We start from the raw sequence: 57671 nt of genomic DNA on the forward strand, positions 1-57671 counted from the left end.
GTATTCGACGACCGAACCGGCGCGAGCCGATCGGCATCGGTCAGCGGCGCGGCATCGAAACCACTGGTATCGAGAGTGTCCAACGCCAGCACCGGCACACCTGCGATCTCCACCGGCGTGCCGCTGTCGGCCACACCGCTATCGGAGCCCCCGGTCACCGCCTGTACGTCGGCCGTGGTGGACAGCAGGCACACCGGTTCCGCGGTATCGAGAATGTAACCGATCCGCTCCGCCGGATGCGACGGATCCAACGGCACATACGCACCACCGGCCGCCACCACCGCATACATACCCACAACCAGGTCCACCGACCGGGAAACCAGCAACCCGACCAACGACTCCGGACCCACACCCTGCGCGACCAAATGCCGCGCCAAACGGTTCACCCGAGCCGAGAACTCGCCGTAGGACAGACTTGTCCCCTCGAACGACACCGCCACCCGATCCGGGTGCGCCGCTGCCATCTGCTCGAACCCGTTCAGCAGCAGCTGCTCGGGCAGCACATGCTCGGTCGAGTTCCAGTCGGCCAGCACCTCCATGCGTTCGACCGGCGCCAGGATCTCCAGATCGCCCACCGGGACACCCGGGGTCGTCACCACCGCGTCCAGCAACCGCATGAACCGATCGGCGAACGATGCGGCGGTCTCGGGGTCGAAGAGGTCGCGGGAGAACGACAGTTCACCCTGCATCGGGGAGTTCGTATCCTCGCCCATGCCACGGAAATTGAGCGAAAGGTCGAACTTCTCCAGCCCGATCTCGAAATCGACCGGGGCGACCCGCAGTTCCGGCAGTTCGAAGGTGCGGTCCGGCAGGTTCTCGAACGACAGCGCCACCTGGAAGAACGGGTGCCGGGCCTGGGAGCGGGTGGGGTTGAGGACCTCCACCAACCGTTCGAACGGCACATCGGCATGCGCGAACGCCTGCAGGTCCGCATTACGGACCGTGGCGAGCAGTTCGGCGAAACTCATCCCGCCCTGGACCTGAGTCCGCAGGACCAGCGTGTTGACGAACATGCCGACCAGGTTCTCCAGCGCGGCCTCACCACGGCCGGCGACGGGAGTACCGACGGCGATATCGGATTCGCCGGTCAGCCGGGCCAGCAACGCGGCCAGCACACTGTGCACCACCATGAACGGTGAAGCGTTGTGCCGGCGGCCGAGATCGGCGATCCGGCGCCGCATCTCCGGCTCGATCACGAAGGAATGGGTGCCGCCCGCATACGACGACACCGCGGGCCTCGGACGGTCGGCGGGCAGGGCCAGTTCGTCCGGCAGTCCGGCCAGTTCCTGTTTCCAGTACCGGATCTGATCGGAGATCAGCGATTGCGGATCGTCCTCCGAGCCCAGCACTTCCCGCTGCCAGAGCGCGTAATCCGCGTACTGCACCGGAAGATTCACCCAGGCCGGCGATTCCCAGCTGATACGGGCCGCGTAGGCGACCATCACATCCCGCGCCAGCGGGCCCATCGACCAGCCGTCGGCGGAGATATGGTGCACCACCATACCGAGCACGTATTCGGAATCGCTGATTTCGAAAAGCCGCGCATGCAAAGGCACTTCACCGGTGACGTCGAACGCCATCGTCGCCAGATCGATCAGGTGATCGATCAATTTGTCCTCGCGGATCCGGAACGGGGTCAGGTCCGGAACCACCTGCGCCGCATCCAGAATCACCTGAACCGGTGTCTGCCCGGTTTCGGGGAACACGGTGCGCAGGGATTCGTGCCGGTCGATCACATCGATGATCGCGACCTGCAGTGCCGCCACATCGAGTTCACCGGACATCCGGATGGCGACCGGGATATTGTTGACCGCCGATTCGGTGTCGTAGCGGTTGAGGAACCACATCCGCTGCTGGGCCAGCGACAGCGGGATATCGCCGTCGCGACTGCGGGCGACCAGCGCCTGCCGCGCACCTTCACCGACATGGGATTCGATCCGCGCCGCGAGCGCCATCACGGTGGACGCTTCGAACAGGGTGCGCACCGGTACCCGGGTGTCCAGGGCGGCGCCGAGCCGCGCCGCGACCTGGGTCGCGATCAGTGAATTACCGCCGAGTTCGAAGAAATCGTCGTCGAGACCGACCCGGTCGACGCCGAGGACCTCGGCGAAAACGTCCGCGACGATCTCCTCGATGGGCGTGACGGGCGTGCGGAACGCCTGGGTCTGGAACTGCGGCACCGGAAGCGCCTTGCGATCCAGCTTCCCGGCCGGGGTCAGCGGGATCTCGTCCAGCACCATGATCGAGGACGGCACCATGTACGCGGGCAGCCGATCCTGGATATGCGCCGTCACCGCGGGCACATCGATCGACTCACCCGGCGCGGCAACGACATACGACACCAGTGTCATCGCGCCGGAGACATTCTCGTGGCCGATGGTGACGGCGAAATCGACGGCAGGGTGTGAGGTCAGCGCGGCATCGATCTCGCCGAGTTCGATACGGAACCCGCGGACCTTCACCTGGAAGTCGTTGCGGCCCACGTATTCGACGGTCAGCGCGCCGGAGCCGTCGCGCCGCCAGCGTACGACGTCACCGGTCCGGTACAGGCGCTCCCCGTCGCTGCCGAACGGGTCCGCGACGAACCGGCCGGCGGTCAGCGCGGACCGGGCGTGATAGCCGCGGGCCAGCTGGACACCCCCGAGATACAGTTCGCCGATAACCCCCTCCGGCACCGGGTCCAGCCCGCCGTCCAGCACCAGCGCCCGCATGCCCCGTACCGGGCCACCGATGGTGACCGGTTCGCCGGGCTGCAGCGGGCCGCTGATATTGGTGGCGATGGTGGCCTCGGTCGGACCGTAGGCGTTGAACAGCCGGCGCCCCGTGGTGGCCGCCCAGCGGCCCGCGAGATCCGCCGGAATCGCTTCACCACCGGTGATGACGACGCGCACATCGTCCATCGCATCGAGATCCAGGGAGGCCAGCACCGACGGGGTGAGGAAGGCGTGCGTCACCCCGGTCGTCTCGATGAGATCGGCCAGTTCCGCGCCGCCGAACATCATCTGCGGCACGATGACCATGGTTCCGGCCGCACCGACGGCCAGGAGCAGTTCCAGCACCGAGGCGTCGAACGACGGGGAGGCGAAGGCCAGCGCGCGGGTGGACGTATCCAGCCCGAACCGCTGCACCTGCTCGGCCGCGAAGTTACGCAGGCCGAGGTGGGTGACCGCGACCCCCTTCGGCAGACCGGTCGAACCGGAGGTGTAGATCATGTACGCCGTATTCGCGGTGCGCAGCGGCGCCCGCCGATCGGCATCGGTGATCGCATCGGCCGAACTCGCCATGACCTCCGCGGCGAGTTCGGGATCGTCGAGACTGATCCAGCCGCCGGACAGTTCCGGCAGTTCCGGCAGCTCGTAATCCTCGGTGAGCCCGAAGGCGGCGCCCGAATCGGTGACCATGTGGATGATGCGGTCGGCCGGGTAGGCCGGGTCCACCGGGACCAGCACCGCACCGGATTTGACGATCGCCCACAGCGCCAGCTGATACCGCCACGAGCGGCCCAGCGCCAACGCGACCGAGACCTCCGGCCCGGCCCCGCGCTCGATGAGCACCCGTGCCAGCTGGTTCGAGGCGGAATCCAGCTCGGCGTAGGTATAGGACTCGTCATCGGCGACGACCGCGATACCGTCGGGATTGGTGACCGCCGCGGCCGCCAGCAGACCGGCCAGGGTATCCGGCTGTTCGGCCGGTCCACCGGCGCAGGCGGTGAGTTCGGCACGCTCGGCGGGATGCAGTAGTTCGATGGCGCCGACCCGGGTGTGCGGATCGTCGACGATCACGTCGAGCAAGCGCTGCCAGCGGGTGACGAACGAGCGGACCGTGGACTCGTCGAACAGGTCGGTGGCGTAGGAGAGGACCAGGTCCATACCTGCCGGTTCACCACGGCTGCCGCGTTTTTCGGTGATGGTCCAGACGAGGTCGAATTTGGCGATCGCGAGTTCGATTTCCGCGGCGCTGATCGACAGCCCGGGGATCTCCAGATCGGCGTGCGAGATCTCCTGGAACGACAGCATCACCTGCACCAGCGGCTGCCGGGCCTGCGAGCGGGCCGGGTTCAGCACCTCGACCAGCCGCTCGAACGGGACATCGGCATGCGCGAAGGCGGCGAGATCGGCTTCGCGGGTGCTGTCGAGGAATTCGGTGAACGGACGGGTGCCGTCCACGTCCGAACGCAACACCAGGGTGTTGACGAACATACCGATCAGATCGTCGAGCGCCTGCTCGCCGCGGCCGGCCACCGGCGTACCGACGGCGATATCACCGGTTCCGGAGAGCCGCGACAGCAGTACCGCCAGCGCGGCGTGCAGCACCATGAACAACGTCGAGCCGTTGCCGCGGGCCAGATCCGAGAGGCGTTCGTGCAGTTCGGCATCGATGGCGAAATGGTGCTGCGCACCACGGAAACCCTGCACCGCCGGGCGCGGCCGATCGATCGGCAGATCCAGCTGATCGGGCAGCCCCGCCAGCGTTTCCCGCCAGAAGGCGATCTGCCGGGCCGCCATGGATTCCGGATCGTCCTCGCGCCCCAGCAGTTCCCGCTGCCAGACGCTGTAATCCCGGTACTGCACCGGCAGCGGCGCCCAGGACGGCTCCACGCCGGTCGCGCGCGCCACATAGGCCGCGGCGACATCGCGGGACAGCGGGCCGAAGGAGAACCCGTCGGCCGAAATATGGTGCACCACAATGGCGACCGCATGCTCCGGGGTGCCGTTGGACCGGGCGCCGGCCACCTCGTAGACCCGTACCCGGATGGGCAGTTCCCGGGTCACGTCGAAACCGGTGGCAGCGAATTCGGCCAGCGCGTCGGGCAGCCGGTCGGCATCGATCCGCTCCACCCGGAGCCCCAGGTCGATATCGTCCATCGGCAGGACCAGCTGATAACCGCCGTCCCCGGATTCCGGGAAAATGGTCCGCAGCGACTGCTGGCGTTCGATCACATCGTCGAGAGCGGCGGTGAGCGCCGCGACATCGGCATGACCGCGCAGCCGGATCACGAACGGCAGGTTGTAGGTGGGCGCGGCGGGGTCGAACTGGTTGATGAACCACATCCGCTGCTGCGCCGGCGACAGCGGCACCCGATCGGGCAGCGACCGGGCCACCAGCGGAGGCCGGGACTCACGGGATTCGCCCGCGGTGGCGATCTCGATACGGCCCGCCAGAGCGGCCACGGTGGGGGTTTCGAACAGCGCCCGCACCCCGATGCGGACCCCGAACGCGGCGCTGATCCGCGCGACGACCTGGGTCGCGACCAGCGAGTTACCGCCGAGATCGAAGAAGCTGTCGTCGACACCGACCACCTGCTGGCCCAGGATATCGGCGAAGATCCCGGCCACGACATGTTCGGCCTGCGTGCGCGGGGCGCGGAAACCGGCCACATCGGCGCTGAACACCGGTTCGGGTAGCGCCTTGCGATCCAATTTTCCGCTGGTGTTGAGCGGAAGCGCGTCCAGCACCAGGATCGCGGCCGGGACCATATAGGACGGCAGCTTCTCGCCGAGGAACCGGCCGAGTTCGACCGGTTCGACGGTATGCCCGGGTGCGGGTACGACATAGGCGGCCAACTGCTGGCCGGTGGCGGTATCGACCACCAGCACCACGGCCTGACTCACCGCCGGATGGGCGAGCAGATCGGTTTCGATCTCGCCCAGTTCGATGCGCTGACCGCGGAACTTCACCTGGAAGTCGGTCCGGCCGAGGTATTCGAGCACCCCGTCGGCACGCCAGCGCACCAGGTCGCCGGTGCGGTACATCCGGTCTCCCGGTGCACCCAGCGGGTCGGCGACGAAACGGTCGGCACTCAGATCCGGGCGGCCCAGATAGCCGCGGGCCAGCTGCCGGCCCGACAGATACAGCTCACCCGGTGCGCCGACGGCCGCCGGCCGCAGGCGGGCGTCGAGCACCTGGACCCCGACATTCCACTCCGGCACACCGATCGGCACCGAGACGGTATCGGCGGTGGTGGCCTCCCAGTAGGTCACCGACACCGCGGCCTCGGTGGGTCCGTACAGGTTGTGCAGGCCGGCACCGGAGATCGCCTTCATCGCCGCGACCGTTTCCGGTGGCAGCGCCTCGCCGATCACGAACACCGCGCGCAGCCAAGCGATCTGCTCGGGGTCGGCGTAGGAGGCGAACACCGTCAGCATGGACGGGACGAAATCGGTGATGGTCACCCCGTGCCGGGCAATGGTTTCGGCGACGTAGGCCGGATCGCGGTGGCCGTCCGGAGTTGCGACGATCAGGGTGGCGCCCGACATCAGCGGCAGGAAATAACCCCACAGCGAGACGTCGAAGGTGGTGGCGGTCTTCTGCAGGTAGACGTCGTCCGCGGTGAAACCGTAGGTGTCCAGCATCCACAGCTGCTGGTTGACGATGGCGTGATGGCTCACCGCCACACCCTTGGGGCGGCCGGTGGAACCCGATGTGTAGATGACGTATGCGGTGTTGTCCGGGCGCAGCGGGGAGAGCCTGTCGGCATCGGTGATCGGCTCGTCGGAGAACCCGGCGGTATCCAGGGTGTCGACGGTCCGGGACCGCACCGATTCGGGCAGGTCCGGCTGATCCGCGGTAACCGTCAGCACGCAGACCGGCGCCGCGCTCTCCAGGATGTAGGCCGTGCGCTCGGCCGGATGGTCAGGGTCGATCGGGACATAGGCGCCGCCGGCACGCAGGACTGCGTGCATCGCCACGACCAGTTCGACCGATCGGCGCATCCCGAGGGCGACCAGCGATTCCGGGCCCACACCGTCGGCGATCAGATACCGGGCCAGCCGGTTGACCCGCGCGCCGAATTCGGCGTAGGTCAGACCTGTCCCCTCGAAGTCGACCGCGAGGTTGTCCGGGGTACGCGTGATCTGGGCATCCAGCAGCGCGGGCAGCGTGGTGTCCGGTACCTCGTGCGCCGCATCGTTCCAGGTCTCCACGGTCGCGGTGCGTTCGGCGGCGGTGGTGATCGCGAGCTGCCACACCGGTTCGTCGGCCTCGGCGGCCAGGAATCCTTCGAAAAATTCGAGGAACCGGGTGTGATGCCGGCCGGCCTCTTCCTCGGTGTAGAGGTTGGGGTTGGTTTCGAAGTCGATATGGCTGCGGGTGCCGCCGATCGACTGATAGAAGTTGACGCCCAGATCCTCGATACTGCCGGTGGACAGCACATGCAGGCTGCCGACGCTGTCACCGAGGCGCAATTCGTCCTGGAACAGCATGATGTTGACCCACGGCCCGAAGAATTCCGTGGTCACCACGCCACCGCCGGCGGAATCGCGGCGGATGTCCTCGTGCCGGTAGCGCTGATGCCGCAACGCCCCGGATACCTCGAGCTGTACCTGGCGGCGCAGATCGGCGATCGTGGTCTCGGCGCCGACGTGCAGCCGCAGCGGGACGATATTCGACGAGACGCCGCCGGAGCGGCGCATGAGCGCGGTGGTGCGCGCGGTGACCGGCAGGCTGAGAATGACGTCCTCGGCGCTGTTCCATTGCGCGAGGTAGGCCGCGAACGCGGCGATCAGCTCCTGGGCGGGCGAGGATTCGTAGCGGCGCACCGCGTCGTCGAGCGCGGCGTTCTGGTCGTCGGTGAGCGGCCCCTGGACCACACCGTTGCGGGCGGCCGGGGCAGCCGAACGCCCGGCCAGGCTGGTGCCCTCCTCGAGCCCCGCGACCCGTTCGGCCCAGTACTCCTTGTCCGTGCGGAAGCGGTTGCTCTCGCGGTAGGTGAGCTCCTGGTCGTACAGGGTGCGCAGCTGCGCGGCCTTGGACGGCGCGGGTTCCACACCCGCCCGGTAGGCCGTGTACAGCTCGGCGATCCGGTTCATCATGTTCATGGCGCCGTAGCCGTCGATCACGATGTGGTGTGCGCGCACATACCAGTACCAGTGATCTTCGCCCAGATGCAGGGCTGCGGCACGGATCAGGCGGTCGGTGGTCAGATCCAGCGGGCGGCCGTACTCGTCGCGCATCCAATCCCGGGCGGCGGCGACCGGATCGCCTGCGGTACGCAGGTCCACATAGCGGACCTCGTCCTCGAGGCTGTGATCGACGAACTGCAGCGGTTCCCCGTCGCGTTCGACGATGCGCAGCAGGCCCGAACCCAGTTCGTGGGAGGCGTCCAAACTGGCCCGGGTCAGGGTGTCGACATCGAGCTCACCGCGCAATTCGACGTACTGGGCGATATTGACCGGCACCTGTGGGTCGACATGCTGCGCGTACCAGATACCCAGCTGTGCAGGCGACAGGGGGAACAGATCCCCGTCGGCGGTTGCCGAACCACTGTTCGTACCGTTCCCGCCGTTGTCCAGCCGGTCCAACCGTAACCTCGCTTCCGGAACGCACGCGTGCGCTTCCCGTCACCACCTGGTCGCGACGCGCACCGCCCGTAGCGCGATGTCCGCTGTTCCAGGTCCACTTCTTGTTCGATCAGGCAGAAATGTCCATCGGAAGTATCCGTTTATCGGGCCGAGGACGTTACATCGGACGCCGGGTACCACCGGGCACCTCCGGTGCCGTGGGACACCGTGTACCCGCACCCGCGCGCCGACTCCTGACCACCGATCCAATCTACCGTCGTACCGGCGCCACACCAACCGCGTTACGCAGGTGCAGGCCGGGGCCCGCGCGGTGGCTGCCGGGGTGTCCGGGCAGGTCCCGCAGTGGGCTCTCGTCCCGGTCTCGTCCGGGCCTATCCGGTGAGGTGGGCACGGTCACGTGCCGGGTCGTAAAGGTGGGATTGCACACAGGCCGCACCCGGGGCCAGCGCCCGGCCGACCAAGATCACCGCCGCCTGTCGCAGCCCGGCCGTCTCGACCTGATCGGCGATATCGGCCAGGGTGCCGCGCAGGACCATCTGCTCCGGCTGGCTGGCCCGGTACACCACCGCGACCGGACAGCCGGCCCCGTAGTACTCGGCCAGCTCCACCGCCAGCTCCCGGGTACGGGTGACAGCCAGATGCAGGGCCAGCGTGGCACCGGTCCGGGCGAAACCGGACAGCGCCTCGGAATCCGGCATCGCCGTCGAACGGGCCTGCATCCGGGTCAGCACCACCGACTGCACGACCTCGGGAACCGTCAACTCCGTACCCAGCAACGCGGCCGCGGCCGCATACGCGGGCACTCCCGGGGTGATATCCCACGGCACACCCGCGGCGTCGAGCCGGCGCGTCTGCTCGGTGAGGGCGGAATAAAGAGAGGTATCGCCGGAGCACAGCCGGGCCACATCCCGCCCGGCCGCGGTCGCCCGCACCAGATGTCCGGTGATCTCGTCGAGGTCCAGCCGCTGGGTATCGATCAGCTCGGTCCCCGGGGCACAGTGCGCGATCACCTCGGGGTCCAGGTAGGTCCCCGGGTACAGGCATACCGGGCACCGCCGCAGCAGCTCCACCGCACGCACGGTCAGCAGATCGGCGGCGCCGGGCCCCGCCCCGATGAAGTGCACGGTCATGGGACGAGCATAGGTCCGGCGCCCTCTTCCCCCGAGCCCCCGCCCACGCACGCCCGACATCCGGGCCCCCGGCCAGGACTCTTTCGACGCCGCGTCCGGTCCGGCGCCGGATCCGGCCGCCACGTCCCGAGAGATCCCCGAAAAGGCGAACGGCCCTATCCGGCAGACGACACGGACGGAGTACGTATGGTGGCGGCCGGGGCACCGCCGAAACGGTTCACCGCATCCGCGCGGCGCACGTCCGGGATCTCCGGCGCACCGCCGCGATCAGGGGCTGCGCCATGATCACCGGCGACGGCCTCGGGCGGACGACGCCCGGCTCAGCCGACGGCGTCGAAGAAGGCGATGACCTTTGCCGGCTGTACCCGCACCAGGAGTTCACCGGGTACACCGTTGCGGCGGCCGAACTCGTCGGCGCGGGCCGTACCCATATAACGGCCACCGATCGCGGTCGCCGTCCGCAGCAGTTCGGCCGGGTCCTCGGACAAGGTGACCGTGCCCTGGATCTGCACCGCCGCATAGGGCGGCTCCTCGAGATCCACCACCAGCGCGACCCGCGGGTCGCGCTGCAACGCCTTTCCCTTCGCGGTGTTCTTTCCGGTGTTGAACACGATTTCGTCCCCGTCGAGCAGGAACCAGACCGGGGTCACCACCGGACGCCCGTCACCGGCGGTGAACGCCACTTTGGCGGTACGGGTTCCGTAGCTGAGGAATTCGCGCACCTTGGGATCGGAAAGCGAGGCCATACGGATCAGCCTAGGGCGCCGCGAGCGCTGCCCGGACATATCTCGCGGCGCGGCGAGCCGCCATGACCATGTCACACCCGGGTGGCCCGCGTCGTCGACCGGATACCCGCCGGGATACGCCGGCCGCAGAGAGTTGGTGCGAGATGGACGTCGCTTACTACACAGTCGGAATACTGACCGCTCTATGGGTCGGGTTCTCGGGCTACTCACTTTTCTCGAAACAGCAATTCGTCGTCGAACCACTCGAGCAATACGGTGTGCCGCGGTCGTGGTGGAACTGGCTGGCCGCGGCCAAAACTGCCGGGGCACTCGGGCTGATCGCCGGTTTCGCGCTGCCCGCGCTCGGCATCGCTGCCGCCGCCGGCCTGATCCTCTACTTCCTCGGGGCCACCGCAACGGCCTTACGCGCACGCTCGTACAAGACCTCGGTCTTCCCGCTGCTGTACTTGCTTCCGGTCGCCGCGACCCTGGCCCTCCAACTCGCCCGGTAACCGGTGCGGATGACGGACCCGGATCGGCCAAGCTCCGAACCGGCGCAGGTTCTCGCCCGGCTGTACCGGTACAGCCGGGCCCGGCCCCGAATACGGCGGAAGCCGAACCGCTGCGTATCGACACCATCCGCGCCGGTGCCGGCGCCGGGAGGGTCTGAGCGCGACAATCTCCGTACTTGTTCGCAGTGGACAAGCGGGCCGGGATCCCGCAGGCAGACCGGTGGTCGCCGCGGACAACCGTTCCCGCTGACCGGACTCCGTACGAACAAACCGCGCCGAATTGCCGATGCGGCGTCTGCATCCGGGTGATACTCCGAATGGCCCTCCGGGTCGGGGCCGCAGCGCGTGAGGAGTGGGCGATGAGCGTGGTGGACGGTGCGAAACAGGCCGACGGGAACTCACCACCGGAGCGAGGCGGGTTGCGGCGGGTGGTCGCCGCATCCATGGCCGGAACCGTGGTGGAGTGGTACGAGTTCTTCCTCTATGGCACCGCGGCGACGCTGGTGTTCAGCAAGATCTTCTTCCCGGAATCCGACAGCGAACTCGATGCGATCCTGAAAGCGTTCCTCACTTATGCGGTCGGGTTTGCGGCCCGCCCGCTCGGGGGCATCGTCTTCGGGCATTTCGGCGATAAATACGGCCGCAAGCGGCTCCTGCAGTTCAGCCTGATCCTCGTGGGTGCAGCCACCTTCTTGATGGGCTGCCTGCCCACCTACGGCCAGATCGGCTACCTGGCGCCCGCCCTCCTGGTCATCCTGCGCTTCCTGCAGGGTTTCGCGGTCGGCGGGGAATGGGGCGGCGCCGTCCTGCTGGTGGCCGAGCACAGCCCGGACAAGAGTCGCGGGTTCTGGGCCAGCTGGCCGCAATCCGGTGTCCCCGGCGGCAATCTGCTGGCCACCGTCGTTCTGCTGGTACTCACCACCGTCCTGTCCGAGGACGATTTCCTGTCCTGGGGTTGGCGTATCGCGTTCTGGTTGTCCGCGGTGGTGGTTCTGATCGGCTATTACATCCGCACCAAGGTGACCGATGCACCGATCTTCACCGCGGCGCAGAAGCAAGCCGAACAGGTAAAGACCTCGTCCTTCAGCGCGATCGAGGTTCTGAAGCGGTATCCCCGCGGCGTGCTCACCGCGATGGGCCTGCGCTTCGGCGAAAACATCATGTACTACCTGGTCGTCACCTTCACCATCACCTACCTGAAGGTCCAGCACGATATGGCGACCGACGACATCCTGTGGTGGCTGCTCGCTGCCCACGCCGTGCATTTCGCGGTGATCCCGCTGATCGGCGCACTCACCGACCGGATCGGCCGGCGTCCGGTCTACCTGGCGGGCACGATCGGCGCCGGCCTGTGGGGCTTCATCGCCTTCCCGATGATGGACACCGGCAACGGCTGGATCATCACCGCGGCAATCGTCCTCGGCCTCATCGCCCACGGCTTCATGTACGCCCCCCAACCGGCGATCATGGCGGAAATGTTCCCGACCCGGATGCGCTATTCCGGCGTATCCCTCGGCTACCAGGTCACCTCGATCGTCGCGGGCTCACTGGCCCCGGTGATCGCGGTCAAACTCCTGGACACTTTCGACTCCCCTGTCCCGATCGCCATCTACCTGGCAGCGGCTGCTGCCGTGACCGCGGTCGCGGTGCTGGTGGCGCGCGAAACCAAGGGTTTCGACCTGACCGATATCGACCGAGCCGATGCGGCCCGCGACACCACGACAACCGTCCGGCTCTGACAACCGGCATCACGAGGAACTACTACCGCCGTCGGACACAGGCGCCGACACCTGGTCGGCCGGCCGGTCGTTCGTTCAGCTCTGGATCGAGCCCGCGATATTGGTGTTGTGCACCGAGCAGACCCACCAGGTCCGGTCGCGCCGAAGCAGGACCCAGGTGCCTCGGTTGGCGAGTGAGAACTCTGCGGTGTGCAGGGTTTGCTCGACGTTGACGATTGCGTGGTCAGGTGTCAACAGACGGAGGGCCAGCAGCTCGAAACGAGCTCGCGCATCAGGGCTGTCACCGAGACGAGCGCGATGGTAAGCGTGCAGTTCATCCCACCCCCGGAAGATCGCCCCCGCCGGCGTGATGAAGACGACGTCTTCGGTGAACACCCGATCGAACGCCGCTGCGTCCTTGGCCTCCAATGCCGATTCCAGCTGCCGGAAAAGGGTGTCGATCTCGGCTGTCGTCGCCGCGTCGGCACCGGATATTCCGGCTGCTGGACGGCCACCGACCGAGGCGTGCTCGAGAGAACTCACTTCCCGCACGCTACGCGCTCTGAATGGGTAGTACCCTTCTATGTAGATAACTTCTACGTAGAAGACCTCTACATTGGAGGCCGGGTGGCTGGTTTCGTCGGACGACAACGTGAACTGGATATGCTCGACAGTCGGCTGCGCCGCGTCACCGAGTCTGCGTCCGGGATCGCAGTCGCGATCCGCGGGCGAAGGCAGGTGGGCAAGTCGAGGCTGGTCCAGGAGTTCTGCGACCAGTCCGCGGTGCCGTATCTCTACTTCACCGCAACCAAAGGCGCCGCACCTGCGGAATCCCTCGCGGGGTTGTTGCGCGAACTGCGCGAATCCTCGCTGATCACCGATCCCGAACTGCTGCCCGAGCAGATCGGTTCGTGGGCGGACGGATTCCGGGCCATAGCCGCAGCCCTACCGGACGGGCCGTCGGTCGTGGTGATCGACGAGGTGCCCTGGCTGACCGAGCAGGACCAGAGTTTCGACGGGGTCCTGCAAACCGCCTGGGATAGGATGTTGTCGCGACATCCGGTGCTTTTACTGCTCTTGGGCAGTGACTTGCACATGATGGAACGCCTCACCGCCTACGATCGGCCTTTCTACGGCAGAGCGGACAACTTCGTTCTCGGGCCCCTCAACCCGGTGGAGATCGCGGACGCCACCGGACTCGGTGCGGCGGACGCGCTCGATGCGCACCTGATCACCGGCGGGCTGCCGGGAATTCTGCGGAGTTGGCCGCGCGGCCGTAGCCCGCTGGAGTTCCTCGAGGGGGAATGTGCAGATCCGGCGGCGCCGCTGTTCAGCGTGCCGGAGTCGGCACTGCTGGCCGAGTTCCCGGCGCCGGACCAAACACGCCGCGTACTGGAGTCGGTCGGCGGCGGCGACCGAACTCACGCCAATATCGCGGCAGCGGCCGGTGGCAGCGGCGGCCCGATTGCCTCCGGCAGCCTGTCGCCGATTTTACGGCGACTCACCGTCGACAAACGAGTGCTCGCTATCGACGAGCCATTGTCGATCCGGCCCGGCAAACCGGCCTTGTACCGGGTCTCCGACAGCAATCTCCGGCTGTACCTTGCGGTATTGCGCGCCGCGCAGGACCTTTCGCGCCGGGGGCGGTCCGCAGCCGCGTTCCGGCTGATCGAACGGCGCTGGACCACCTGGCGGGGACGAGCTGTCGAACCGCTCATCCGCGAATCATTGGAACTTGCCGCTCTCAGCGGCCGCTTACCGTGGCAGTCCGTGGAAACCGTCGGCGGCTGGTGGAATCGGCGTTTCGATCCCGAGGTAGACCTGGTAGGCGCCGATCGCGGACCGGTCGCGAATCGGATCGAATTCGTCGGCTCGGTGAAATGGCTCGGTACGCCCTTTGATCGGCGCGATCTCGTGACATTGCGAAAGTCCGCCGCCGAGGTACCCGGCTACGAGCCGGGCGAATCCGGTTTGGTCGTAGTCAGCCGGTCCGGGATCGCCGCGGATGTCCGCGACGCGGGCGCGGACCTGATTTGGGGCCCGGACGAGGTTCTTTCGGTCTGGAGGTAGCGCCGACCGCACGGCGATGTACCGGCGAGCAAGGCTGCCCCCCACTTGTCGGTTGCCGGTGCCATGATCACGCGCGCTGATCAGCAGACCAGCGGAGACCGGATATGTCGACCCAGGAGGATCGCGGTGTTCACGATCAATGTCCGCCCCGGGGAATGGTTGGGGCCGGATCGCATATTGGCAGTAGTCGAACTGCCCGTCGCGGGCCGACGATTCGCGATGGCATCGGCTGTCGGAACCGCAAACGATCTGGACTGGGCACTCCAATTTACAGATGGCTACCGGTTCGAAAGGATCAGAGAATTAACTGTCAAGGGTGAGGGTGTCATCCATACCCGTGTAGGGCGGTTGCCCGATAGCAGTGTCTGCATCCAGTATTCCGGGTGGGCTTTGGAAGTTGCGGTCCTGAGGGTAGGCAAGCTGTTCGGACCAGGCGGGGACGATCTCAGCTTCCGGTCGAGCATGCAGGAATGGATCGACAACGGCTGCATGGGAGGGCTTTACGACTTGGACCGAGTCTATATGGAGCTGAGACCATGCCTCGAAGAATAGGAAAGCTCCAAGCCTCGACCTCTGGTTCGGCCGCACAATCAACATCAGCGAACCCAGCAGGTCACGGCCACTTTCGACGACCTCTCCCGCGTGGATACCGAGTAGGTGGCACCGTTCCATGTAGATAGCTTCTACATAGATTCGTTCTACATTGGAGGCTGGGTAAGCAATCGGAGTCAGGCGAACAGTTCGTCGAGGGTGGACGCCGACAGAATCCGAGTGGTCCAGGCGCGGACCCGGTCGAGGTCGGCGGACCGGACGCGATCGACGGTCGCGGCGGGTAGCCGACCGAACTTGGCGTCCATCTGCTCGAGCAATGCTTCGGCGCGCCCGCGCGCTTTGCCCCGTGCTTCGATCATCTCTGCTGTGGTCACTATCGCCTCCTTCGCTCGTGGACCGAGCTGTTCGAAGACCGCCGCGAGGTCGGCCTCGGGGGTTTCGCCGACCGTGACGAGGTAGGTCAGCACGGTCAGGTAGTTGCCGAGGGGGTCCGGACCGGATTCCAGGGCACGCAGATCTTCGAGCCAGTCCAGCATATCGCGTCCCAGCGCCGGGTTCTTGGGAGCGATGCGCTGCAGGACCAGCAGCACCCTGGCCGCGGGGGTCAGGTCCCGGGCCCGCAGGGCGGCCGGGTCGAGCACGGCCACGTCGTCGAGCAGGAAACGGAACCGGGGCAGGTAGGGGCCCATGGCCTGGCGGGTGTCGTCGTCAAGGTCGAACAGATCGGCCAGTTCGGTGGGCGCCGACCAGGCCCGGCCCTTGGCAGTGTTGTGCACGACCAGCGGGATGATCGCGGGCAGCGTGGTGACCTTGGCGGCACCGGAGGACTTGCGCTCGCGGTGGTTGTCGGTCAGGTACTGGCGCCAGATGGCCACCACGTATTCGAGCATGCGGAAGGCCATGAACCGGTCGCTGCTGGATTGGTGTTCGATCAGGATGTAGATGTAGGCGGGGTGGCCGTCGAGGCGGGTGCGGTAGAGCAGATCGCTGTACCGGTTGGCCAGGTCCGGATGGACGAAGCTGCTCGGGTGGGGCCGCAGGTCGGTCAGGTCGAGGCGGGCAATTAGCGCTGGGGACAGCGCGGCGCGTATTTCGGAGGCAGCGTTATCGCGGCAGGACATGACTTTCCGGAAGTACGCGTCGTGCGGGTTGGACCGCTGCTCCGTCATGGCGGAGACGATATGCGCGGCGTCCGACAAATAGACGATCAGGCAAATCGATTGCGAGGCAGTCCTTCCGACCGAGCACGCCGACTGCGTCCGGGATGATCGAATCAGCATCCGAGCTGCAGAACTTGCCGCAGCTTTCGGTGTTCGGGCGCCACGTATCGTGGCGGGGAACGTGCCGACGTGGAGCATCTCGGGACTGCGAATACCAGCCTGGACGTGGAAGCCGGCAATCAAAGTCGGCGCCGGATTCAGCCGCCTTCCTGCGGCCGAGCAGGACGGCGCACTCGCGATCGCAGTCCTGCTCGGGAGCCTCATTCGGACCGCGCCGAATCGCCGCTCAGCCGGGCCCGGACAGCGCAGGCATCGGGCCCGCACCCCTGACCGGGCACGCCGGTAGGGGTGCCGACAGCGGAACGGCCGCCGGGTGGGCCCCACCGACTCAGTCCGGTAGGGGCCCGGTAAGCGCGGTAAGCGCCATCAACCGCAGCACCGAGCGGGTGCGGCCGCGGGCGGGGCCGGCGCTGTGCGGGGTGGAGTTGAGCAGGCCGAAGACGGCGTGGGCCTGGATGCGGGCGGTGTCCTCGTCGAGTTCCGGGGTCAGGTCACAGAGCACCCGTACCCAGATCTCCACGTAGCGGCGCTGGGTGCGGCGGATCTCGCGGCGGGCCGGAAGGGGGACGTTGTCGAGGTCGCGGTCCTGGATGCGAATGAGTTCGGGGTCGCCGAGGGCGAAGTCGAGGTGGAAATCGACCAGGCCGGCCAGGGCGTCTGACGGATCGGCGGCGTCGGCGGCTACCGCGGTGCCGCCGTCGAGGAGGCGGCGGCTGATGCCGACCAGGAGTTCCACGAGGAGGGCTTCCTTGTTGGGGAAGTGCCGGTAGACCGCGGGGCCGCTGATCCCGACCGCCGCGCCGAGATCGTCGAGGCGCATACCGAGGTAGCCGCGTTCGGCGATCAGCCGGGCGCCGGCGGCCAGCAGTTGGTCGCGGCGCTGCTGTTTGCGCAGCTCCCGGTTGGTCGGGGTGGCAGAATCGGCGCTGGTCACCCGTACTCCTTCGGCATTCTCTGGACAACTCGGTTAGTCAAGATTAACCTGAATTCCAGTTATCAGCGATTAACTCAGATGGGCAGGATCATGTGATGACCCGCACCGCGAGCCCCGCGACCGCCGCCCGGCCGGCAACCGATAACCGGGCCGCCAATCAGGCCCTGGTAGACGAGTTGCGCCGCCGCCTCGCCGAGACCGCCCGCGGTGGCTCGGAGAAGGCCCGGCAGCGTCATATCGACCGCGGCAAACTCCTGCCGCGTGATCGCGTGGATCAACTGCTCGACCAGGGCAGTCCGTTCCTGGAACTCTCGCCACTGGCCGCAGTCGGCATGTACGGGGACCAATCGCCGGGTGCGGGCATCATCACCGGTATCGGGCGGGTGGCGGGCCGCGAATGCGTGATCGTGGCCAACGACGCCACGGTCAAGGGTGGCACCTACTACCCGGTGACAGTGAAGAAGCATCTGCGCGCCCAGGAGGTGGCGCTGCACAACAACCTGCCGTGCGTGTACCTGGTCGATTCGGGTGGCGCCTACCTGCCCGAACAGGACGAGGTGTTCCCCGACCGCGAGCATTTCGGCCGGATCTTCTACAACCAGGCCACCATGAGCGCGCAGGGTATCGCACAGATCGCCGCGGTGATGGGGTCGTGCACCGCGGGCGGGGCCTATGTGCCGGCGATGAGCGACGAGGCGGTGATCGTGCGGGATCAGGGCACGATCTTCCTCGGCGGCCCACCGCTGGTGAAGGCCGCGACGGGCGAGGTGGTGACGGCCGAGGAGCTCGGTGGCGGCGCTCTGCATTCCCGCACCTCCGGGGTCACCGACCATCTGGCCGACGACGACCGGGATGCGCTGCGGACGGTGCGCCGGATCGTCGGCACGCTCGGACCCCGCCCAGAACCCGCGTGGGAGGTGCGCGACGCCCGCGAGCCCGCGGTGCCCGCCGACGACCTCTACGACGTGGTTCCGGTGGACCTGCGCACCCCGTATGACGTGCGGGAGGTCATCCACCGCCTCGTCGACGCCGATCCCAGCGGCGAAACCGGATTCCATGAATTCAAAGCCGAGTACGGCACCACCCTGGTCACCGGTTTCGGGCATATCCACGGACATCCGGTGGGTATCGTGGCCAACAACGGCGTGCTGTTCGGCGAATCCGCCATGAAGGGCGCGCATTTCATCGAACTCTGCGATAAACGCAAGATCCCGCTGCTGTTCCTGCAGAACATCACCGGATTCATGGTCGGACGTGATTACGAGGCCTCCGGTATCGCCAAACACGGGGCAAAAATGGTCACCGCGGTGGCGTGTGCGCGGGTGCCGAAACTGACCGTGGTGATCGGCGGCTCGTACGGCGCCGGGAACTATTCGATGTGCGGGCGGGCCTATTCACCGCGGTTCCTGTGGATGTGGCCGAATGCCCGGATCTCGGTGATGGGTGGCGAGCAGGCGGCATCGGTGCTGGCCACCGTGCGCGGCGACCAACTCGACGGAAACGGTCGACCCTGGAGCGACGCCGACCAGGAGGCGTTCAAAGAACCGATCCGGCGCCAATACGAGGCCCAGGGCAATCCTTACTATTCGACCGCCCGGCTCTGGGATGACGGGGTCATCGACCCGGCCGATACCCGGACCGTGCTCGGACTGGCTCTCTCGGTGTGCGCGCAGGCGCCGCTGGAACCGGTCTCCTACGGCGTATTCAGGATGTGATGACCGTGCTGAACACCAACCATCCCCTGCCGTTCGACACCGTACTGGTCGCCAATCGCGGTGAGATCGCCGTCCGCGTCATCCGCACCTTGCGCACCATGGGCTTGCGGTCGGTGGCCGTGTACAGCGATGCCGACGCGCACGCCGCGCATGTGCAGGCCGCGGATATCGCGGTCCGGCTGGGACCGGCCGCGGCCCGCGACAGCTATCTGCATATCGACCGCATCGTGGATGCCGCCCGCCGCACCGGCGCCCGGGCCGTGCATCCGGGATACGGATTCCTTTCCGAGAACGCCGCTTTCGCGGCCGCGCTGGATGCCGCCGGAATCGTGTTCCTCGGTCCGCCCGCGAAGGCGATCGAGGTCATGGGCGATAAGATCACCGCGAAGACCACGGTGTCCGCCTCGGGGGTGCCGGTGGTCCCGGGCATCGCCGAACCAGGTCTGACGGATGAGCAGCTCATCGCCGCCGCCATCGATATCGGCTATCCGGTATTGGTCAAACCGTCCGCGGGCGGCGGCGGCAAGGGTATGCGGCGGGTCGACGATCCCGCCGACCTGCCCGCCGCCCTGGTCAGCGCCCGGCGGGAGGCCGCTTCCGCGTTCGGTGACGACACTCTGTTCCTGGAACGGTTCGTCACCCGCCCGCGGCATATCGAGGTGCAGATCCTGGCCGATACCCACGGCACCGTGCTGCATCTGGGTGAACGCGAATGCAGTCTGCAGCGCCGGCATCAGAAGGTGATCGAGGAAGCACCTTCACCGTTGCTGGACGCCGAGACCCGCGCCCGGATCGGTGCGGCCGCCTGCGCCACCGCGCGCAGCGTGGACTATGTGGGCGCGGGCACGGTGGAATTCATCGTCTCCGCCGATCGCCCGGACGAGTTCTTCTTCATGGAGATGAACACCCGCCTGCAGGTGGAACATCCGGTGACCGAACTGGTCACCGGGTTCGATCTGGTGGAATGCCAGGTCCGCATCGCCGCCGGGCAGCGGATCCGGCTGGAGCAGGACGATATCCGGATGCAGGGTCACGCGGTCGAGGCGCGGGTATACGCCGAGGATCCGGGCCGCGGTTTCCTGCCGACGGGTGGCACCGTCCTCGATCTCCGGGAACCGGCGGGCCCGGGTGTTCGGGTGGACTCCGGGCTCGCGGTGGGCACGGTGGTGGGCAGCGATTACGACCCGATGCTCGCGAAGGTCATCGCACACGGTCCCGACCGCGCAGCCGCGCTGTCCGCGCTGGACCGGGCACTCGCCGAGACCGCGGTACTCGGGGTGCGCACCAACACCGATTTCCTGCGTTTCCTGCTGGCCGATTCCGATGTGGTGGCGGGTCGCCTGGATACCGCGCTTCTGGACCGGCGGGCCGGCGATTTCGCGCCGGACCCGGTCTCCGACGAGGTTTTCGCGGCCGCCGCCGTATACCGCTGGCTGCGGCAGTGGCCGGCGGGACCGGCCGACCCGTGGTCCTACCCGACCGGGTGGCGGGTCGGGTCGGCCGCACCGATCCGGGTCCGGCTGGCCGGCGGCGATCGCACGGTGCACGTCTACCTCACAGGCACCCCGGATTCGGCCGATCTACGCGTCGAGGACGCCGAACCGGTATCGGTGACAGCGGAACTGGGCCGGCCATCCGCAGGGCAGGCTTCCGGCGAATCCGTCCGCACGGTCACCCTCACCTTCGACGGCCTGCGGCGCAGTTACCGGGTCGCGGAATCGGACGGCACCCTCTGGGTGGCCGGGCCGGGCGGAGTCGCGGCGGTGCGGGAGCTGGCCGAGGAATCGGTCCGGGCCGACGCCGCCGCGGTGCACGATGCCGAGATCCGCAGCCCGATGCCCGGAACCGTGCTCGCAGTCGCCGCGGCGAGCGGCGCGACAGTGGCGGCCGGCGATCCGATCCTGGTGGTCGAGGCGATGAAAATGGAGCATTCGCTCACCGCACCGCTCACCGGCACGGTCGAGATCCTGGTGGCGGCCGGCGCTTCGGTGCGGCTCGACGAGGTTCTCGCCCGCGTCCACGTCGAGCCCGGCGGAAACGAATCCGCGGGATCGGTCCCGGGAGCCGACGACGACCGATCAGCAGGGTCGGCGGCCGCGCCGGCTGCCATCGGTTCCACCGGGCCGGGCGGCACAGATCCCGCGTCCAGCACGGAAGCCGCCGGGTCCGCATCGGGCGCCGGGACAACCGGCCCCGCACGTTCCGCCGAATACATCGGTGCCGATCCCGAATGACCCCCACGGGATCGACGACCACAGCGCCGGCGCCGGACGACACGGCGACCCTGTACCACTCCGAGAACGAGAAGAGGCGAAGGTGAGCGATTTCCTGTCCACCGGCACCCTGCCCGACCACTACCGCGACCTCGCGCTGACCGTACGGGATTTCGCGAATCAGGTCGTCGCGCCCGTGGCGGCGAAACACGATGCCGAGCACAGTTTCCCGTACGAGGTCGTCTCCGGGATGGCGAAGATGGGCCTGTTCGGGTTGCCGTTCCCCGAGGAGTATGGCGGGATGGGCGGCGACTATTTCGCGCTGTGCCTGGCCCTCGAAGAACTCGGCAAGATCGACCAGAGCGTTGCCATCACCCTGGAGGCCGGGGTTTCGCTGGGCGCCATGCCGGTCTACCGGTTCGGTGACGAGAAGCAGAAGCAGCAGTGGCTGCCCCGGCTCGCCAGTGGCGAGAATCTGGGCGCGTTCGGGCTCACCGAGCCGGGCGCGGGCAGCGATGCCGGCGGTACCCGAACCACCGCCGTCGAGGACGGTGACAGCTGGATCATCAACGGCAACAAGCAGTTCATCACCAACTCCGGCACCGATATCACCGCCCTGGTGACCGTGACCGCGGTAACCGGGCAGACCGGCGGCAAGAAGGAGATCTCCACGATCCTGGTGCCCGCCGGCACTCCCGGTTTCACCGCCGAGCCCGCCTACAACAAGGTCGGCTGGAACGCCTCGGACACCCATCCGCTGACGTTCACCGATGTCCGGGTGCCCAAGGAGAACCTATTAGGGGAACGCGGCCGCGGCTACGCCAACTTCCTGCGCATCCTGGACGAAGGCCGGATCGCCATCGCCGCGCTGTCGGTGGGTGCGGCCCAGGGATGTGTGGACGAATGTGTGCGCTACGCCGGTGAACGCGAGGCGTTCGGGCGGACGATCGGCAGCAACCAGGCGATCGCCTTCAAAATCGCCCGGATGGAAGCCCGCGCGCATACCGCCCGCACCGCCTACTACGACGCGGCTGCCCTCATGCTGGCCGGGAAACCCTTCAAGAAGCAGGCTTCCATCGCGAAACTGGTGGCCAGCGAGGCGGCGATGGACAACGCCCGGGATGCCACCCAGATCTTCGGCGGCTACGGGTTCATGAACGAATACCCGGTGGCGCGCCACTATCGCGACAGCAAGATCCTGGAAATCGGCGAGGGCACCACGGAAGTACAACTGATGCTGATCGGACGGGAGCTCGGGCTGTGAGCAGCGAGGACAAGATCACCAAAAATGTCGAGCACGACACCACCGGCCTGAAAAGGGTCGTACAGTCCGGTCTGTGGTTCGAGGAATTGGAAACCGGTGTGCTCTACGAGCACCGGCCCGGCCGGACCATGACCGAAACCGACAACGTGCTGTTCAGCACCCTGACCATGAACAACCAGGGTCTGCACATCGACAAGGCCTACAGCGACGCCCAGGAACCGTTCCACGAGCGGCTGGTGAACTCGCTGTTCACCCTGGGCACGATGGTCGGGCTGGCGGTCGCGCACCTCACCCAGGGCACCACGGTCGCCAACCTCGGTTTCGAGGAGGTGAAGTTCCCGGCACCCCTGTTCCACGGCGACACCATCTACGTCGAAACCGTGGTCCTGAAGAAACGCGAATCGAAGAGCCGGCCCGGCCAGGGAGTGGTCACGTTCCGGCATGTGGCGCGCAACCAGCACGGCGCCATCGTGGGTATCGCCGTACGGCACGCCATGATCCGGATGCGTCCGGCGGAGCAGGCATGAACCCGCGCACCGCCGGGGCCGGTACGCGCAGGAGGACAGTCCGATGACCGATCCCACCGGCTGGGAACCCGCCGGCCCGGCATGGCTTTTCTGCCCGGCCGACCGTCCGGAGCGTTACCGCAAGGCCGCCGACGCCGCGGACGTGGTGATCCTCGATCTCGAGGACGGTGTCGCACCGGCCGACAAACCCGCCGCCCGCACGGCCCTCACCGAAACCCCGCTCGACCCCGCCACCACCGTGGTGCGGGTCAATCCGGCCGGCACCGCCGACCACAACCTGGACCTACAGGCCCTGCGCGGCACCGAGTACCGGCTGATCATGCTGCCGAAAACCGAATCCGCCGAACAGGTATCCGGCCTCACCGGGTACGAGGTTTTCGCGCTCATCGAATCCCCGGTGGGTGCGCTGGCCATCGAATCGATAGCCGCCGCACCCAACACCCTGGGCGTGATGTGCGGGGTCGAGGACCTCGTCGCCGCCATGGGCGGTACCGGTACCCGGCGCGCCGACGGCAGCTACCGGGACGTGGCACGGCATCTGCGCAGCACCGGCCTGCTCGCCGCGAAGGCATACCGGCGGCTCGCCCTGGACATGGTGTACTTGAACATCCGCGACCTGGACGGTTTGCGCGCCGAAGCCGAAGACGCGGTGGCCGTGGGTTTCGATATCAAGGTCGCCATCCACCCCTCCCAGATCCCGGTGATCCGCGCGGCCTACGCCCCCTCCGAGGCCGAGGTGGCGTGGGCGCAGGGGGTACTCGCCGCCGCCCCGAACCACCGCGGAGTCTTCACCTACGAGGGCCGGATGGTGGATTCCCCACTACTCCGCCATGCCGAGCAGATACTGCAGCGAGCCGGAAAAGCAGGAGGTTGACGCGGTGGAACCACAGTGGGTCCCCAGCGCACGTGATATCGCTGATGCCCGGGTCACGGATTTCGCCCGCTTCGTCGAAACACGAACGGGCACCGAGTTACCGGACTATCACGGCCTGTGGCGTTGGTCGGTGGACAATATCGCCGATTTCTGGGCAGCGCTCTGGGATTACTTCGATCTCGGGCCCGTCGCGGGCGAAGTACTGGCCCGGCCCGATATGCCGGGGGCGCAATGGTTTCCCGGGACCACCCTGAACTATGTGGATCGGGTGATCGCGCAGGCCCGCACCGACCGGCCGGCGATAGTGCAGGTCACGGAGGGGTCCGAGGGCGTCATCGAAACCTCCTGGGCCGAACTGCTCGCCGGAGTGGCCGCATTCGCACGGACGCTGCGTGAATTGGGTGTCCGGCCCGGCGACCGGGTGATCGGTTATCTGCCGAATACCACCGAGACCGTGATCGCCTTCCTGGGCACCGCGGCGGTCGGTGCGGTATGGAGCGCGTGTGGCCAGGACTATTCGGCCAAAGCCGCCCTGGACCGGCTCGGCCAGCTGGAGCCCACTGTTCTGGTCACCGCCGACGGCTACCGTTACGGCGGTAAAGCACACGACAAGAGCGCCGATATCGCCGCGCTGCGCGCCGGGCTGGACACCCTGCGCGCCACCGTCGTGGTCTCCCGGCTGGGAATCGAGATCCCCGACAGCACACCGTGGTCGGTGGCCGCCGATTCGGCCGGGCACACCCTCCCGGAAACCGAAGCGGTCGATTTCTCGCACCCCCTGTGGATCGTCTTCTCCTCGGGCACCACCGGGCTGCCCAAGGGAATCGTGCACGGCCACGGCGGGGTAGTGCTGGAACACCTCAAAGCCGTTGCTCTGCAATCCGATATCGGACTCGACGACACCTTCTTCTGGTACACCAGCCCGAGCTGGATGATGTGGAATTTCCAGATCGCCGGACTGCTCGCCGGCGCCACCATCGTCTGCTACGACGGCAGCCCCGCCCATCCGCGACCCGACACCCTCTGGGAGATCGCGGCCCGTACCGGCACAACGGTGCTCGGCACCAGCCCGGGCTACGTTCTGGGCTGTATCAAGGCGGATTCGGTACCCGCGATCGATCACGACCTCTCCGCGCTGCGACTCATCGGAATCACCGGTTCCTCGCTCCCACCCGCCTCCTCCGTGTGGTTGCACGAGAACGCCGGCGGAGTCCCCGTCGCCTCCATCAGCGGCGGTACCGATGTGGTGTCGGCGTTCGCCGGTGGGGTGCGCACCGTCCCGGTATGGCCGGGTGAGCTGTCGGCACCGTATCTGGGAGTCGCGCTGGATGCCTACGACGAGGCCGGGCAGCCGGTACGCGATGAGGTCGGCGAACTGGTGGTCACGGCACCCATGCCGTCCATGCCGATCCGTTTCTGGCGCGACCCCGACGGCACCCGCTACCACGACGCCTACTTCGACACCTATCCCGGCGTATGGCGCCACGGCGACTGGATCACCCGCACCGGCCACGGCAGCGTGGTGGTGCACGGCCGCTCCGATTCCACCCTCAACCGCCACGGCATCCGGATGGGCAGCGCCGATATCTACCAGGCGGTGGAACGGCTCCCCGAGATCAGCGAAGCCCTGGTCATCGGCGCGGAACAGCCCGACGGCGGCTACTGGATGCCGCTGTTCGTCGTCCTGGCCCCCGGCGCCGAACTCACCGACGACCTGCGCGACCGGATCAAGGAGGTGATCCGCACCGAGGTCTCCCCGCGCCACGTCCCCGACGAGATCCTGGCCGCTCCCGCCGTCCCGCACACCCGCACCGGTAAGAAACTCGAGGTGCCGATCAAACGCCTGTTCCAGGGCGCCGATCCCGCGCGGGTGGTGGAACGCAGCGCCGTCGACGATCCCGCGCTACTCGACTGGTACAGCGGTATCCGCCCACCCGCCGGCCGCTGACCACACCAAAATGCGCCGCCGGGACCGCTGCGCGAACTAGCCTGATCTGAGCTGATCCACCAAGCAAAGCCCGCTCCACCTGTACGCACACAGTCGTTCGGCTCAGGAGAGGACAGGCAGCTATGAAGGCTCTGCAGCATGTGGCCGTCGGTGCGGAACCGGAGGTCCGCGACATTCCCACCCCCGAGCCCGGCCCCGGCGAGGTACTGCTCCGGGTGACCGCGGCCGGGGTATGCCATTCCGACGATTTCGTCATGAACAACCCGCCGGAGAACTTCGGTATCGAGCTCCCGCTGACCCTCGGGCACGAGGGGGCCGGGGAGGTCGCGGCGGTCGGCGCGGGAGTCCGGGGGATCGATATCGGAACGAATGCCGTGGTCTATGGGCCGTGGGGTTGCGGTAACTGCCGGTTCTGTGCGCAGGGCCGGGAAAACTACTGTTCCCGCGCGGCCGAGCTGCGCATTCTCCCGCCCGGTCTCGGCGCACCGGGTGCCATCGCCGAGTATCTGATCGTCGATTCGCCCCGCCACCTGGTGCCGATCGGTGATCTCGACCCCGTGGCCACCGTGCCGCTCACCGACGCCGGTCTCACTCCCTACCACGCGATCAAACGTTCGCTGGGCAAACTGCGGCCGGGCTCGTGGACCGTGGTGATCGGCAGCGGTGGCCTCGGCCATGTCGCCATCCAGCTGTTGCGGCATCTGACTTCCACGCGGGTGATCGCCTTGGATGTCAACGACGAGAAGCTGGACTTCGCGCGGTCGGTGGGCGCCCACGAGGCCGTACTGTCGGACGCGAACGCCGCCGGGAATGTCCGTAAGATCACCGGCCCGGCCGGGGCGAGCCTGGTACTCGACTTCGTCGGCTTCCAGCCCACCATCGATACGGCGATGGCGGTGGCGGGCGTGGATTCCGATGTGACCATCGTCGGTCTCGGTGACGGTAAATCGGGCGCGCGGATCGGTTTCGGCGTCAGCCCGTACGAGGCGACCGCCACCGCGCCGTACTGGGGCGCCCGCGCCGAACTGATCGAGCTCATCGATCTGGCGCACGACGGCGTCTTCGATATCGCCGTCGAACGGTTTTCCCTGGACGAAGCGCCGGAGGCCTACCGCCGGCTCGCCGCCGGAACCCTGCGCGGGCGGGCGGTGATCGTGCCGTAACCAGCACCGAGCAGCATCAACCACCGAGTTCGCGACAGGCCACCGCCCGTCGCGAACTCGCCCACCGGCGGTACGCGCGGCCCGAGCAGGGCGGAATACCTCCCTGACCGGGGGTGCGGGACATGGATGCCGGTCGGCCGACGATAGGATTACGGGATGAGCGTCGACAACAGCCGGGCCCGGCCGTCCACGCCCGCGGTGCGCGTGCGCGGCCGCGACGACCTGGCCGGAGACGGCGCCGACGCCCGCAAGAACACGGGGGATCTCCCCGCGCGCCCGGTGCGGCGCCGGCCGAAGAACCGGCGGGCGCAGATCGCCGCCGCGGCGGCCAACGCCTTCGGATCCCTCGGCTACCACGGCGTGAGCATGGAGGATATCGCCGGCGGCCTGGGGATCAGTTCGGCCGCACTGTACCGGCATTATCCGAGCAAGTACGCGCTGTTCCAGGAGGAATCGCTGCGGGTCGGCCGGGCGATGGCCGAATCCGTCCGGTTGCCGGCCGCCGCCGCGGACCTGCCACCGCAGCAGGCGCTGCAACAGGTCCTCGAGGCGTTGAGCGCGGTCACCGTCGCCAATCGGGCCAGTGTCGCGCTGGTGCGCTGGGAGGGTCGCTATCTGGAGCCGGCGGATCGAGAGGTCCGCGCCGAGCAGCAGAAAGCGGTGCTGGATGCCTTGGAGGGCCGGCTCGCCGCGTACTCCCCCGGGCTACGCAACGGCGACCGCAAGGTGCTGGCGATATCGCTGCTGTCGGCTATCACGAGCATTGCCGATCACCATGCGGCACTACCCAACAAACCGCTTGTGGCCCTGCTGGTTTCGATCTGCACCGGCCTTGCCGATGTCACCCTGCCACCACCGGTGGACACCGCGCCCGCACCGCCGGTGGAAATACCGGAATCGTTCAAACACGAACTGCTGCTGCGCAAAGGCGTGGAACTGTTCCACGCCCGCGGCTATCCCAATGTGAGTGTGGAGGATATCGCCACTGCCGCGGGGCTTTCCGCGGCCTCGGCGGTGTACCGCTTCTATCGCGGTAAGAGCGATCTGCTCACTGCCGCGTTCCGGCGCGCAGCCGAACGGGTATCGAGTGCCATCGGCCCGGCTGTGGCATCCGCCGCCGGCCCCCGGGAGGCGCTGGATTCGCTGATCGACCAGTATGTCGCCGGTTCGTTCGCCGAACGGGAACTCACCTTCGTGTACTACACGGAGTTCCAGCACGTCCCCGCCGAGGAACGCGCCGCGCTGCGTAACGTTCAGCGGCTCAGCGTGGACGAATGGGCCCGGCTGGTACGCCAGGTCCGGCCCGATCTGTCCGGTCCGCAGGCGCGGTTCCTGGTACACGCTGCCTTCGCCCTGGTCGTCGACCTCGGACGATCCTTCGGCACCGTCCCCATCGCCTCCCAGGAACGGGTCACGCTGCTCATGCAGACCGTCCTCTACGGCCGCCCCGGCGCAAACTGAGCCGGGCCGGGGCGCCGCGTTCACTGCACCGGTTCGGCCAGCGGTGAGGTCATCTGATCGACCAGCCAGCGGCCGTCGGTTTTCTGCATCCGCATCACCATGGCCAGCTGCCCCGGGGCGGGCTGTCCCTGGGTGCCCAGACTGGTGATGGTCTGCCCGATCACCACCACGACCTCCGCCGAACCGGCGTCCACGGTTTTCACCGCGCACTGGATATCCCCGGCCGTCGAAACGACCTGACCGGCCGCCAGCGCCTCGCGCAGTTCGGTGGTGGTGGTCTCGAATTCCTTCTTCCAGTCGCCGGTGGCGCCGTCGAGGACAGCGGAGAAATACGGTTCCAGATTTTTCGCGTCGTAGTTGGCCAGCACCGGCGCGTACCGGCACGCCGCCTGCCGCACCTCGTCGTATGCGGCCAGCACTTCGGCCTTGTCCCGCTCTTCGACGTACAGATACCCCGCGACCCCCACCGCACCGATCAACAGCAGAACCGCCACGGCCAGCGCCCCGAGCAGTACGCGCGGCCGCGATCCCGAGCCGGCCCGTTCCGGCGCACCACCGGATCCGCTCGTGCGCCGCCCGCCCAGCAGCTTCTTCATCGATACGGTCTTACCGTGCTCCGGAGCCGATCCGGCCGCCGCCGAACCGTTTTCCGGTGCCCGGGCAGTCGATTCCGACGGGCCCACCCCCGCCGTAACGGGGTCGCTCGGCGCCGTATCGCTGTCGGTGGTCTCCGGCACTTCGGCCTCTGTGTTCGCCGTTGCCGTTGCTGATCCTGCCGATTCGCCCGCCGAAGGAGCGGACCGCGCCGGCCCGGTGCCTTCCGAAGTTGCCCGATCGGCCCGGTCGGGCTCTGTGGTCGCTGCCGTTTCGGGCGTCGTGGTCGCCGAACTCACGGAATCCGCACCTGACGCCGTATCGTCCGCAGCCGCGCTCGCCACCGCATCGGCGGCGGGTGTTTCGCCGGTCACCGGTTTCGGCTCGTCGTCCGGCTTTCCGGCGGGTTCGGCGGGCTTATCGGTCATTCTCGTCTTCTCCTAACGACCCGGGATGGGACGGGACAGTTCGTTACCGGTGACTCCCGGCGGCGGGCCTGCGGTGTTGTCGGGAACATTCGGCCGCGGCGCATTGGCCGAACCGCGCACCTGCAGGGCCGGGTCGTTGGTGACGCAGTAGTTGTACAGACGAACCCGGGTATCGGCCACCGGTTCGGTGGGGACCAGTGGAATGGTGTTGTACTCGCAGGTGGGGCGCGGCCAGATATCGACCAGGGTGTGGAACATCCCGTCGTGTACCGGCACATTCAGCGCCGAAGTACCCGCCCGCAGAGCCGGGAACAAGGCCGCGATCGCCGGCCGGCGTAGTTTCGCGGCCCGGGTGATGGCCAGGAAATTGGTGACCAGATCGGTGATCGGGTCCTGGGTTTCGTCGATGAAACCGCCCAGCGTGGCGAGCTGCCCGGGCGCCAGGTCCAAGAGTTGCCGTACTTCCTGGTCGGCGGCGGTCAGTTGCTGGAACAGCGCGCTCGCCGAACCCGTCAGGGTGCCGAGATCGGGTTGCGCGTATTGCGTGGTTTCCGCGATCACCGTCAGGTTCTCGATGAGCTGCCGGGTCTGCGGCAGCAGATTTTCCAGTCCGGCCATCGCCCGGCTGATCCCGGAGATCATATTGCGCAACCGGTCCGGTCCCCCGGCCAGAGCTTTGTCCAGTTCGTCCACGATCACCGTGAGCCGGTCGGGATTGAGACCGCTGATCATGGCACTCATATTCGACAGCAGCGAATGCACCGTCACCGGGATATGGGTGCGGTCGACCTCCACCCGGTCACCGTCGCGCAGGTAGGGGCCGGTATCCGAATCCGGCCGGAAGTCCAGGTACTGCTCACCCACCGCGGACAGCCGTCCGACCACCACCGTGCCGCCGACCGGAATCCGTACCCCCGAATCGATTTCGGCGACCGCTTCGATCCCGGTATCGGAAACCCGGACATCGGCCACCCGGCCCACCCGCGTGCCGCGGAAATTCACATCGTGGTCGGCCAGCAGTCCGCCCGACCCCGCGAGTGCCACGGTCACCCGGTAGGTGCTGTTGGGTAGCAGGTTGATCCGCAGCACTTCCGCGCCGAGGTATCCGCACCCGGCGATCAGCACCACCACGAGCCCGATATTCGCGACCCTGATCCGGTGCCGGACCAGCCAGTTCCACAACGGAATATTCATCGCGGGGCCTCCTGCGGTGCCGGAACAGGCTGCGGCGGGCTGGTCAACCGGCCCTGGATCTTCTGCAATACCTGGGCGAGGCTGCCGATGAAGGCCGGCACATCGGTGCCGTCGGGCAGCCGGCTCTTGGTCGGATCGGTGAGCGCACCGATACTCAGGTAGGAGACTCGCGCCGCAACAGCGAGCGTCGGCCCTTCGAAGGACTGTTCCAGCGAGGGATACAGGGCATGCAACCCGTCCAGTGTCTGCCGCAGGTTATCGCCCATGGCCGTGAATCCACCCATGAGCCGGCGGATACTGTCGAACAGGCTGATGAATTCGGGGTTGGTCGTATCGGTGAAATCGCCCAGCGCCGACATGGTCACCGAGATCTTCTGGATCAGTGCGGTGATATCGCGGTTGTTCTCCGCGACCAAGCCCAGCAGATCGGGGAAAGTGTCCGCAGCCTGTCCCAATTCCTGTTTCCGCGCGGCCAGTTCACCGGTGAGTACGTTCACCCCGTGCAGCACACCGTCGATATCGGCGGTCCGCGCGTTCAGGGCGCCCAGTACCTGGGTCATCTCGGTGATCAGATGCGCCAGTTGCGGGGCGCGCCCGGCGAACATCGAATCCATTTCCGCGGTGATCCGGGCCGCCTGATTCAACCCACCGCCGTTGAGCAGCATCGATACCGACACCATGAGCTCTTCCACCGAGGCACCCGCACCGGTGTGGTCGGTATCGATGACATCGCCTTCACCGAGCAGAGCCGCGTTCGGATCCTCCCGCGGGAGCGTCATGGCGATGAAGACATCACCGAGCGGGGTGGCCTGCCGCAATTCGGCGGTGGTCCCGCGCGGCAGCCGGATGTCCTCGCGGATCAGCAAGTTCACATCCGCCACGAAATCGGTGGTGGAGATATCGGTGACCACCCCGATATCGGTGCCGCCGATCTTCACATGCGCCCGGTCCGGCAGGTTCAGCGCGTCTTCGAAACGGGCCCGCACCGTATATCCAGGACCACCGATCCCCGGTTCGGGCATCGGTATCTCCTGCACCGTCACCGCTCCACACCCCGAAACCACCAGCATCCCCGTCAACATCAGAGCAACGAGCCCACCGCGTATCCACCTCATTGCGTCATCCCCAGCAGCGCGGCGGTGATCCCGAAATCGGGGCCGAAATCCTGGACCCGGCCCGTGCGACACCCGTCGGCGCGCAGTTGGATCCGTTCGCAGAAGGTGGACAGCACCTCGTTGTCCAGCAGCGATTTGTCCAGCAGCGCGTGCACCCGGAAGGCCCGGTGTTCGTGGCTCACACCGTTGGCGAGGTTGTCGAAGAACAGCGGGCCCACATCCACCAGTTCGGTGAGTCCGCGGGCGTTGGCGCGCATCTGGGCGGTGATGGTGACGAACCGCTCCAGCGCACCGGCGAGCTGGTCGCGGTTCTGCCCGACCAGCGTCGAGGTGTTGGTGACGAAATCGTTCAACTGCACGAGTACCGCGTGCAGCCCCGGCGACTGCTCACCCATCAACTGCACCAGTTCGGTGAGGCGGGCGCTGAAATCGCGGACGGTCTGGTCGTTCTGGGCGACGACCTGGGTGATCTCGTTCAGCTTGATGATGGTGTTGGCGATCTGGTCCTTGTTGGCGAAGGTCACCTCGAATGCGGCGGACAGATCGTCGAGCGTTTCGCGTAGCCGGTCGCCGTTCCCCTCGAGCAGCGGGAACAGCACCCGGCTGGCCAGCGGCCCGACCTCGTTATCGCCTTTGAGCGCGGCGCCGAGCTGGTCGAAGTTCTCCAGGATCCGGTCGAGTTCCACCGGCACCCGGGTGCGTTCCAGTGGGATATGTGCACCGTCGGTGAGCGTGGGTCCGTCACCGCTGTAGGCCGGAGCGAGTTCGACGTGCCGGTTGGTGATCAGCTGCGGGGAGATCAGCGCGGCCATCGCATCGGCAGGTACCTCGACATCCTTGTCGAGGGCCATGGTGACCTCGACATAGGTACCGCGCGGGGTCACGGTTTCCACCCGGCCCACCGGAACGCCGAGTACGGCGACCTCGTTACCGGCGTACAGTCCGGCCACGTTCTCGAAATCGGCGCTGACCCGGATATGTTCGCCCAGATATTGTTCCGGTAGCCCGGCGATACTGTCGGGCAGTACCGCACAGCCGGCCGCGCAGAGTCCGGCGATTCCGGCCGCGACCACACGCGCGATCCTCCGCAGCCTCATTTGCCACACCCCTCGACGACCTGCGCGAAGCACAGCCAGTTGTCCGGTAGGAACCAGGGCGCCCACACATCGGCGTAGGGCCCGTTGCCGAGCACATTGTTGAACTGGCGCAGGGTGACCGGCATGATCTCGTACAGCCTGTCCAGGTTGTCCTTGTTCTTCTCCAGGCCCTGCGTCATGGTGTCGAGATTCTGGATCAGCGGGCCGAGCTGGCCGTTGTTCTCCAGCCCCATATCCCGCAGCAGCCCCGACAGCGCGGCGACGTTGTCCAGCAGACGTCGCAGCATGTCCTGGCGTACGGCCACCGCGTTGCCGATCGCCTCACCGCGGGTGAGCAGCATGAGCACACTGTTCTGGTTATCGGCCACCAGCTGCGAGACCTGGTCCATGCTCTTGAGGAGCAGGTCGACCTCGTCACGCCGGGCGTTGATCACCTCGGCCAGCGAGCCGATCGAATCCAGGGCGGTCACGGCGAGTTCCGGTGAATCACCCATCTGCTGGGAGAACACATCCAGGGCTTGCCGCAGTTTGCCGGGGTCGATCCGCTCGATCCGCTCGAACGACGATTTGTAGGCCGGGTCCTGGATCACTTTGGCCAGGTTGTACGGAACGGCCGTATTGGCCAGCGGAATCCGGTTGTCCGGCGATTCCGCACCCGCACCCGGGATCAGTTCGATATGCAGCCGGCCGAGAATGGTGGACATCTCGAGCGCCGCGCGGGCGTCGGTGGCCACCCGGATATCCCGGCTGATCTTCATCTCGACCTCGACCTTGTCGCCGGCCAGCCGCACCGCCCGCACCTCGCCGACCTCGATCCCCGAAACGTCCACCGTGGCACCCGCCCGCATACCCGCGGCCTGCGCGAATTCCGCGACCACGGTCTTGTCGGTGAACCGCATCTGCGAGACCACACTCGATCCGATGAGCAGCAGCGCCACCGCAGCCGCGGCGATCAACCCCTGCCACAGGAAACGGTTCTTCGCGAAAGGTATTCGTAATCTCACCATCAGCGGCACACCTCCGATTGCGAATTGCCGCCGATCTGGGAGAACAGTCCGGGTGGGAACAGCACACCCCACAGCGAGACGTCGAGGTTGCAGATATAGGCGTTGCCGTAGGCGCCGTAACCGGTGAACCGGGCAAGGCCGTTGAGTACGGTCGGCAGTTCGATCGCCGCCTGGTCCAGCGCGGCGCCGTTGAGCAGCAGCAGTTCCACCGCGGTGGTCGCCTCGTCCTGCGCCAGCGCGATATCCGGTTTGACCGTGCTGATCAGGCCGGTCAGCGAATCGGTGGAACGGGCCACCGTATCCACCGAAGCCTTCAGGGTCTCGCCCTCGGCGTACAGCGCGTCCATCAGGCCTCTGGTCTGGGTTATCAGTGTTTCCAGTTCCTGGCTACGGTTGGCCAGCCCGGCAATGACACTGCTCAGATTGGTGATCACCGCGCCCAGGATCTCGTCCCGTTCACCGAAGGTGGTGGCCAGTTCCGCGGCCTGGGTGATGAGCGCGCTCAGCGACACCCCGTCGCCCTGCAGCGCCTGGACCAGCGTGTCGGACAATGAATTGATCTGGTCCGGTTGCAGCACGCTGAACAACGGTTCGAACCCGGACAGCAATGCCGAAACATCGAAGGACGGCTCCGTGCGTTCCACCGGGATATGCGAACCCGGCGCGACCTCCGCACCTTTCTCCTCGCCCGGCAACAACGCGATATACCGCTGCCCGATCAGGTTCTGGTACCGCACGAGCGCCTTGGTGGTGTCGGTGAGCCGCTGCCGTTCCTCGACCCGCAGCACCAGCCGGGCCTTGTAATCCGGTTCGAATTCGATCGCGTCGACCCGGCCCACCCGCACACCGGCCATTCGCACATCGTCGCCGATACGCACGCCCATCACATCGGTGAAGGTGGCCGAATAGGTTTCGGTCTCCCCCGGCACCGAACGCTGCAACGTGGACCAGATGGTGTAGGTCAGCACGATCGCGATCACCGCGAAAATACTGAAACCGGCTATTGTCCGCGCCAGGCGCATCAGGCGGCCCCCTCGGAGTAGACGTCGATCGTGCCACCCGCCAGCACCGGTGTGAGCAGCAGTAATTCGGATGTGGTGGGTTGGCGGCCGAGCAGCGCGGCGACGGCGGCGTGCCCGCGCAACTGGGCGATCGGCTGACCGGCCGGCGCCGCCGCGGGCACCGGCGGTCCCGGTTGTCCCGGCTGCGCCGGTGGTACGGGTTGTCCCGGCGGCCCCGGCGGTCCCGCAGGCACCGGGAACAGTGGCACGGTGATTCCCGGAATCGCGGGCAGACCGGGCAGTGCCGGCAACCCCGGGATCTGCGGTAGCGCGGGCATCTGTACCGGTGCGGGCGGCCCGGGTAGCTGCGGTTTCGGGCCCGCACCCGGCAGCCAGCCGGGCAGTAGGTTCGGCGGGTACTGCTGTACCGGCGCGACCTGCGGCACCGACGGACCACCGCAGCGCGGACCGGCCATCTCCCCGTAGCGGGGGCAGTCTTTCGCCGTGTACTGCTGGAACGGCGTGAACGACACATCCAGGCTCCAGCGCATCTGCCGTTGCGCGCCCCACCCGAACGCACCCGACAGTTTCCCGAGTGCGGCGTTGAGGTTGGCCACCGACGTCGGGATCGCCTCGGGATCCTGTGCCAGCGATCCGAACAGGCCGTCGAGTCCGGGCACCAACTCCTTGGCCGCGTCCGGGTTCCGGGCGAACAGGCTGTTCACCGAGTCCACGGCACCACTGGCGTTGGCGAGCATGGTGATGAGGTTTTCCCGGCGTTCGGTGACGGTGCGCGCGGTGGTCACCGATTCCGACAGCACCCCCACCAGTTCCGGCGCCGATTCGCTCAGTGCGGTGGTCGCGCGGCCGAGGTCGCCCAGTAATTCCCCGACGCCGTCGATATTGCGTACCTCGGTGACCCAGGTGTCCAGCCGTTCGATCGTCGAGCCCGGTGCGCGTGCCCCGGGATCGAGCGCTTCGGAGAAGGTCGCCAGTACCCGGCCCAGCTTTTCGGGTTGCATCTTGTCCAGCACGTCCCGCAGCACGGTGAGTGTGGTCTGCAATTGGACCGTGCCCTCGCTGGTGTCCTCGGCGATCTCGGCGCCGGTGGTCAGGCGGCCCGGTGTGACACCGTTGTCCACGAGTTCGATACCGGTGACCCCGAACAGGTTGTTCGGGACGACCCGCGCGGTGACATTGTCCGGAATGGTCGGTGCGATCCGGGAATCCAGATCGATGGCCACGCGCTGCCGTTTCCCGGCGGCCACCACATCCACGGCGGATACCGCCCCGACGACCATGCCCCGGAATTTCACATCCGCGCGCTCCGGCAGTCCGTCCCCGGTACTGGTGAGCACCGCCCGCACCTGGACGACGTCCTCGAAACGACCCGTGTATCGCAGCCCGAGCAGACCCAGCAGCACCGCCAGAACGGTCAGCATCACCAGGCCCGCCACGGTCATATGCCACGGCCGCGGCCCCCGGCCGCTGTGATCGACGATCATCGACACCTCACCCCGAAATCCGGAAACCGGGGTCGATACCCCAGATCGCCAGTGTCAAGAACAGATTCGCGAACACCATCACGACGATCACCATCTTGATGGCCTGCCCGGCCGCCACCCCGACGCCTTCGGGGCCGCCGGCCGCGAAGAAGCCGTAGTAGCACTGGATGAACGTGGCCAGCAGCACGAACACCACAACCTTGAGCAGCGAGAAGAACAGGTCCGGGCCGAGGAGGAACTGGTAGAAGTAGTGGTCGTAGGTGCCCGCGGAGGTACCGCCCAGCAGCAGCACCGACAGTTTCGTGGCCAGGTACGCCACCGCCAGGCCCACGCTGTAGAGCGGGATGATGGTCAGGGTCGCCGCGATCATCCGGGTGGTCATCAGATACGGCAGCGGGCGGATGGCGATGGATTCCAGCGCGTCGATCTCCTCGGCGATCCGCATGGATCCCAGCTGTGCGGTGAATCGGCAGCCCGCCTGGATCGCGAAGGCGAGGGTGGCAAGAATCGGCGCTAACTCACGGGTGGTCGCGAACCCGGATATCGCGCCCGTGAGCGGACCCATGGTCAACAGGTTGAGCGCGCTGAACGCCTCCATTCCCACGGTGATTCCGCCGAAACCGCACAGAATGATCACCACGCCGACGGTGCCGCCGCCCACGACCAGCGATCCGTTGCCCCACCCGACATCGGCGGTCAGCCGCAGGACTTCCTTGCGATAGTGCTTCAGTACGAACGGGATCGCGATCAGCGCCTGGACGAAGGTGATCCCCTGGTGGCCCAGCCGCCGGTTCGCGTCCACCGGTACCGCCGCCGCGGAGGCCACCATCCGGACCGGTTTGAGCGCCGGCGGCGTATAGGGAGTGCCCACGTCAGATCACCTTCGTCGGGAAGACAGTGTTGTACACCTGCGTGATGATGATGTTGGTGGCGAACAGCATCAGCGCCGACGACACCACCGCCGAGTTCACCGCATTCGCCACCCCACCGGGCCCGCCTTTGGCGTGCAGGCCGATATCGCAGGCGATGATCGCGGTCAGCACCCCGAAGATCGCCGATTTGACCAGCGCCACCGCCATATCGTTGGCGACCGCGAAGGAGGCGAACGAGCCGATGAACGATCCCGGCGTACCCGATTGGGCGTAGACATTGAACATGTAGGCGGTCGCGAATCCGACGAAAACGATGAATCCGCAGAGCAGCATGCTCACCACCACGGCCGCCACCAGCCGTGGCGCCACGAGTCTCCGGACGGGGTTGACCCCCATCACCATCATCGCGTCGATTTCTTCCCGGATGGTGCGCGAGCCGAGGTCGGCGCAGATGGCCGAACCGACCGCGCCCGCGATCATCAGCGAGGTCACCAGCGGGGCGCCCTGGCGGATGATGCCCAGGCCCGCGACTGCGCCGATGAACGTGGTGGCGCCGACCTGGTTGACGAGAGCACCGATCTGGATGGATACCACGACCGCGATCGGCATGGCGACGAAAATGGTGGGCGCGGCCGACACATTGGCCATGAACCCGCACTGTTTCGCGAATTCGGCGAAGGGGAAACGGCGGGCGGCGATGGATTTCAGCGTCTCCACCACGGCTTCCCGGCCCAGCGTGACCTGACGCCCGAGAGTTTCCAGGGAGCGCTGGGGGTGGCGCTGCCAGAGGCCCTTCAGATCGTCGAGGGCTTGTTCGAGGTCGGTGCGCTGCTCGGGTTCGTTCTTTCCGGTCGTCACCATGGCAGTTCCGGTCCGGTCGTATCGAGATCACCGCTGAGGTATTGCTGGAGCAGCACGAACCCGGCGCCCACGACGGCGAGACCGGCGGCGAGGACACAGAGCAGGGCGAGCCACAACCCGAAGCGCAGTACCGGATTCACTTTCGTCCGCCCTCCGAGGATCTTGACGACGATCACCACGATGTCGATGAGCCATACCAGCGCCATCATCAGGTCATCGTCACGTTCGAGAAGGTGAGCACCGGCCAGCACACGATGGAGCCCAGGAACGAAATGACCACGTCCAGACCGTGCATCTCGCGAAGATGCGAGGTGTGGGTGAGCGTCCAGACGATTCCGATGATTCCGTAGGGGATTCCGAGGATGATGAGGGTGCCGAGGAACTCCGACACCTTCATCTCATAGCTGAATATGCGATCCAGCCGTTTGAGCATGCTGGGCTCCTTCCTTGTCCGGCCGCTACGTGCCCTCCCCACCGGGGAACGTCTGAGACGGTCGGGTCGGAGCGGTATGTTACGCACGATTCACGTCACCGCGGAAGGTTTTCGCAAAGATTCCTGGTCGCCGACAAGGGCTTGACACCTGTTCTAGGTATGTTTACCAACAAGATCAAGTAGACATAAGTTAGCGACTGTTCCTTCATGCCAAGTGACTGTTGAAAGAATCTGGAGTAACTTAGACCACACCGGATCTCTGGGGAAGGACACTCATGACCGCCGCAGCACACTCCTGGCAACCCGACAGCCTGCACGGCCGGCAGCCGGGAAATCAGTTGCCGCTGACCACCGAGCAGACCCGGATCCGGATCGGCACCACCCATCGCCCCTTCACCAAACGCCCCTTGCAACTCACCGACGCCCTCGACTTCTGGCAGTTCGCCGGCGCCGCCGCGAACGTGATCATGCAGATGGCCAACCCCGGCGTCGGCTACGGCGTCGCCGAAAGCAAGGTGGAATCGGGTTCGCTGATGAAGCGCCCCTGGAAGCGTGCCCGCACCACCACCCAGTACCTGGCCGTCGCCATCCTCGGCGACGACGAGGAGAAGAAGGCCTTCCGTGAGGCGGTGAACGGGGCCCACCGGCAGGTGCGTTCCGAACCCGGCGCCCCGGTGAAATACAACGCCTTCGACCGCAAGCTGCAACTCTGGGTCGCGGCGTGCCTGTACATCGGTTTCGAGGACACCTACCAGCTGCTCGCCGGAAAGATGAGCCCCGAACAGAACGAGGCCTTCTACCGCTCCTCGTCCTCCTTGGGCACCACCCTGCAGGTCACCGAGGATATGTGGCCGGCCACCCGTGCCGAGTTCGACGAGTATTGGAACCGGGCATGCGAAGAAGCCGTCCTCGACGAGTACGTCCGCGCCTACCTCGACGATCTGCTGAACCTGCGGATGATCCACTGGTACCTGCGCATCCCGTTCCGCAGTCTGCTGCGCTTCCTCACCATCGGCTTCCTCGCCCCCTATTTCCGCGAACAGATGCAGGTCGACTGGACCGCCGCCGACCAGCGACGCTTCGAAAACCTCTTCCTCTTCGTAGGTTTCGTCAACCGCTTCATCCCCCGCTTCCTCCGCCACGGCGGCAGCCACGCCCTCATGGCCGATGTCCGCCGCCGCATCCAGAAACAGAAGAAGCTCATCTGACCTGCCGCTGGGCCGCCACCCCGGACAGACTGTGCGCAAGACTCGCCGAGGTGAGGTCCGGGTGAGTCGTTCGGGTCGATTCACCGTCCGGCATTGGACAATCTGCTGGTACCGGCCCCGTAGCGAACCCGCACCGGTACAAGATCCACAGTTCCCGATCCGGACGATTCTGCGCGACCGGGCGCAGGAACGAGGTGACGCGGCGTGCAGGAGCATGGACCGGCTGTCGGCCGGCGCGAGTTCTTGCGTATCGCCGGCGGCATCGGCACCGCACTGGCGGTTCCGCCGCTGAGCGGATGCGGCGGCGAGGACGACGCGCTGACATTCTTCTTCCAGGCCAACCCGGACGAGGCCGACGGCCGGCAGCGGGTGATCGACGAGTTCGCCCGCCGGTACCCCGAGATCCGGGTGCGGACCTTACTGTCCGGACCCGATCCCATGCAGCAGATGCTCACCTTCTGCGCCGGCGGAAAGTGCCCGGACGTGCTGATGGCCTGGGAACAGACCTATGCCGGGCTCGCCGACCGTGGTGTCCTGCTGGACCTGAACACCATGCTCGCGCGCGATCCGGTATTCGCCGCCGAACTGGAAGACGACAGTGTCACGGCGCTGTACGACACCTTCCGATTCAAAGGCGGGCAGTACGCACTGCCGGAGCAATGGTCGGGGAACTTCCTGTTCTACAACCGGAAACTGTTCGACGACGCCGGACTCCGCGCGCCCGCGCGCTGGGACGATGCCTGGAATTTCGCCGAATTCCTGGATATCTGCCGGGCGCTCACCGAACGTGAGCGGTCGGGCCGGGTCGGGCAGTGGGGTTTCGCCGATACCTGGGTGCCCTACTATTCGGCCGGTTTGTTCGCCATCAATAACGGCGCCGAATGGGCCAGCCCGCAAACCGTACCGGACCGCACGGCCTTCGCCGACGAGGCCTTCCTCGAGGGCATTCAGTTCTACGCCGACCTGGCCACCAGGCACGAAGTGGCGCCCACCCCGGCCGATCAACAGTCGATTTCGACCATGGACCTGTTCACCCAGGGCAAGGCGGCGCTCGCCCTGGGCGGGCACTGGCGCTACCAGACCTTTTCGTCCGCCGAGGAGCTCGATTTCGATATCACCGCGCTACCGGTGGGTCCGAACGGTCACGGGGCGAGGTCGAATATCGGCACCACGGGCTTGGCCATATCCGCCGACAGCCCGCGAAAAGAACAGGCCTGGGAGTTCGTGAAGTTCGCGACCGGAACGGCCGGGCAGGCCGTTGTGGCCGAGTCCGGGCTGTTCGTACCGGCCGGGAAATCCGCGGTGCGGTCGCGCGGGTTCGCCGAAGCCCATCGGGATATCGAGAACCTGGACATTCTCGTCGAGGGACCGGCGCGCTCCGCACCGCTTCCGGTCACCGCGGCGTGGGCGCGGATCGATGCTCTGATGGATCGCTATCTGGGTCCCGTGCTCCGCGGTACCAGGCCCGCTGTATCGCTGAAGAACCGACTCGCTCCCGAAGCCGATGAGGTACTGCGCAACCAATGACCGCTACCGAGAAGGCCGTCCGCGCGAAACCACCCACGCCCGAACCTGCCCCGGCGCGGCCACCCTCGGAGCTGGCCGTTCGCCGCGCTCGGGCGGCGCGCTTGTTCATCGCCCCCAATCTGCTGGCTGTGCTGGTATTCCTGCTGTTTCCCCTGGGATTCTCGCTCTATCTGAGCTTTCAGGAATGGGATCTGTTCGGCCCGATCCGGTTCACGGGGCTCGCGAACTTCCGCCGGCTGCTCACCGCCGACCCGCTGTTCGCCATCGCCCTGCGTAATACCATCGTCTTCACCCTCGGCACCCTGCTACCGACCGTGGCGATAAGCCTCGTCGTCGCCGCGGCGCTGAACCGGCGGATCAAGGGGATCACCTTCTTCCGGGCCGTCATGTTCCTGCCGCTGGCGGTGTCGAGTGTGGTGATGGCGGTGATCTGGCGTTTCGTCTTCGATACCAACAACGGGTTGCTCAATACGATGCTCGGCTGGGCCGGAATCGGGCCGGTGCCCTGGCTGGTGGACCCGTGGTGGGCGATGGTCTCGGTCTGCCTGGTCACCACGTGGAAGAGCGTGCCGTTCGCGACGGTTGTCCTGCTCGCCGCGATGCAGGGAGTGCCGGACGATCTCTACGAGGCGGCGAGAATCGACGGCGCGGGCGCGGTCCGGCGGTTCGTATCCATCACCGTTCCCATGATCCGGGGTGCGCTGTCGTTCGTCCTGGTGGTCTCGATCATCAACGCGGTCCAGGCCTTCGACCAGATCTATGTACTCACGGGCGGCCACGGCGGCCCCGAGACCGGCACCTACGTCTTCGGCATCATGATCTTCCAGAACGCGTTCGCGTTCGGTGACGCCGGCTATGCCTCCGCCATCGCGTGGCTGATCTTCGTGGTACTGCTGGCCCTGACCGGCGCGCACGTATGGTTCTCGCGCAAGAACGCCACGGACGCGTGATGCCGGTCCGGTGGCGGCCGACCCGCGCTTTCGGCCGGGCGGCGGCGCTCTACCTGGCCCTCATTGCGATGGCCTGGTGCGCGCTGCTGCCGATCCTGTGGGCACTGTCGGGTTCGCTGAAGAAACAGTCCGAGGTCACCACCCCGGCATTGTTTCCCCGGGATCCGCAGTGGTCCAACTACGGAGCGGTTTTCGAGCTGATGCCGTTCGGCCGCATGTTTTTCAACACCGTCGTCTACGCGGGATGTGTCACCGCCGGACAGGTCTTCTTCTGTTCGCTGGCCGGGTACGCCTTCGCCCGGCTGCATTTCCGCGGCCGGGAGGTTCTGTTCGTGGCCTATCTCGCGACGCTCATGGTCCCGCTCACGGTGACCGTCGTTCCGCAGTTCCTGCTCATCCGCACCCTGGGCTGGGCGGATACGCCCTGGGCGCTGATCGTGCCGGGCCTGTTCGGCAATGCCTTCGGCACCTATCTGATGCGGCAGTTCTTCCGGACACTGCCCGCCGAACTCGAAGAAGCCGCGGTACTCGACGGCTGTTCACCGTGGCAGATCTACTGGCGGGTGCTGCTGCCCAATGCGAAACCGGCGGTCATGGTGCTGGCGGTACTCACCTGGGTGAACGTCTGGAACGATTTCCTGTGGCCGCTGGTGATGATCCAGCGCGAGGACATCTCCACTGTCACCCTCGGATTGGTATGGATGCAGGGTCAGTACGTGTCGAACTGGCCGGTGCTGATGGCCGCGTCGATACTCATCCTGTTTCCGCTGCTGCTGGTCTACTCGATCGCGCAGAAGGCGTTCGTCCGCGGTGTCACCCTGTCCGGCCTCGGCGGTCGATAGACCGGATCGTCGCAGGACAAAGGGGTCGCGGGAAGTTCGCTGGGATCTTCCGCACCGGCGCCGTACCTTCCCCGGTGTTCGGCGCCGGGTGCGGATTCCCGGGGGCCGGATCGCGTTGCCGCGGCAGGCCTCCCGAGGGACCAGAGTACTTGCTCGGCGGGAGATAACCGGGGAGATCGGGCCGGGGTGTCGAAAATGGAGACGCAATATTGCGCGGCGCCACTTGGTATTTCGCCGCGCCCACCCGGTGAGCTGTATCCCCGACCGATACAGCTCACCTACCAGACCGGTTGTCCCGGCGCAGGCTGTCGGGGTGCGGCGAAAGCCGGTGGCCGCACCCGCGGGCGGGCGGTCCGTGGCCGGGATTCGTGGCCGCGGCGGAACAGGCTATCCGGGCGGTGAGGCACCCGACCGGCGTACCGCACCGGAGGAAAGTACCGTAGCCGAACGGGTCGCGCCACCCGGCGGAGCTGCATCGTTGCCCGTTGCCTACGGTCCGGCCGTTCGACCGTTAGCGCGACAGTAGCCGGTATGTGTACCGAATACCGCGCAGTTCGTTCGAGACAACCAGTGCGCCAGTGCTTCCCGGGTGGACTCAGCGCAGGTGCGCTGTGGCGCGTTCGGCGAGCAGAACCACCGTCGCATGCGGCCCTCGGCTGAGGGATACCGGCACCACCGAGAGATCGACCACGGACAAGCCCTCCACACCGTGCACCCGGCAGCGCTCGTCGACCACCGCCCGGGGATCATCGTGTCGGCCCATCCGGCAGGTTCCCGCCAGATGCTGCGAGGTTCCGAGGCGTTCGTACAGCCAGTGATCGGAGATCGCGCCCTCGTCCGTCCCACCGGACCAGTGCGCCGACATCACGTCCAGGATTTTGCCGGCCAATCCCACGGCAGCCCGCAGGCGCGAGCGATCGGCGGCCGTCGTGAGATAACCCTGTTCGATCAGCGGTGGTGTGAACGGGTCGGCGCCGGTCAACCGGAGCCGGCCCGAGCTGGTCGGCCGCATCAGGGTGACGCCCATCCGATGCACCCCGGGAGCGAAGGCGACCGTATAGGGACGGATCTCGATATCGTCGAAGGCCAGCACATATTCCAGCGGGACCACACCACCCGCGGGAGCCGGATGCCGGTACTCGATACCGATCTCGGGGTGGTCGACCGTCCATTGGCCGACCGGCGCCGCGACCACCACCGGAATCCCCAGCTCGGCGAGCTGATCGGCGGGCCCGATACCGGAACGCAGGAGCAGCGCGGCGGATTCGATCGCGCCGGCGCACAACACCACCCGATCCGCATGGATCGTCTCGGGTTTCCCCTCGACCAGGCACTCCGCCCCCACGACCCGGTTCCCCTCGAACCGCAGGCGGATCGCCAGGGTGTCGCCGCGCATGATCAGGTTCGGACGCGACAGCGCGGGCAGGAGATAGGAATGCGCGGGGCCGATGCGCCGATGCCGGCCCGAAGAATCCGGCGGGCCGATCGTGCACGGCACCGGACCGACGCCCGTATCCGGCCCGCCGGGCATCGAATTCCAGTCGGGTACCTCGCCGAAACCGAGGTCCAGGCAGGTGGCGGCGAATTCCTGGGCCAGCCGGCTGGGCCGGGTGATCCGGCGGACCGGCACCGGCCCCGTCCGGCTGTGCCCGGCGTGATCGCCGTAGTCCTCGTCGTTCTCGAGCGACCGGAAGAACGGCAGCACTTCCTCGAAATCCCAGGCCGGCGTGCCCGCCTCCCGGCTCCAGGCCGCGAAATCGCGCGCCGCGGCCCGGATGAAATAGCAGCCGTTCACCGCGCCCGAACCGCCGATCCCCCGACCGCGCACGGTATGGCCCGGTAGTTCCGGCGTGAACGCCACGGGATACCGCCACAACCACGGCGCGTCGGCACTCACCGGCAGCGCGGCACTGTCGAGGAGCTCGGGCGGGAAATCCGCCGCCGACCGGCGCGAGCTACCGGCTTCCACGAGCCGCACGGTATGCCCCGGATCCTCGCTGAGCCGCGCGGCCAGCACCGAACCGGCACTTCCGCCACCGATGATCAGCGTGTCCACCATGGTGCCCGGCCCCCTACCGGGGTGGGGCGGTGGGTCTCAGAGCGGCCGGGCTGCCCGCCCGCCACGCACCCAGCCATAGCCCGGTGCCGTACCCGATATCGTCGATCCGCCGGAATGCGATATAACGCAGCGGGTCCAGACCGCCCGGCTCACGGTGGGTGTACCAGTCGACTGCGCCCTCGGCGAGTGCCAGGGTCAGCGCGGTCTGGCGGATCCGGCGGGAGAACAGCATCGCCGCAAGGGTTATCGGCCAATAGTGACGGAACATCGCCGAGGACAGCCGCCACAACCCGGCGAAGAAACCGCGGGCCACATAGATCGCCGCGACCCCCGTCGGGTTGTCCACACCCGCGAACGCGATCCGCAACCGGCGCAGCGGCACCAGCAGCGTGAATACCGCGGCCAGGACTCCCCAGCGGTTCCGGGTCGCGAGGAATATCGCCGACAGCGCGGTCCACTTGGGTATCTGCAGCGGCGAAACCTTCCCGGCGTGCCGGCGGCTCAGTGGCGCGGCGCCGGTGCCGTAGAACAGTTTGCGGCGAAACCATTCGCGGAACGAGACCCGATGGTCGTGTGCCACATGCGCGGCCGGTTCGTAGCGCAGCCGCCAGCCCGCGCGTTCCAGCCGCCAGCACAGGTCGACATCCTCGGCCACCTGCATACTTTCGTCGAAACCGCCCTCGGCTTCGAGAACCGTACGCCGGACGAGCAGCGCCGCACTGGGGACATAGGACACGACACCGCCGGACTGCACCGCCGATTCCCGCCGGCCCAGGTCCAGCGACGAGCGGGTGTGTTCGTAGCGGGCCAGCGTGGTGGATTCCGGGTCCAGTGCGACGATCCGCGGGGCGACCAGCGCCACCTGCGGATCACTGAAATGCCCCAGCATCACCTCGAGCCAGCCACTACGCGGCACCACATCGGAATCCAGGAAGGCCACGAATTGGGTGGAGGCGGCACGCAGGCCGGTATTGCGGGCGGCGGCCGGACCGCGCCGCTGTTCGTGGCGCAGCACCTTCACCTGGCACCGGCGGCCGTGTTCGTCGGGCACCTGAACCGGTTCGTCGGAACCGTCGTCGACCACGATGACCGTGCGGCCGGTCAAGGTCCCCAGGAGCCGCTGCAGACCGTCGGGGTTGTTGTGCAGCGGAACGATGACGGTGACGTCCTCCGGCTTCGGCAGCAGCCGCGGCCGGGGGTTGGCGACACCGGAATCCAGTAGCCGTCTGGCAACCACCGCCGATTGCGGGCCGTTCACTTCCAGGTAGCCGTCGCCGATCATTTCCGCGGCCTCGGGAGCGAGGCGCAGCAAACGAGCGGGTGAGCCACCGATAAGGATGCGTCCCCCCGAGTATGCGCGTACCCGTGGGTCGATCCGCACCCCGAATCCGTCGGGCAGGCGATCATGGCGCATTCCACGGATGGTAACTGCCGATTCGTTACGAGACATCAGCAGTCCGGGAAAAAGTGTTTCGTTCGGGAGAAATTTGCCGAACAGCGGTGGACACAGTCATGAGATAGGTCACCGGAACGATAGCGCGGACATAAGGAACCGCCCTGGGCAACGATCCGGCTACCGTTGCCCAGGGCGGGTGTCATCCAATAATTCTCACACGAGCGGGCTCTCGTCACAGGCCCGAGCCGGACGTTTCGCCGGAGGCAGCAACGTCAGCGGAACGGGTCCACCCGAACGCTGCCGGCGCGGGGTGCTCTTGCGCGAATGGTCGACCGCCGGACGCGGGATGATCCGCCCGGTGTCGGCCAGCGCCGCTTCCCCGTAACCCTGAACGCATTCCGGGTCCGGTCCGTCGGCGGGCAGTCCGGTGAAGAACTTCGCCGCCATACAGCCGCCGCGGCAGGAGTCGTAGTGCGCGCATTTGGTGCACGCACCCCCACCGCTGGGTTCCCGCAGCTCGTTGAACAGCTCCGAGTCCCGCCACACCGTGGCGAAACCACCGTCGGTGACGACGTTTCCGGCATGGAACCGTTCGTGGATCGCGAACGGGCAGGCGTAGACGTCGCCGAGCGGATCCACCAGGCACACCACCCGGCCGGCCCCGCACATGTTCAGGCCCGGCAGGGCCTCACCGTATGCGGAGAGGTGGAAGAACGAATCGCCGGTGAGCACACCTTCGCCGTTGCGGACCAGCCAGTCGTAGAGAGTCCGCTGCTGTTCCGGCAGCGGATGCAGTTCGTCCCAGACGTCCGCACCGCGACCCGACGGCCGGAGCCGGGTGAGCCGCAGGGTGGCGCCGTAACGATCGGCGATCTCCTTGAACAGGTCGAGCTGGTCGATATTGTGCCGCGTGGCGACCACGGACAGTTTCGCGTCCTTGAATCCGGCGTTCGCCAGGTTCTCGAGCGCCCGGATCGCCGTATCGTAGGACCCCGGCCCGCGGACCGCGTCGTTCACCTCGGCATCGGCACCGTCCAGCGAGATCTGGACGTCCACATAGTCGCTCGCGGCCAGCCGCTGCGCGACCTCCGGGGTGATACGCACACCGTTCGTGGAGAACTTCACGCCCACATCGTGGGAGGTCGCGTAGTCCACCAGTTCCCAGAAATCCGGGCGCACGGTCGGCTCACCGCCACCGATGTTCACGTAGAACACCTGCATCCGCTGGAACTCGTCGATCAGTGCCTTGCACTGCTCGGTGCTGAGTTCGTTCGGATCCCGCCGGCCCGAGGAGGACAGGCAGTGCACGCACGAAAGGTTGCATGCGTAGGTGAGTTCCCAGGTGAGACAGATCGGTGCTGCCAGCCCGGATTCGAACCGATCCACCAGCCGGACCGCCGGATCGGCGGGACCGACACCGGCGAACGGCGCGGTCTCGGCGAGCGCGGCCGTTTCCGGTGCTTGCTGGATCATGTCCGATTCGGCCAGATTCGCCAGTGCCTGCACATACGGATCGGCGGCGGAATCCCCGATACCGGCGGCGCGGATGGCCGCGCGGGCCGAGGTGTGCCCGGGCAGGGAGCGCACGATCTCGACGATCCGCGGATTCTTCAGGAAGGACAGTTTGCGGGTCCCGAAGTGGTACAGCAGCGCACCGAAGGGTTCCGGCCGCAACGCCACGCGGGGATGTAACTGCCAGCGGGTTTCCAGATCGAGCATCTCCGGCCCGATCAGTAGACGCCGCACATACCGTCGATGGACACCTCTTCGATCAAGGTCTCCTCGACGATGGGAGCGTCCTCGCTCACCTGGTTCTCGACTGTGCCGATCGGTCCGCGGTGATCGGTTTCTGCCGGTCCGAAGGAACGGTTGTCCGCCATGGCTACCTCCACTGATTGGCGCCTGCGCCGGCCAGGGGCTGCCACGACGCTGTCCCGCGGTACCGCGTCGGATACCGCCGGTGAGCCGTGGCACAGTGCCGGCGCTGCGGTCGCCGGATGCGACCGCAGTCACACCATAACGTCATACACTGACAAAAAGAAAGGGTTTTCGAGTAATGTGGACGCTCACGCCGGAACGCGACCTCTAGACTGCGGGGGCAAAAGCAGCTGAACAGAACGTGACGGGCGCATGCCGCCCAGCATGTAGAGGTGGCAATGGGAGTCGTGCGAATGCAGACGAGCGGGGGCGGGGGCGGCAACGGCAGCACCCTCTCGGAGACGGAGATCGTCGAGGCGGCACTCCGGGTCGTGCGTGCCGATGGGGTGGAGAAATTATCCATGCGGCGGCTCTCGCGCGAGCTGGGCGTCTCCCCCATGGCTCCCTACTACTACGTAGCCGATAAGCGTGAACTACTCGACCTGGTCGCCACGGCCGCGCTCGCCGGGGTCCGCAAACCTCCACCCGAGTCGGGAACATGGCAGGACCGGCTGATCGATCTACTCGCTCAGATCGACGAACGCCTGCGCCGTCACCCCGGCCTGGGTGACATTCTCATCGAGCAGATGCTCGGTAAACAGCTCGACCTGATCGCCGCGATCATGGAGATCCTCTACGAGGCAGGCTTCGAGGACCGCAACGTCCTGGCCGGTTACGCGACCATCCACACCTACCTGTTCGGCCGCCGCCGGGTGAATCCGCGCAATCTCGACACCCCACCCGATGTGGTGATGCCGGAGCGAGTTGCCCGCGCAATGGAATACCTGCCCGATCTGCGCGGCAAATACTCCTACGATTTCGGGGTCGGCGTGCTGGTCGCCGGACTCGAGGGTCAGCTCACTCGACAACAGGCAGCCGGCATAGGCTAAAATTGAAACACGTTCTAGTTTTGCCGTAGGCGGATGCCAACGGCCACCAGGTGTCGAGAGGACGAGATGACCACCGTCGAAGTGCCCCATGGCTCACGATCCGTCGTACTCCGGGTCGCCCAGGTCATCGCGGAAACCACCGACGCGAGCTCGCTGGTCTTCGAGGTACCGGAGCAGGCCCGGGAAAAGTTCAACTACCAGCCCGGCCAGTTCCTCACCCTGCGCATCCCCAGCGACCGCACCGGGTCGGTGGCGCGATGCTATTCGCTGGCCAGTTCCCCCTTCACCGACGACCTGCCGAAGGTCACGGTGAAGCGGACCAAAGACGGATACGGCTCCAACTGGCTCTGCGACAACATCAAACCGGGCGACGAACTGGAGGTCCTTCCGCCCTCGGGCGTATTCACCCCCAAGGACCTCGACGACGAACTGCTCCTCTGCGCCGGCGGCAGCGGCATCACCCCCGTGATGTCGATCCTCAAATCCGCGCTGGACCGCGGCACCGGCCGGATCGTGCTCTTCTACGCCAACCGCGACCCCGAATCGGTCATCTTCGCCACCGAACTACGCGAGCTGGCAGAGAAGAACCCGCAACGGCTGGTCGTCCTGCACTGGCTGGAAACCGTCCAGGGCCTGCCGACGGTCGCCGCGCTCGCCGAACTGTTCCGGCCCTACACCAGCTACGCAGCATTCATGTGCGGACCGAAACCGTTCATGGACGGCGTCCACGACGCCCTCGGCCAACTCGGTGTCCCGCGCAACCGGACCCACGCCGAAATCTTCAACTCCCTCGCCGGCGACCCCTTCGCCGACAGCGCGCCCCTCGAGATCTCCGCGGAGGAAGCCGCCGACGCGGCCACCGTCGAAGTGGAACTGGACGGCGAGGTCCACAACCTCAGCTGGCCGCGGAAACAGACCCTGGTCGACATCATGCTCGACAAAGGTCTCGATGTGCCCTATTCGTGCCAGGAAGGCGAATGCGGATCCTGCGCCTGCACGGTGCTGGAGGGCAAGGTCGAAATGGAGAACGCCGAAATTCTGGATCCCGAGGACATCGAGGCCGGTTATATCCTCGGCTGCCAGGCGCGGCCGGTTACGGATCGTCTGCGCATCCAGTTCTGAGAGTTGAAGGCGGCTTCGGGGGCTGTAACTCTGGAGCCGCTCCGCGGCTCGAGGTCGGGGCCCTATCAACCCGGTTCTTCACTCCTCCGCTCCTCCGCTTCACTCCCCCGCTCCGTCGCTCCAGAACCGGGCGGGCCCCACCCGTGGGGTGTGAGTATCCGAAGAGGGGAGGCATGGTGATGAGCGCTGGGTGGGATGGGGCAGACGAACACGGTGGGCCGCTCGGCGGCGCTAACCCGCGCCGAGGAGCCGGCCGGATTCGTAGGCGGCGGCGCCTGGAGGTAGTTCGCCCGGACGGCCACTGAGGTAGACGCTGACGGTGCCGTTTCCACTGCCCGGGTTGCCCAGCTCGTCCATCCGGCGGACCGTTTGCGCGGCGACGGCCTGGGCGCTGTCGAACAGCCGGACGCCTTCCGGCAGCGCGGCGACGATCGTGTCCACGACCAGCGGGTAGTGGGTGCAGCCGAGTACGACGCCCTCGACGTCGGCGGGTGTGCGGGCGGCGGCATCGGTGACCGAGGCGCGGATCGCGGTCATATCGCCGCGGTCCACGGCCTCTGCCAGGCCGTGGCAGGCCACACCCGTAACGGTCGCGTCGCCGCCGAAGCGGGCGATCAGATCGGCTTGGTACGGGCTTGCGGTGGTCGCCGCGGTCGCCCAGACCGCGACCGCGCGGCATACCGCGGCCGCCGGTTTGATCGCCGGCACGGTGCCCACCACCGGCACCTGCGGGCCCAGATCCGCGCGGACCTGTTCGAGCGCGGTCACGCTGGCGGTATTGCACGGCAGCACCACCACTTCCGCGCCCAGATCCCGCGCGCTACGCGCGGCCGACACCACCCGGTCGACAACCCACTCCTGCGGTTTCGGACCCCACGGCGCGCCGTCCGGGTCCAACCGGAGCAGGAGATCCACATCGGGGCGCAGCTTGCGCAGCCACGCTGCGGTGGGCAGCAGCCCGAAACCCGAATCGATGAGCGCGACGATCACACCGAACAGGTTATTGAGTGGCGCCGAGCAGTTCCTCCACCGGGGCGGCCGCGGCGATCGCGGCCCGCATCTTCATCACCCGGCCGGTCATACCGGCGCCCACCACACCGGCCAGCCGGCCTTCGCGGATGTAGTAGGCGAGGAACTTGCGGCCGTCGTCGGCGAGGATGCGGATCTCGTCGGACGCGCGTGGCGTGCCCAGGGCCTGGATCTTGAGGTCGTACTGGTCGCTCCAGAAGTACGGCACCTGCGGCGTGCTCGGTGGTTCGACGCCCAGCAGCGCACCGGTGAGCAGTTTGGCCTGTTCACCCGCATTGGTCCAGTGTTCGATCCGGCGGTGCTCGCCGGTCGGGGTGCGCCAGGCCGCGACGTCGCCCACCGCCCAGACTCCGGGCACGCTGGTGCGCCCGGCCTCGTCGGCGAACACACCGCCACCGGCCGTGGGTTCGGCCAGTTCAATCCCGGAATCGGCCAGCCAGTCGGTGACCGGCCGGGACCCGATCCCGACGACCACCAGCTGCGCCGGCACTTCCGAACCGTCGGCGAGCCGGGCACCACGGACCCGGCCGTCCGGATCGGCCAGCAGGGTGTCGACACCGATACCGCAGCGCAGATCGACCTTTTCGGCACGGTGCAGGCGGGCCACCAGTTCGCCGACTTCCGCGCCGAGCACACCGGCCAGCGGGGTGGGCTGTGGTTCCACCAGCACCACGGACAGCCCCTCCGCGCGAAGGCTGGCAGCGAGTTCACAGCCGATGAATCCGGCACCGATGATCAGCGCGTGCTCGGCGGCCCGCGCGCCCGCACGGATGGCGACGGCGTCGTCGTGGCTGCGCAGTACATGGACGCCGGTGACATCCTCGGTGCCGGGCAGTTTGCGCGGGGTGAGACCGGTGGCGATCACGAGGTGTTCGTATTCCACGGCCGAACCGTCGGCCAGCCGCACCTTCTTGACAGCGGTGTCCACGCCTACGGCCGCGGTTTTCAGGCGAAGGTCGATATCTTTCTCGCCGTAGAACTCTTGCGGGCGCAGCGGCGTCGAGTCGATTTCGCCGCGCACGAACTGTTTGGACAGGGGCGGGCGGTCGTAGGGCGCATGCGCCTCGTCACCGATAACCACCAGTTCCCCGGCGTACCCGGCGCGGCGCAGCTCCTCGGCGGTGCGCAGCCCGGCCAGGCCGGCACCGGCTATCACGATCGGCGCGGACATACCGAACTCCCTCCCGCGGCCCGCTCGCGCCGCGCCTGAAACAGGTTCTAGAAAATGGTGTAGCCCACCCTAACTTGGACGGCCCGGTGGAGGCCAGCGACGCCTTACGCATCGTTTCGCCGCGCAATCGTGTCCATTGCGATATCGACCGGCCCCCCTTGGGGCAGCTATACCGAGGTCAGGCCCTGTCAACGGACCTGTATCCACTTTCAGGAGGCCACTATGTTCACCGAAAGCCGGACCCAGGATTTCCTGGCCGTCATACTCGGAGCCTTCACCGCCCTGTCGCCGATCTGGGTCGCCACCAATGATCGCGCCGTCTGGACGATGATCGTGCTCGGGGTGCTCATCGCGCTGACCGGGCTCGCCCAGATGTACCGGCCGTCGATGGCGGCCACGGATTACGCCATGGGCCTGTTCGGCGCGCTGCTGTTCCTCGCGCCCTGGGTCATGGACTACACCGCGTACAACGGCGCCGCGTGGACGTCGTGGGTCGTCGGTCTGGTCACCGTGGTTCTCGCGGTCGCGGCACTGCCCGCCGTCGCAGGACGAATGCACCGGGCAGCACCGCACCACTGATCCCGCGCGGCACCGGTCTACCCGCCGGCGGCACCGGCGGGTAGGGCGTTGCGGTTTCGTCCGGAGCAGGCCCCCGGTTGCGCACGCACCCACCGTGGGGGCAACACCAGTCGCGTCCAGGGGCACCGACTAGGCACATTTGCGCCATCGCACCGGAGGTGAGCCGGCCCGGCGCAGCAGCTCGTGTCCGAGTGGCCCAGCCACCGGACCGGTCCTCGCCCCGCTACTCGACATCTCGTCGTCGAAGCACGTCAACGCGGCGTGTCCGTAACGCGACGAGCCTGCGTCCCAGCGAACAGTGATCACGACACCGATGTAATCCTCGTCACCCCGGGCGCTCCGTCGGGAGATGAGGTGCTTCGCGCACTAGAACGAAGCCCACCCGGGTGGGTAAGAATGAGCGCATGGATGCCGAAAATGCCAGCCTCGGAGACGAACGCCGCGCCCGCCCGGAGGAGTACGGGCGCGGGCAGAACAACTCCGAGTCGAGGGGCTTCGCCGGCTTCGGATCCAACGGATTCGATTCGGCGGAGGGGTCGAACGGCGCCACGAACCGGCCCGAGTCCGTTCCGGACCGCGGTTACACGTGGACCCCCGCACCACTGTCCACCCCACACCAGAACCCGCAGAACACCGGTGGTTCAGCGGCTCTCGACCCGTTCGCTGCCTGGAACACCTCGGGTGTCATCGGCGACGCGCCGGGGGTCCAGATGATGAGCCAAGCGGAGCCCGAGCCGAATTCCCGTTTCACCACACCACCGGCCGACGGCCCCCCGTATATACCGGACGACACTCCCGAAACCACGGCCTTGCCCACCCGCTCCGCGGCGACCGGCGGATCGCATCAGGCCCCCGGCCAGGCCGATTCCGCGGCGCTGCCACGTATTTCCCAGCCCGGCGGTCCATCGCCCGCGCTGTCGTCACAGCGGATACCGATGCCGGCGCCGTACCAACCGGATGCGCAGCACCCCGACGAGCTGACCGTACCGTCCGGCGGCCCGGCCCAGTTGTCCGGCGCGACAACCACTCAACTGCCCACCGCGGAGCAGAACGAGGAGAGCGGCTCCGGAAAGCCGTTGCCGACGCGGGGAGATCCCGCGTCCTATCGCCCGGCACCCACCGAAACCGATTCCTTCGGTGGTTCGTCCGCCGATACGGGTTCCCTGCCCAGCTGGCTCAGCTCCATCGGCGACGAACCGGTACCGCAGGCCCTCGAAAGCGGCGGCAGGCGCCGTAAATCGGCGCTGACCGAACCGGCCGAATCCGACGCCGAACAGTTCAATCCGTTCGAAGACCAGCACCGCCCCGGAGAATCCGGCGCCCGTTCCGGCGACCCCTATGAGCTGCATGCCACCGCAGCCGATTCGGTCGAAGGTTCCGCACCGGCCTTGTCCGCTCTCCCCACCCGTTCGCCGCACGGGCAGACCCCCACGCCGGCGTCCGCCACGGAGGAAGACTCCGCCCTGCCTGCCCTGCCTGCCCGCCGCCTGCCTCGGTCCGCTGCCCGCCACACCCCTGCGGGAATCGAGGACGCGCCCACTCCCGGCAACGGCGAAGCACCCGCGCTGGACACCGCGGCCGCGGACCCGCAGCGGACGTCTCCGCAGCTCGATACCCCGGAATCGGGCGCGGCCGCCGAACCTGCCGCCCCGCGCCGGATGCCACGGTCCGCGTCGCGGTACAAACCGGCGAGCGAAGGCTCCGCGGGCCGGGAACCGGATTCCGCTGTATTCCGCGCCACGGAGCCGGTAGGCGATGCCGATTCCGGCGACCAGGGCAGCGATTCCCCGCCGGAAGCCGACGCACCCCCGCGACTCGCGCCACCGTCGGACAGCACTCCCATACTCGATCGTCTGCTCGATCCCGAGCCGGCACACAGCACCGAACCCGACGACGACGCCGCCCCCGTCTCCGAAATCCTCTCCCGAATCCTGGACTCCGAACAGGACGCACCCGGTTCCCGCCATTCCGAGCCGACCCCCCAACCCGAACCCGTTACCGCCGAGGCAGCGGCAGACCCGCTGCCCACTCCACGCCGCGGCACTTCCTCACCATTGACTCTGGTGCCCGACGAATCCCGTACCGCACCGGAAGCGCTGACCGGCGGCGACGAGTCGCGCCCACCACTGGAAACGCGCCGCTCCCGGCGCGCTCGGGAAGCCGCGGAAGCCGCACCGGCCGACCGGCCGGAGCCGATCGAGGCCGAACCCGGCACCCCAGGTCTCGCCGAACCGGAGCTCGGTCCGGTACCGGCCGAGCCCGCGTCCCGGCACAGCCGCAGCGAGGAAGGCGCGGATATCGATATCCACCTCATCATGCGTTTGCTCACCGCCAGTGATGATCTCGAGGTACTCGCCGGACAGGCCGAAGCCGGCGAGGTTTCGGCGGACGAGGTCGCCCGCGCCGCACGGGAGGCCCGCGCCGCGGTCCTGTCGGCGGTAACCGCCTGGTACGGCGGGCCCGCTCAGATGGTGAAGTTCGCCAACGCGCTCCTGCAGGCCGCCCGCGAATCCTGAACCGGCGCCACACCGGGCTATCGGTGCCGGCCGAACACGCCGGTCGGCGGATTCGAGAACTCCGGCGGGCCGGGCGATGGTCCCGACAGCCGGGTGCACTTCGGCGAACCCTGCGCATCCGGCGGCCACCGTGGAGCTCGAGGTCACCCGGCCGATATCGGCCTGACCGACGGGCGCCCGCCACGGAGCGCAACCGCAGGGCTGGAGTTCACGGACGTGTCCCTGCCGTCGGCAAGCCCGTGCCTGCGGCCGCCCGGAATCGGTGCGCAAGCCGGTGACAGGCTGCCACCAGTTCGGCGGGTTGAACATCAGTGAGGTCGGTGTCGAAGGTGGCCAGCAGTCCTGCGATACCGGCCCACGACCAAGCGCCGACGGTGAGGCGGCAGTGGCCGGAATCGAGGTGTTCGACAACCGATCCGCCGGGTGCCCAGCGCGCGACCGTCTCCGCCGGAAGATCGAGCCGGGCGCTTCCGGTGCACTCCCACGCGGCTGGTGTGTCGCCGCGGTCGTAGGTGGTCATGACCAGGTGGGCGACATCGCCTCCGGGTAGTTCTCGCGGAGTGAACCGAATTCCCGTGGGAGCGTGCAGGTGAAGACGGTCGAGGCGATGCACGCGCCAGGCATCGTCGGCGTGATCGAACCCGACCAGGTACCAGCGGCCTGCCCAGACCACCAGATGATGGGGTTCGATGCGCCGGGCCGGACTGAACCCGGCCGTACCGGGAACCGGGCGGGTACCGCCGGGGCCGAGAGTTTCGGCGATCAGCACCTCGTGCCGATGGACCGCACCACCCGCGACCTGTAGCGCCACCGCCTGGATGGGCGGCGCCGGGAACTCCCAGTAGTTCTGCAACCTGGTGAGCCGTAGCGCTTCCACCGCCTGGCGCAGCCTGGTGGGCATGATCTGTTCGAGGGCCTCCAGGGCCCGTGTGGCGTCCTCGGCGAGCCCCGACACGGTGTGCGGCGCCGTTTGCAGGGCCACCGCAACGGCCAGGGCCTGATCGCTGTCGAACAGCAGTGGTGGCAGCGTATGCCCGGCCCCGAGCCGGTACCCCCGGCCGGGCCGCGCAGCGAGGCCACCGGATAGCCGAGCCGGCGCAGCGTGTCGATATCCCGCCGCACCGTCCGCTCACTGACCTCCAGCCGGGCGGCGAGCTCACCGCGCGACCAGCTCCGACGGGCGGTGAGCAGCGACAGCAGGCGTAGTGCACGCCGGGAAGTTTCGGCCACCGGCACCAAAGTAGTGGACATTCGGCGGCCACTACCGATGGCACTGTCGGTGCCCGGAAGTAATCCACCACGAATCCGGGAGACCGATAGTGCGCATCATCATCGCCGGGGGCGGAATCGGCGGCCTGGCATTGGCCGCCGGGCTGCGCCGGCACGAATTCGAGGTCTCGGTTTACGATCGCGATCTCGATATCACGCAGACCGGGGGCTACCACATCACCCTCGACGGCCGGGCACAGGCGGCACTTCAGGAGCTTGTCGCGCCGGAAATCTTCGAACGGCTGCTGGGCTCGTCCTCGGCGTTGCGCTTGCGAACCCGCGATGCCTTCTGGGACCGGCACGGCCGGCTGCTGGGGCACGGTCCGCGGCTCGACGACAACCCGGGCGTCGATATCGACCGCATTACCCTGCGAACGATCCTGGCCGACGCGGTCGGCGCCGACCTGCACCTGGGTTCGCCGGTCACCGATATCGCCCGCACGGCCACCGGCGCACCGCAAGCGGTACTCGCCGACGGATCCACGGTGCCGGGCGATCTGCTGGTGGGCGCAGACGGCGCCCACTCGCTGGTCGCGCGCCGATTGGCGGGCGGTCCGACCAACGAACCGACCGGAATCATCGGCTTCTCCGGCCGCACCACCGCCAGCGATCTCGGTGCCACCGAGCAGCAGCGGCTCGGGGCACGCTCGAGCATGGTGCTCGGACCGCACGCCACGGCGCTGTACATCGGTTTCCTCGACCC

General features: G+C 67.2%; 45 protein-coding genes and 1 pseudogene (1 of these 46 running past the window's edge). 21 read left to right on the forward strand and 25 right to left on the reverse strand.

Translation table 11 applies throughout. From position 1 onward, the window contains the following. The 3 genes from ON22_RS22590 to ON22_RS22600 all read right to left on the reverse strand — a co-directional run. A partial coding sequence (locus ON22_RS22590; protein WP_043740515.1) for a non-ribosomal peptide synthetase occupies positions 1–8300 on the reverse strand: 8300 nt, incomplete at its 3' end. Between the two features lie 371 nt (positions 8301–8671). Then, positions 8672–9430, reverse strand: coding sequence for a precorrin-4 C(11)-methyltransferase (cobM, locus tag ON22_RS22595; protein WP_033246910.1), 759 nt, complete (start codon positions 9428–9430; stop codon positions 8672–8674). Between the two features lie 320 nt (positions 9431–9750). Next, positions 9751–10176: a PPOX class F420-dependent oxidoreductase gene (locus ON22_RS22600; protein WP_033246911.1), complete on the reverse strand. Its 426-nt coding sequence runs from the start codon at positions 10174–10176 to the stop codon at positions 9751–9753. Positions 10177–10319: 143 nt separating this feature from the next. Here ON22_RS22600 and ON22_RS22605 point away from each other — a divergent pair, with 143 nt between their 5' ends. Both ON22_RS22605 and ON22_RS22610 read left to right on the forward strand, forming a co-directional pair. Next, positions 10320–10667 carry a DoxX family protein gene (locus ON22_RS22605; protein ID WP_033246912.1) on the forward strand — a complete coding sequence of 116 codons (348 nt, stop codon included), beginning with the start codon at positions 10320–10322 and terminating at the stop codon, positions 10665–10667. Between the two features lie 359 nt (positions 10668–11026). Continuing rightward, positions 11027–12406, forward strand: a complete 1380-nt coding sequence (locus ON22_RS22610; RefSeq protein WP_033247020.1) for an MFS transporter — start codon at positions 11027–11029, stop codon at positions 12404–12406. 75 nt (positions 12407–12481) lie between these two features. On the opposite strand, the gene ON22_RS22615 is transcribed toward ON22_RS22610, so the two are convergent. Then, complete coding sequence (locus ON22_RS22615) at positions 12482–12928, reverse strand: YybH family protein (RefSeq protein ID WP_157170428.1); 447 nt, start codon at positions 12926–12928, stop codon at positions 12482–12484. Between the two features lie 84 nt (positions 12929–13012). Here ON22_RS22615 and ON22_RS22620 point away from each other — a divergent pair, with 84 nt between their 5' ends. After that, on the forward strand, positions 13013–14455 hold the full coding sequence (locus ON22_RS22620; RefSeq protein WP_033246913.1) for an AAA family ATPase: 1443 nt from the start codon (positions 13013–13015) through the stop codon (positions 14453–14455). 126 nt (positions 14456–14581) lie between these two features. Beyond that, on the forward strand, positions 14582–15007 hold the full coding sequence (locus tag ON22_RS22625; protein WP_156052407.1) for a hypothetical protein: 426 nt from the start codon (positions 14582–14584) through the stop codon (positions 15005–15007). A 176-nt stretch (positions 15008–15183) separates the two neighbouring features. Here the strand turns inward: ON22_RS22625 and ON22_RS22630 are convergent, their stop codons facing one another. Both ON22_RS22630 and ON22_RS22635 read right to left on the reverse strand, forming a co-directional pair. Continuing rightward, positions 15184–16176 carry an Rpn family recombination-promoting nuclease/putative transposase gene (locus tag ON22_RS22630; RefSeq protein ID WP_157170429.1) on the reverse strand — a complete coding sequence of 331 codons (993 nt, stop codon included), beginning with the start codon at positions 16174–16176 and terminating at the stop codon, positions 15184–15186. A gap of 439 nt (positions 16177–16615) precedes the next feature. Beyond that, complete coding sequence (locus ON22_RS22635; protein ID WP_033246916.1) at positions 16616–17221, reverse strand: SACE_7040 family transcriptional regulator; 606 nt, start codon at positions 17219–17221, stop codon at positions 16616–16618. A gap of 95 nt (positions 17222–17316) precedes the next feature. Here ON22_RS22635 and ON22_RS22640 point away from each other — a divergent pair, with 95 nt between their 5' ends. The 8 genes from ON22_RS22640 to ON22_RS22675 all read left to right on the forward strand — a co-directional run bounded on the left by ON22_RS22640 (position 17317) and on the right by ON22_RS22675 (position 28386). Beyond that, entirely contained in the window at positions 17317–18936 is a 1620-nt protein-coding gene (locus ON22_RS22640) for a carboxyl transferase domain-containing protein (RefSeq protein WP_033246917.1), read from the forward strand. Then, positions 18936–21170, forward strand: coding sequence for an acetyl/propionyl/methylcrotonyl-CoA carboxylase subunit alpha (locus tag ON22_RS22645; protein WP_081595770.1), 2235 nt, complete (start codon positions 18936–18938; stop codon positions 21168–21170). The genes ON22_RS22640 and ON22_RS22645 overlap by 1 nt, the downstream gene beginning before the upstream one ends. An 82-nt stretch (positions 21171–21252) precedes the next feature. Next, on the forward strand, positions 21253–22413 hold the full coding sequence (locus tag ON22_RS22650) for an acyl-CoA dehydrogenase family protein (protein WP_033247023.1): 1161 nt from the start codon (positions 21253–21255) through the stop codon (positions 22411–22413). A 47-nt stretch (positions 22414–22460) separates the two neighbouring features. After that, entirely contained in the window at positions 22461–22940 is a 480-nt protein-coding gene (locus ON22_RS22655; RefSeq protein WP_033247024.1) for a MaoC family dehydratase, read from the forward strand. A 43-nt stretch (positions 22941–22983) separates the two neighbouring features. After that, positions 22984–23814, forward strand: coding sequence for an HpcH/HpaI aldolase/citrate lyase family protein (locus ON22_RS22660; protein ID WP_033246918.1), 831 nt, complete (start codon positions 22984–22986; stop codon positions 23812–23814). 4 nt (positions 23815–23818) lie between these two features. After that, a complete protein-coding gene (locus ON22_RS22665; RefSeq protein WP_033246919.1) occupies positions 23819–25762 on the forward strand; it encodes an acetoacetate--CoA ligase in 1944 nt (647 codons plus the stop codon). 122 nt (positions 25763–25884) lie between these two features. Next, a complete protein-coding gene (locus ON22_RS22670) occupies positions 25885–26925 on the forward strand; it encodes an NAD(P)-dependent alcohol dehydrogenase (protein WP_033246920.1) in 1041 nt (346 codons plus the stop codon). 156 nt (positions 26926–27081) lie between these two features. Continuing rightward, a complete protein-coding gene (locus tag ON22_RS22675; RefSeq protein ID WP_081595771.1) occupies positions 27082–28386 on the forward strand; it encodes a TetR/AcrR family transcriptional regulator in 1305 nt (434 codons plus the stop codon). A 20-nt stretch (positions 28387–28406) separates the two neighbouring features. Here the strand turns inward: ON22_RS22675 and ON22_RS38105 are convergent, their stop codons facing one another. From ON22_RS38105 to ON22_RS22730, 11 genes are read right to left on the reverse strand one after another with little or no spacing between them, the layout of a single operon-like run. Then, a complete protein-coding gene (locus ON22_RS38105; RefSeq protein WP_231508753.1) occupies positions 28407–29408 on the reverse strand; it encodes a hypothetical protein in 1002 nt (333 codons plus the stop codon). 12 nt (positions 29409–29420) lie between these two features. Beyond that, positions 29421–30602, reverse strand: a complete 1182-nt coding sequence (locus ON22_RS22685) for an MCE family protein (protein ID WP_033246921.1) — start codon at positions 30600–30602, stop codon at positions 29421–29423. Then, positions 30599–31717, reverse strand: a complete 1119-nt coding sequence (locus ON22_RS22690; protein WP_033246922.1) for an MCE family protein — start codon at positions 31715–31717, stop codon at positions 30599–30601. The genes ON22_RS22685 and ON22_RS22690 overlap by 4 nt, the downstream gene beginning before the upstream one ends. Continuing rightward, positions 31714–32814 carry an MCE family protein gene (locus tag ON22_RS22695; protein WP_033246923.1) on the reverse strand — a complete coding sequence of 367 codons (1101 nt, stop codon included), beginning with the start codon at positions 32812–32814 and terminating at the stop codon, positions 31714–31716. The genes ON22_RS22690 and ON22_RS22695 overlap by 4 nt, the downstream gene beginning before the upstream one ends. Beyond that, positions 32811–33821 (reverse strand): MCE family protein, encoded by a 1011-nt coding sequence (locus tag ON22_RS22700; RefSeq protein WP_033247027.1) that lies wholly within the window; start codon positions 33819–33821, stop codon positions 32811–32813. The genes ON22_RS22695 and ON22_RS22700 overlap by 4 nt, the downstream gene beginning before the upstream one ends. Further along, positions 33821–34843, reverse strand: a complete 1023-nt coding sequence (locus tag ON22_RS22705) for an MCE family protein (RefSeq protein ID WP_033246924.1) — start codon at positions 34841–34843, stop codon at positions 33821–33823. Before ON22_RS22705 ends, ON22_RS22700 begins: the two co-directional genes overlap by 1 nt. Beyond that, entirely contained in the window at positions 34843–36327 is a 1485-nt protein-coding gene (locus ON22_RS22710; protein WP_033247028.1) for an MCE family protein, read from the reverse strand. The genes ON22_RS22705 and ON22_RS22710 overlap by 1 nt, the downstream gene beginning before the upstream one ends. Positions 36328–36334: 7 nt before the next feature. Beyond that, positions 36335–37198: an ABC transporter permease gene (locus ON22_RS22715; RefSeq protein ID WP_033246925.1), complete on the reverse strand. Its 864-nt coding sequence runs from the start codon at positions 37196–37198 to the stop codon at positions 36335–36337. Position 37199: 1 nt separating this feature from the next. Next, complete coding sequence (locus tag ON22_RS22720) at positions 37200–38060, reverse strand: MlaE family ABC transporter permease (protein ID WP_033246926.1); 861 nt, start codon at positions 38058–38060, stop codon at positions 37200–37202. After that, on the reverse strand, positions 38054–38269 hold the full coding sequence (locus ON22_RS22725; protein WP_033246927.1) for a hypothetical protein: 216 nt from the start codon (positions 38267–38269) through the stop codon (positions 38054–38056). The genes ON22_RS22720 and ON22_RS22725 overlap by 7 nt, the downstream gene beginning before the upstream one ends. Beyond that, positions 38269–38493: a hypothetical protein gene (locus tag ON22_RS22730; protein WP_033246928.1), complete on the reverse strand. Its 225-nt coding sequence runs from the start codon at positions 38491–38493 to the stop codon at positions 38269–38271. Before ON22_RS22730 ends, ON22_RS22725 begins: the two co-directional genes overlap by 1 nt. 275 nt (positions 38494–38768) lie before the next feature. On the opposite strand from ON22_RS22730, the gene ON22_RS22735 reads away from it, so the two are divergent. The 4 genes from ON22_RS22735 to ON22_RS22750 all read left to right on the forward strand — a co-directional run bounded on the left by ON22_RS22735 (position 38769) and on the right by ON22_RS22750 (position 43020). After that, a complete protein-coding gene (locus ON22_RS22735) occupies positions 38769–39701 on the forward strand; it encodes an oxygenase MpaB family protein (protein ID WP_051157962.1) in 933 nt (310 codons plus the stop codon). A 204-nt stretch (positions 39702–39905) separates the two neighbouring features. Further along, positions 39906–41228, forward strand: a complete 1323-nt coding sequence (locus ON22_RS22740; protein WP_033246929.1) for an ABC transporter substrate-binding protein — start codon at positions 39906–39908, stop codon at positions 41226–41228. Next, positions 41225–42178 carry a carbohydrate ABC transporter permease gene (locus ON22_RS22745; RefSeq protein ID WP_081595772.1) on the forward strand — a complete coding sequence of 318 codons (954 nt, stop codon included), beginning with the start codon at positions 41225–41227 and terminating at the stop codon, positions 42176–42178. Before ON22_RS22740 ends, ON22_RS22745 begins: the two co-directional genes overlap by 4 nt. Beyond that, positions 42178–43020, forward strand: coding sequence for a carbohydrate ABC transporter permease (locus ON22_RS22750; RefSeq protein ID WP_033247031.1), 843 nt, complete (start codon positions 42178–42180; stop codon positions 43018–43020). Before ON22_RS22745 ends, ON22_RS22750 begins: the two co-directional genes overlap by 1 nt. Positions 43021–43615: 595 nt before the next feature. Here ON22_RS22750 and mftG read toward each other — a convergent pair. From mftG to mftA, 4 genes are all read right to left on the reverse strand, one after another. After that, positions 43616–45079, reverse strand: a complete 1464-nt coding sequence (gene mftG, locus ON22_RS22755; protein WP_033246930.1) for a mycofactocin dehydrogenase MftG — start codon at positions 45077–45079, stop codon at positions 43616–43618. Between the two features lie 13 nt (positions 45080–45092). Then, entirely contained in the window at positions 45093–46493 is a 1401-nt protein-coding gene (gene mftF / locus ON22_RS22760) for a mycofactocin biosynthesis glycosyltransferase MftF (protein ID WP_033246931.1), read from the reverse strand. Positions 46494–46688: 195 nt separating this feature from the next. Further along, positions 46689–48194, reverse strand: a complete 1506-nt coding sequence (gene mftC, locus ON22_RS22765; protein WP_081595774.1) for a mycofactocin radical SAM maturase — start codon at positions 48192–48194, stop codon at positions 46689–46691. 11 nt (positions 48195–48205) lie between these two features. Next, positions 48206–48355, reverse strand: coding sequence for a mycofactocin precursor MftA (gene mftA, locus ON22_RS35315; RefSeq protein ID WP_063820641.1), 150 nt, complete (start codon positions 48353–48355; stop codon positions 48206–48208). A 276-nt stretch (positions 48356–48631) separates the two neighbouring features. On the opposite strand from mftA, the gene mftR2 reads away from it, so the two are divergent. Together mftR2 and ON22_RS22775 are read left to right on the forward strand one after the other, a co-directional pair. Further along, positions 48632–49282 (forward strand): mycofactocin system transcriptional regulator MftR2, encoded by a 651-nt coding sequence (gene mftR2, locus ON22_RS22770; RefSeq protein ID WP_231508756.1) that lies wholly within the window; start codon positions 48632–48634, stop codon positions 49280–49282. Positions 49283–49348: 66 nt separating this feature from the next. Beyond that, complete coding sequence (locus tag ON22_RS22775) at positions 49349–50404, forward strand: ferredoxin--NADP reductase (protein WP_033246932.1); 1056 nt, start codon at positions 49349–49351, stop codon at positions 50402–50404. 231 nt (positions 50405–50635) lie between these two features. Here ON22_RS22775 and ON22_RS22780 read toward each other — a convergent pair whose 3' ends face one another. Together ON22_RS22780 and ON22_RS22785 are read right to left on the reverse strand one after the other, a co-directional pair. After that, positions 50636–51394, reverse strand: a complete 759-nt coding sequence (locus ON22_RS22780) for a glutamate racemase (RefSeq protein WP_033246933.1) — start codon at positions 51392–51394, stop codon at positions 50636–50638. 10 nt (positions 51395–51404) lie between these two features. Further along, positions 51405–52604, reverse strand: coding sequence for an NAD(P)/FAD-dependent oxidoreductase (locus ON22_RS22785; protein WP_033246934.1), 1200 nt, complete (start codon positions 52602–52604; stop codon positions 51405–51407). Positions 52605–52826: 222 nt separating this feature from the next. Between ON22_RS22785 and ON22_RS22790 the strand changes: the two genes are divergently transcribed. Together ON22_RS22790 and ON22_RS22795 are read left to right on the forward strand one after the other, a co-directional pair. Continuing rightward, on the forward strand, positions 52827–53183 hold the full coding sequence (locus tag ON22_RS22790; RefSeq protein WP_033246935.1) for an SPW repeat protein: 357 nt from the start codon (positions 52827–52829) through the stop codon (positions 53181–53183). A 404-nt stretch (positions 53184–53587) separates the two neighbouring features. Next, complete coding sequence (locus tag ON22_RS22795) at positions 53588–55699, forward strand: hypothetical protein (protein ID WP_033246936.1); 2112 nt, start codon at positions 53588–53590, stop codon at positions 55697–55699. A gap of 208 nt (positions 55700–55907) precedes the next feature. Here ON22_RS22795 and ON22_RS22800 read toward each other — a convergent pair whose 3' ends face one another. Both ON22_RS22800 and ON22_RS38595 read right to left on the reverse strand, forming a co-directional pair. Then, the gene (locus tag ON22_RS22800; protein ID WP_255218551.1) at positions 55908–56681 is read right to left on the reverse strand and encodes a helix-turn-helix transcriptional regulator; all 774 of its coding nucleotides are present in this window, start codon (positions 56679–56681) and stop codon (positions 55908–55910) included. A 131-nt stretch (positions 56682–56812) separates the two neighbouring features. After that, positions 56813–56950: pseudogene (locus ON22_RS38595) on the reverse strand (HTH domain-containing protein); the annotation flags it as partial. Positions 56951–57018: 68 nt separating this feature from the next. Here ON22_RS38595 and ON22_RS22805 point away from each other — a divergent pair. Then, positions 57019–57671, forward strand: partial view of an FAD-dependent oxidoreductase gene (locus tag ON22_RS22805; protein ID WP_033246937.1) — the 5' portion only. Its footprint extends 601 nt past the window's final position; the window shows 653 of its 1254 coding nt (coding positions 1–653); the start codon lies at positions 57019–57021; its stop codon lies beyond the right edge, outside the window.

The sequence above is a fragment of the Nocardia carnea NBRC 14403 genome, assembly GCF_000308515.1.
In the GTDB taxonomy this organism is placed as follows: domain Bacteria; phylum Actinomycetota; class Actinomycetes; order Mycobacteriales; family Mycobacteriaceae; genus Nocardia; species Nocardia carnea.

Excerpts from the sequence above, each read along its gene's own strand:
- ON22_RS22725 (WP_033246927.1), bottom strand. The coding sequence starts at position 38,269 with ATGATGGCGCTGGTATGGCTCATCGACATCGTGGTGATCGTCGTCAAG.
- ON22_RS22750 (WP_033247031.1), top strand. The coding sequence starts at position 42,178 with ATGCCGGTCCGGTGGCGGCCGACCCGCGCTTTCGGCCGGGCGGCGGCG.
- mftA (WP_063820641.1), bottom strand. The coding sequence starts at position 48,355 with ATGGCGGACAACCGTTCCTTCGGACCGGCAGAAACCGATCACCGCGGA.
- ON22_RS22695 (WP_033246923.1), bottom strand. The coding sequence starts at position 32,814 with ATGAGGCTGCGGAGGATCGCGCGTGTGGTCGCGGCCGGAATCGCCGGA.
- ON22_RS22785 (WP_033246934.1), bottom strand. The coding sequence starts at position 52,604 with ATGTCCGCGCCGATCGTGATAGCCGGTGCCGGCCTGGCCGGGCTGCGC.
- mftG (WP_033246930.1), bottom strand. The coding sequence starts at position 45,079 with ATGGTGGACACGCTGATCATCGGTGGCGGAAGTGCCGGTTCGGTGCTG.
- mftF (WP_033246931.1), bottom strand. The coding sequence starts at position 46,493 with ATGCGCCATGATCGCCTGCCCGACGGATTCGGGGTGCGGATCGACCCA.
- ON22_RS22600 (WP_033246911.1), bottom strand. The coding sequence starts at position 10,176 with ATGGCCTCGCTTTCCGATCCCAAGGTGCGCGAATTCCTCAGCTACGGA.
- ON22_RS22610 (WP_033247020.1), top strand. The coding sequence starts at position 11,027 with ATGAGCGTGGTGGACGGTGCGAAACAGGCCGACGGGAACTCACCACCG.
- mftR2 (WP_231508756.1), top strand. The coding sequence starts at position 48,632 with ATGGGAGTCGTGCGAATGCAGACGAGCGGGGGCGGGGGCGGCAACGGC.
- ON22_RS22640 (WP_033246917.1), top strand. The coding sequence starts at position 17,317 with ATGACCCGCACCGCGAGCCCCGCGACCGCCGCCCGGCCGGCAACCGAT.
- ON22_RS22720 (WP_033246926.1), bottom strand. The coding sequence starts at position 38,060 with ATGGTGACGACCGGAAAGAACGAACCCGAGCAGCGCACCGACCTCGAA.
- ON22_RS22670 (WP_033246920.1), top strand. The coding sequence starts at position 25,885 with ATGAAGGCTCTGCAGCATGTGGCCGTCGGTGCGGAACCGGAGGTCCGC.
- ON22_RS22705 (WP_033246924.1), bottom strand. The coding sequence starts at position 34,843 with ATGCGCCTGGCGCGGACAATAGCCGGTTTCAGTATTTTCGCGGTGATC.
- cobM (WP_033246910.1), bottom strand. The coding sequence starts at position 9,430 with ATGACCGTGCACTTCATCGGGGCGGGGCCCGGCGCCGCCGATCTGCTG.
- ON22_RS22790 (WP_033246935.1), top strand. The coding sequence starts at position 52,827 with ATGTTCACCGAAAGCCGGACCCAGGATTTCCTGGCCGTCATACTCGGA.
- ON22_RS22710 (WP_033247028.1), bottom strand. The coding sequence starts at position 36,327 with ATGATCGTCGATCACAGCGGCCGGGGGCCGCGGCCGTGGCATATGACC.
- ON22_RS22685 (WP_033246921.1), bottom strand. The coding sequence starts at position 30,602 with ATGAATATTCCGTTGTGGAACTGGCTGGTCCGGCACCGGATCAGGGTC.
- ON22_RS22795 (WP_033246936.1), top strand. The coding sequence starts at position 53,588 with ATGGATGCCGAAAATGCCAGCCTCGGAGACGAACGCCGCGCCCGCCCG.
- ON22_RS38105 (WP_231508753.1), bottom strand. The coding sequence starts at position 29,408 with ATGACCGATAAGCCCGCCGAACCCGCCGGAAAGCCGGACGACGAGCCG.
- ON22_RS22700 (WP_033247027.1), bottom strand. The coding sequence starts at position 33,821 with ATGGTGAGATTACGAATACCTTTCGCGAAGAACCGTTTCCTGTGGCAG.
- ON22_RS22630 (WP_157170429.1), bottom strand. The coding sequence starts at position 16,176 with ATGACGGAGCAGCGGTCCAACCCGCACGACGCGTACTTCCGGAAAGTC.
- ON22_RS22675 (WP_081595771.1), top strand. The coding sequence starts at position 27,082 with ATGAGCGTCGACAACAGCCGGGCCCGGCCGTCCACGCCCGCGGTGCGC.
- ON22_RS22645 (WP_081595770.1), top strand. The coding sequence starts at position 18,936 with ATGACCGTGCTGAACACCAACCATCCCCTGCCGTTCGACACCGTACTG.
- mftC (WP_081595774.1), bottom strand. The coding sequence starts at position 48,194 with ATGCTCGATCTGGAAACCCGCTGGCAGTTACATCCCCGCGTGGCGTTG.
- ON22_RS22735 (WP_051157962.1), top strand. The coding sequence starts at position 38,769 with ATGACCGCCGCAGCACACTCCTGGCAACCCGACAGCCTGCACGGCCGG.
- ON22_RS22730 (WP_033246928.1), bottom strand. The coding sequence starts at position 38,493 with ATGCTCAAACGGCTGGATCGCATATTCAGCTATGAGATGAAGGTGTCG.
- ON22_RS22690 (WP_033246922.1), bottom strand. The coding sequence starts at position 31,717 with ATGAGGTGGATACGCGGTGGGCTCGTTGCTCTGATGTTGACGGGGATG.
- ON22_RS22605 (WP_033246912.1), top strand. The coding sequence starts at position 10,320 with ATGGACGTCGCTTACTACACAGTCGGAATACTGACCGCTCTATGGGTC.
- ON22_RS22660 (WP_033246918.1), top strand. The coding sequence starts at position 22,984 with ATGACCGATCCCACCGGCTGGGAACCCGCCGGCCCGGCATGGCTTTTC.
- ON22_RS22745 (WP_081595772.1), top strand. The coding sequence starts at position 41,225 with ATGACCGCTACCGAGAAGGCCGTCCGCGCGAAACCACCCACGCCCGAA.
- ON22_RS22775 (WP_033246932.1), top strand. The coding sequence starts at position 49,349 with ATGACCACCGTCGAAGTGCCCCATGGCTCACGATCCGTCGTACTCCGG.